Origin of the sequence: Arthrobacter mangrovi (genome assembly GCF_026011795.1) — a bacterium.
Classification (GTDB): domain Bacteria; phylum Actinomycetota; class Actinomycetes; order Actinomycetales; family Micrococcaceae; genus Crystallibacter; species Crystallibacter mangrovi.
This window is the reverse complement of record NZ_BRVS01000006.1, coordinates 56,641-114,311: the sequence shown is the minus strand read 5'-3', so window position 1 is coordinate 114,311 and position 57,671 is coordinate 56,641. Positions and strand designations below refer to the sequence as shown.

The 57,671-nt window shown below is 69.0% G+C and carries 48 protein-coding genes (2 of these 48 only partly in view); 26 read left to right on the top strand and 22 right to left on the bottom strand.

The features are described from left to right. The 7 genes from AHIS1636_RS08480 to AHIS1636_RS08450 form a co-directional block, all read left to right on the top strand. Window positions 1-53: the final stretch of a 2-hydroxy-3-oxopropionate reductase gene (locus tag AHIS1636_RS08480; RefSeq protein WP_264795393.1), read on the top strand. The gene continues 823 nt to the left of window position 1, outside the view; the window shows 53 of its 876 coding nt (coding positions 824-876); the start codon falls outside the window, past its left edge; the stop codon is at window positions 51-53. A gap of 81 nt (window positions 54-134) precedes the next feature. Then, window positions 135-1,265: an L-glyceraldehyde 3-phosphate reductase gene (gene mgrA, locus AHIS1636_RS08475; RefSeq protein ID WP_264795392.1), complete on the top strand. Its 1,131-nt coding sequence runs from the start codon at window positions 135-137 to the stop codon at window positions 1,263-1,265. A gap of 71 nt (window positions 1,266-1,336) precedes the next feature. Then, on the top strand, window positions 1,337-2,137 hold the full coding sequence (locus AHIS1636_RS08470; RefSeq protein ID WP_264795391.1) for an SDR family NAD(P)-dependent oxidoreductase: 801 nt from the start codon (window positions 1,337-1,339) through the stop codon (window positions 2,135-2,137). Window positions 2,138-2,554: 417 nt separating this feature from the next. Then, window positions 2,555-3,400 (top strand): catechol 1,2-dioxygenase, encoded by an 846-nt coding sequence (catA, locus tag AHIS1636_RS08465; protein WP_264795390.1) that lies wholly within the window; start codon window positions 2,555-2,557, stop codon window positions 3,398-3,400. Window positions 3,401-3,414: 14 nt separating this feature from the next. Continuing rightward, window positions 3,415-4,008, top strand: coding sequence for a flavin reductase family protein (locus AHIS1636_RS08460; protein WP_264795389.1), 594 nt, complete (start codon window positions 3,415-3,417; stop codon window positions 4,006-4,008). Beyond that, window positions 4,005-5,588 (top strand): 4-hydroxyphenylacetate 3-hydroxylase family protein, encoded by a 1,584-nt coding sequence (locus AHIS1636_RS08455; protein ID WP_264795388.1) that lies wholly within the window; start codon window positions 4,005-4,007, stop codon window positions 5,586-5,588. The genes AHIS1636_RS08460 and AHIS1636_RS08455 overlap by 4 nt, the downstream gene beginning before the upstream one ends. 29 nt (window positions 5,589-5,617) lie before the next feature. Next, on the top strand, window positions 5,618-6,277 hold the full coding sequence (locus AHIS1636_RS08450) for a dihydrofolate reductase family protein (protein WP_264795387.1): 660 nt from the start codon (window positions 5,618-5,620) through the stop codon (window positions 6,275-6,277). A gap of 47 nt (window positions 6,278-6,324) precedes the next feature. Here the strand turns inward: AHIS1636_RS08450 and AHIS1636_RS08445 are convergent, their stop codons facing one another. The 4 genes from AHIS1636_RS08445 to uriH form a co-directional block, all read right to left on the bottom strand. Then, a complete protein-coding gene (locus tag AHIS1636_RS08445; RefSeq protein WP_264795386.1) occupies window positions 6,325-7,242 on the bottom strand; it encodes a ketopantoate reductase family protein in 918 nt (305 codons plus the stop codon). Window positions 7,243-7,323: 81 nt separating this feature from the next. Next, the gene (locus AHIS1636_RS08440) at window positions 7,324-8,274 is read right to left on the bottom strand and encodes a ribokinase (protein WP_264795385.1); all 951 of its coding nucleotides are present in this window, start codon (window positions 8,272-8,274) and stop codon (window positions 7,324-7,326) included. Continuing rightward, the gene (gene uriT, locus AHIS1636_RS08435) at window positions 8,271-9,731 is read right to left on the bottom strand and encodes a uridine transporter UriT (protein ID WP_264795384.1); all 1,461 of its coding nucleotides are present in this window, start codon (window positions 9,729-9,731) and stop codon (window positions 8,271-8,273) included. Before uriT ends, AHIS1636_RS08440 begins: the two co-directional genes overlap by 4 nt. Continuing rightward, entirely contained in the window at window positions 9,728-10,807 is a 1,080-nt protein-coding gene (gene uriH / locus AHIS1636_RS08430) for a uridine-preferring nucleoside hydrolase UriH (protein WP_264795383.1), read from the bottom strand. Before uriH ends, uriT begins: the two co-directional genes overlap by 4 nt. A 208-nt stretch (window positions 10,808-11,015) precedes the next feature. Between uriH and AHIS1636_RS08425 the strand changes: the two genes are divergently transcribed. Further along, window positions 11,016-12,002, top strand: coding sequence for a LacI family DNA-binding transcriptional regulator (locus AHIS1636_RS08425; RefSeq protein ID WP_264795397.1), 987 nt, complete (start codon window positions 11,016-11,018; stop codon window positions 12,000-12,002). Here the strand turns inward: AHIS1636_RS08425 and fdhF are convergent. The 3 genes from fdhF to AHIS1636_RS08410 are packed head-to-tail and all read right to left on the bottom strand — an operon-like array spanning window position 11,965 to window position 17,082. Beyond that, window positions 11,965-14,691: a formate dehydrogenase subunit alpha gene (gene fdhF, locus AHIS1636_RS08420; protein WP_264795382.1), complete on the bottom strand. Its 2,727-nt coding sequence runs from the start codon at window positions 14,689-14,691 to the stop codon at window positions 11,965-11,967. The genes AHIS1636_RS08425 and fdhF overlap by 38 nt on opposite strands. Then, window positions 14,691-16,412: an NAD(P)H-dependent oxidoreductase subunit E gene (locus AHIS1636_RS08415; RefSeq protein ID WP_264795381.1), complete on the bottom strand. Its 1,722-nt coding sequence runs from the start codon at window positions 16,410-16,412 to the stop codon at window positions 14,691-14,693. The genes fdhF and AHIS1636_RS08415 overlap by 1 nt, the downstream gene beginning before the upstream one ends. Window positions 16,413-16,440: 28 nt before the next feature. Then, the gene (locus AHIS1636_RS08410) at window positions 16,441-17,082 is read right to left on the bottom strand and encodes an NADPH-dependent F420 reductase (RefSeq protein ID WP_264795380.1); all 642 of its coding nucleotides are present in this window, start codon (window positions 17,080-17,082) and stop codon (window positions 16,441-16,443) included. Window positions 17,083-17,275: 193 nt separating this feature from the next. On the opposite strand from AHIS1636_RS08410, the gene AHIS1636_RS08405 reads away from it, so the two are divergent. Both AHIS1636_RS08405 and AHIS1636_RS08400 read left to right on the top strand, forming a co-directional pair. Next, complete coding sequence (locus AHIS1636_RS08405) at window positions 17,276-17,677, top strand: DUF7793 family protein (RefSeq protein ID WP_264795379.1); 402 nt, start codon at window positions 17,276-17,278, stop codon at window positions 17,675-17,677. 171 nt (window positions 17,678-17,848) lie between these two features. Continuing rightward, complete coding sequence (locus AHIS1636_RS08400; protein WP_264795378.1) at window positions 17,849-18,073, top strand: hypothetical protein; 225 nt, start codon at window positions 17,849-17,851, stop codon at window positions 18,071-18,073. Window positions 18,074-18,179: 106 nt separating this feature from the next. Here the strand turns inward: AHIS1636_RS08400 and AHIS1636_RS08395 are convergent, their stop codons facing one another. The 6 genes from AHIS1636_RS08395 to AHIS1636_RS08370 form a co-directional block, all read right to left on the bottom strand. Continuing rightward, window positions 18,180-18,998: a CPBP family intramembrane glutamic endopeptidase gene (locus tag AHIS1636_RS08395; protein ID WP_264795377.1), complete on the bottom strand. Its 819-nt coding sequence runs from the start codon at window positions 18,996-18,998 to the stop codon at window positions 18,180-18,182. Window positions 18,999-19,074: 76 nt separating this feature from the next. After that, window positions 19,075-20,274 (bottom strand): cytochrome P450, encoded by a 1,200-nt coding sequence (locus AHIS1636_RS08390; RefSeq protein ID WP_264795376.1) that lies wholly within the window; start codon window positions 20,272-20,274, stop codon window positions 19,075-19,077. Between the two features lie 46 nt (window positions 20,275-20,320). After that, entirely contained in the window at window positions 20,321-21,286 is a 966-nt protein-coding gene (locus tag AHIS1636_RS08385) for a PDR/VanB family oxidoreductase (protein ID WP_264795375.1), read from the bottom strand. Window positions 21,287-21,336: 50 nt separating this feature from the next. Then, window positions 21,337-22,701, bottom strand: a complete 1,365-nt coding sequence (locus AHIS1636_RS08380; protein ID WP_264795374.1) for an MFS transporter — start codon at window positions 22,699-22,701, stop codon at window positions 21,337-21,339. A 122-nt stretch (window positions 22,702-22,823) separates the two neighbouring features. Then, on the bottom strand, window positions 22,824-23,654 hold the full coding sequence (locus tag AHIS1636_RS08375) for an IclR family transcriptional regulator (protein ID WP_264795373.1): 831 nt from the start codon (window positions 23,652-23,654) through the stop codon (window positions 22,824-22,826). Window positions 23,655-23,779: 125 nt separating this feature from the next. Further along, the gene (locus AHIS1636_RS08370) at window positions 23,780-24,580 is read right to left on the bottom strand and encodes an SDR family oxidoreductase (RefSeq protein ID WP_264795372.1); all 801 of its coding nucleotides are present in this window, start codon (window positions 24,578-24,580) and stop codon (window positions 23,780-23,782) included. Window positions 24,581-24,739: 159 nt separating this feature from the next. On the opposite strand from AHIS1636_RS08370, the gene AHIS1636_RS08365 reads away from it, so the two are divergent. From AHIS1636_RS08365 to AHIS1636_RS08330, 8 genes are all read left to right on the top strand, one after another. Then, entirely contained in the window at window positions 24,740-26,119 is a 1,380-nt protein-coding gene (locus tag AHIS1636_RS08365; RefSeq protein WP_264795371.1) for an aldehyde dehydrogenase family protein, read from the top strand. A gap of 25 nt (window positions 26,120-26,144) precedes the next feature. Beyond that, window positions 26,145-27,071 carry an MBL fold metallo-hydrolase gene (locus AHIS1636_RS08360; RefSeq protein ID WP_264795370.1) on the top strand — a complete coding sequence of 309 codons (927 nt, stop codon included), beginning with the start codon at window positions 26,145-26,147 and terminating at the stop codon, window positions 27,069-27,071. Window positions 27,072-27,105: 34 nt separating this feature from the next. Beyond that, entirely contained in the window at window positions 27,106-28,359 is a 1,254-nt protein-coding gene (locus AHIS1636_RS08355) for an MFS transporter (protein WP_264795369.1), read from the top strand. A 126-nt stretch (window positions 28,360-28,485) separates the two neighbouring features. Continuing rightward, window positions 28,486-29,907 carry an MFS transporter gene (locus AHIS1636_RS08350; protein ID WP_264795367.1) on the top strand — a complete coding sequence of 474 codons (1,422 nt, stop codon included), beginning with the start codon at window positions 28,486-28,488 and terminating at the stop codon, window positions 29,905-29,907. A gap of 217 nt (window positions 29,908-30,124) precedes the next feature. Beyond that, a complete protein-coding gene (locus AHIS1636_RS08345) occupies window positions 30,125-30,709 on the top strand; it encodes a TetR/AcrR family transcriptional regulator (protein WP_264795366.1) in 585 nt (194 codons plus the stop codon). A 440-nt stretch (window positions 30,710-31,149) separates the two neighbouring features. Continuing rightward, window positions 31,150-33,351 (top strand): choline BCCT transporter BetT, encoded by a 2,202-nt coding sequence (gene betT / locus AHIS1636_RS08340; RefSeq protein WP_264795365.1) that lies wholly within the window; start codon window positions 31,150-31,152, stop codon window positions 33,349-33,351. Next, complete coding sequence (locus AHIS1636_RS08335; protein WP_264795364.1) at window positions 33,348-34,844, top strand: aldehyde dehydrogenase family protein; 1,497 nt, start codon at window positions 33,348-33,350, stop codon at window positions 34,842-34,844. The genes betT and AHIS1636_RS08335 overlap by 4 nt, the downstream gene beginning before the upstream one ends. Continuing rightward, window positions 34,845-36,485: a GMC family oxidoreductase gene (locus tag AHIS1636_RS08330; protein ID WP_264795363.1), complete on the top strand. Its 1,641-nt coding sequence runs from the start codon at window positions 34,845-34,847 to the stop codon at window positions 36,483-36,485. A gap of 149 nt (window positions 36,486-36,634) precedes the next feature. Here the strand turns inward: AHIS1636_RS08330 and AHIS1636_RS08325 are convergent, their stop codons facing one another. The 3 genes from AHIS1636_RS08325 to AHIS1636_RS08315 form a co-directional block, all read right to left on the bottom strand. Further along, the gene (locus tag AHIS1636_RS08325; protein WP_264795362.1) at window positions 36,635-37,834 is read right to left on the bottom strand and encodes a M20 family metallopeptidase; all 1,200 of its coding nucleotides are present in this window, start codon (window positions 37,832-37,834) and stop codon (window positions 36,635-36,637) included. Between the two features lie 37 nt (window positions 37,835-37,871). Beyond that, entirely contained in the window at window positions 37,872-38,972 is a 1,101-nt protein-coding gene (locus AHIS1636_RS08320; RefSeq protein ID WP_264795361.1) for an alanine racemase, read from the bottom strand. A 78-nt stretch (window positions 38,973-39,050) separates the two neighbouring features. Further along, window positions 39,051-40,484 carry an amidase gene (locus AHIS1636_RS08315; protein WP_264795360.1) on the bottom strand — a complete coding sequence of 478 codons (1,434 nt, stop codon included), beginning with the start codon at window positions 40,482-40,484 and terminating at the stop codon, window positions 39,051-39,053. A gap of 262 nt (window positions 40,485-40,746) precedes the next feature. Between AHIS1636_RS08315 and AHIS1636_RS08310 the strand changes: the two genes are divergently transcribed. After that, entirely contained in the window at window positions 40,747-42,321 is a 1,575-nt protein-coding gene (locus tag AHIS1636_RS08310; protein WP_264795359.1) for an AbgT family transporter, read from the top strand. Window positions 42,322-42,409: 88 nt separating this feature from the next. Here AHIS1636_RS08310 and AHIS1636_RS08305 read toward each other — a convergent pair whose 3' ends face one another. Further along, window positions 42,410-43,399 (bottom strand): Lrp/AsnC family transcriptional regulator, encoded by a 990-nt coding sequence (locus AHIS1636_RS08305; RefSeq protein ID WP_264795358.1) that lies wholly within the window; start codon window positions 43,397-43,399, stop codon window positions 42,410-42,412. Between the two features lie 129 nt (window positions 43,400-43,528). On the opposite strand from AHIS1636_RS08305, the gene AHIS1636_RS08300 reads away from it, so the two are divergent. From AHIS1636_RS08300 to AHIS1636_RS08290, 3 genes are all read left to right on the top strand, one after another. Continuing rightward, the gene (locus AHIS1636_RS08300) at window positions 43,529-44,551 is read left to right on the top strand and encodes a 1-aminocyclopropane-1-carboxylate deaminase (protein WP_264795357.1); all 1,023 of its coding nucleotides are present in this window, start codon (window positions 43,529-43,531) and stop codon (window positions 44,549-44,551) included. A gap of 89 nt (window positions 44,552-44,640) precedes the next feature. Then, window positions 44,641-47,019, top strand: a complete 2,379-nt coding sequence (locus AHIS1636_RS08295) for a thiamine pyrophosphate-binding protein (RefSeq protein ID WP_264795356.1) — start codon at window positions 44,641-44,643, stop codon at window positions 47,017-47,019. A 40-nt stretch (window positions 47,020-47,059) separates the two neighbouring features. After that, the gene (locus tag AHIS1636_RS08290) at window positions 47,060-47,968 is read left to right on the top strand and encodes a dihydrodipicolinate synthase family protein (protein ID WP_264795355.1); all 909 of its coding nucleotides are present in this window, start codon (window positions 47,060-47,062) and stop codon (window positions 47,966-47,968) included. Here the strand turns inward: AHIS1636_RS08290 and AHIS1636_RS08285 are convergent. Further along, complete coding sequence (locus AHIS1636_RS08285; RefSeq protein ID WP_264795354.1) at window positions 47,965-49,257, bottom strand: GAF domain-containing sensor histidine kinase; 1,293 nt, start codon at window positions 49,255-49,257, stop codon at window positions 47,965-47,967. The two genes, AHIS1636_RS08290 and AHIS1636_RS08285, sit on opposite strands and share 4 nt — an antisense overlap. 393 nt (window positions 49,258-49,650) lie before the next feature. Between AHIS1636_RS08285 and AHIS1636_RS08280 the strand changes: the two genes are divergently transcribed. Next, window positions 49,651-49,974, top strand: coding sequence for a hypothetical protein (locus AHIS1636_RS08280; protein WP_264795353.1), 324 nt, complete (start codon window positions 49,651-49,653; stop codon window positions 49,972-49,974). Here the strand turns inward: AHIS1636_RS08280 and AHIS1636_RS08275 are convergent. From AHIS1636_RS08275 to AHIS1636_RS08265, 3 genes are all read right to left on the bottom strand, one after another. Beyond that, window positions 49,961-50,545 (bottom strand): GNAT family N-acetyltransferase, encoded by a 585-nt coding sequence (locus tag AHIS1636_RS08275; protein WP_264795352.1) that lies wholly within the window; start codon window positions 50,543-50,545, stop codon window positions 49,961-49,963. The two genes, AHIS1636_RS08280 and AHIS1636_RS08275, sit on opposite strands and share 14 nt — an antisense overlap. 141 nt (window positions 50,546-50,686) lie before the next feature. After that, window positions 50,687-51,445 carry an SDR family NAD(P)-dependent oxidoreductase gene (locus AHIS1636_RS08270; protein WP_264795351.1) on the bottom strand — a complete coding sequence of 253 codons (759 nt, stop codon included), beginning with the start codon at window positions 51,443-51,445 and terminating at the stop codon, window positions 50,687-50,689. 185 nt (window positions 51,446-51,630) lie between these two features. Beyond that, window positions 51,631-52,215 (bottom strand): hypothetical protein, encoded by a 585-nt coding sequence (locus AHIS1636_RS08265; RefSeq protein ID WP_264795350.1) that lies wholly within the window; start codon window positions 52,213-52,215, stop codon window positions 51,631-51,633. A 227-nt stretch (window positions 52,216-52,442) separates the two neighbouring features. Between AHIS1636_RS08265 and AHIS1636_RS08260 the strand changes: the two genes are divergently transcribed. Then, the gene (locus AHIS1636_RS08260) at window positions 52,443-55,085 is read left to right on the top strand and encodes a non-ribosomal peptide synthetase (protein ID WP_264795349.1); all 2,643 of its coding nucleotides are present in this window, start codon (window positions 52,443-52,445) and stop codon (window positions 55,083-55,085) included. A gap of 58 nt (window positions 55,086-55,143) precedes the next feature. Here AHIS1636_RS08260 and AHIS1636_RS08255 read toward each other — a convergent pair whose 3' ends face one another. Further along, window positions 55,144-55,461, bottom strand: a complete 318-nt coding sequence (locus AHIS1636_RS08255; RefSeq protein WP_264795348.1) for a DUF6457 domain-containing protein — start codon at window positions 55,459-55,461, stop codon at window positions 55,144-55,146. Window positions 55,462-55,787: 326 nt separating this feature from the next. Here AHIS1636_RS08255 and AHIS1636_RS08250 point away from each other — a divergent pair, with 326 nt between their 5' ends. Further along, on the top strand, window positions 55,788-56,417 hold the full coding sequence (locus AHIS1636_RS08250; RefSeq protein ID WP_264795347.1) for an MBL fold metallo-hydrolase: 630 nt from the start codon (window positions 55,788-55,790) through the stop codon (window positions 56,415-56,417). Between the two features lie 77 nt (window positions 56,418-56,494). Next, window positions 56,495-57,671, top strand: partial view of an FdhF/YdeP family oxidoreductase gene (locus AHIS1636_RS08245; protein WP_264795346.1) — the 5' portion only. Its footprint extends 1,145 nt past the window's final position; 1,177 of the gene's 2,322 nt are visible here — the first part of the coding sequence; its start codon is at window positions 56,495-56,497; its stop codon lies off the right edge, out of view.

Here is a 57,671-nt window from a genome sequence, read left to right as displayed (position 1 = left end):
GGCTGGACAACACGGCGCTGCTGAAGCTGGTCGAGGAGCTCTCCGGCCGGTAGAGCGATCTCAGGGATCGGCCGGCTATCCGGCGGGCTTTCAGGATGCTGTTCCGGCCGCGCCCGCAGGGCCCTAGGATTTTCATGAAGCAGCCCGGTCGCGCCTTCCCGCGCGCCGCCTTCCCACGCCAACAGGAGGTCGCCTTGTCCCCGCAGAACGAAGTCCGTTTCAGCCCCGTACCCGAAACGCACCGTCCGTACGTCGCCGCCGCCGACCGCTACGAGCACTTCGGCTACCGCCGGGTCGGCAACAGCGGCCTCCTGTTGCCGCCCATCAGCCTCGGCCTGTGGTGGAATTTCGGTGACAACCGCACCTTCGACTCGCAGCGCGAAATCCTCCGCCACGCCTTCGACAACGGCATCACGCACTTCGACCTGGCCAACAACTACGGCCCGCCCTACGGCTCCGCCGAGGAGAACTTCGGCCGGATGCTCCGCAAGGACTTCAAGCCGTACCGCAACGAGCTCGTCATCTCCTCCAAGGCGGGCTGGGACATGTGGCCCGGTCCCCACGGCCAGCTCGGCTCCCGCAAGTACATCCTCGCCTCGGCCGACGAGTCGCTGGAGCGGATGGGCCTGGACTACGTCGACATCTTCTACTCCCACCGCGCCGACGCCGACACCCCGCTCGAAGAGACCATCGGCGCCCTCGACTCCCTGGTCCGCCAGGGCAGGGCCCTGTACGTGGGCATCTCCTCGTACTCGGCCGAGCGCACCGCAGCGGCCGCGGACATCGCGCGCAGCCTCGGCACTCCCCTGCTGATCCACCAGCCGGCCTACTCGCTCTTCAACCGCTGGGTCGAAAACGGACTGCTGGAAACGCTCGAGCAGTACGGCATGGGCTCCATCGCGTTCACCCCGCTCGCCCAGGGGCTGCTGACCGGCAAGTACATCGGCGACGCCGGCGCCGAGCCCAGCGGCGGGCGCGGCTCGCTCCAGGGCCACATCACCGAAGAGAACATCGCCAAGGCCCGCGCCCTGAATGAGATCGCCGGCGAACGCGGCCAGACCCTCGCCCAGTTCGCCATCGCCTGGCTGCTCCGCGACGGCGGCGCCACCTCCGTCCTGCTCGGTGCCTCCTCCACTGCCCAGCTGGACGAGAACCTCGGCGCCCTCGCCAACACCTCATTCTCGGATGACGAGCTGCGCCGCATCGACGACATCACCGCCGGCGGCACCAATGTGGACATCTGGGAGGTCTCCGCCTCCATCTAGCGGAGAAAAAGTACGACGGCGGGGACGCGCCTTGATCGCGGCGCATCCCCGCCCTGCATTACAGTCGGGCCATGGCTAACGAGCATCATCGTCCTGCAGGTAACAGCCGCGCCGCAGCCGGAACGGCGCTGATCACCGGCGCCACCGCGGGCCTCGGCGCCGAGTTCGCGCGGCAACTGGCCGAACGGGGCCTCGCCCTGGTCCTGGTCGCCCGGGATGCCGAACGCCTCGCCGCGGCGGCCGCCTCGCTGCAGCAACGCTACGGGGTGCCGGTTGAGACCATCGCCGCCGACCTGGTCACGGATGAGGGGATCGACCGCGTCGCCGTCCGCCTGGCTGCCACGGAGCGGCCCGTGACCGTGCTGGTCAACAACGCGGGTTATGGACTGCTCGGGAACTTCGCCGACAACGAACTGGAGGACGAGCTCAAGCACCTGCGCATCCATACGGAGGCCCCGCTCCGGCTATGCCACGCCGCCCTGCGGTCCATGGCTGCCACGGGCGGCGGGCGCATCATCAACGTGGCATCGATGGCCGCCTACACTCCCCGCGGCACCTACTCAGCGGCAAAGGCGCTCATGGTGAACTTCAGCCGGTGGGCCAACGTCTTCTACCGGGACCGCGGAATCTCCGTTACCGCCCTCTGCCCCGGCTACGTCCACACCGAGTTCCACGACCGGATGCGGCTGGACAAGAAGACCATTCCGGCCTTCGCCTGGCTGAACGCGGACCAGGTTGTCCGCGAAGCGCTGCGGGACACGGAGGCCGGGAAGTCGGTATCCATCCCCTCGCGGAAGTACAAGGCTGCCGCCGTCGTCGCCCGCGCCCTGCCAGACAGGCTCCTGGAGCGCATCGCCCGCCGCCGCGACTGACCTGCTTAAAAGAGTTGGCACCGGCCGGTCTCGGAGGTTGGGGGAACTCCTGACCTTGGCCGGTGCCGCTCACTCGCACCTTTGAGGTACTGACTAACGTAGTGGTCCCGGCTGTGCACAGGCAGAACGAAAGCTGGCAATTCCCTGAGTGTCCGATACTCCGCTGCAAGCCCGCCGATTGAATCGCAGTCCTGCCGCCCCGCACGCCGGCAGCGGCACAAACCCGCGGAAGGCTTCCTTGACAGTACGTGATCCGCGTCACAGACTGCACTAGGAAGGGCTTTCCCACGGGCACGGCGGACCGGCTGGACTGCAATCGTCACGGCCTCCGCCGGGCAACCCATCAAGAGCACGGCGTTCAGCATCACCGCAGGATTTACACGATGGTCAGCGCTTGGATTTGGAGAGGTGAAGGAAATGACTCAGGAAACCGAAGCAACCGCAGCGGCCTCGGGCCAACGGGCAACCGAGCGGTTCCGGGAGCAAAAGGCATCCGCCGCCGGGACGGACAAGGAGCGCGTGAACCGGCTAGCCTCCCGCGTCGTCAAGGCCATCAATGACACCGTGCTCGAGGAGAAGGTCACCTACGACGAATACAACGCCTTCAAGGCGTGGCTGATCAAGGTCGGCGAGGACGGCGAATGGCCGCTCTTCCTGGATGTCTGGGTCGAGCACTCGGTAGAGCAGGTCGCCAACGAGGACCGGCACGGGTCCAAGGGCACCATCGAGGGTCCGTACTACGTCCCCGACGCCCCGGAACAGCAGAGCCCGGCTACGCTGCCGATGCGCGAGGACGAGCCGGGGACACCGCTGCTGTTCCAGGGCCGCGTCACGAACCTTGAAGACCAGCCGCTGGCCGGAGCGAAGGTCGAGATCTGGCACGCGGACGACCTTGGGTTCTACTCCCAGTACGCGCCCGGCCTGCCTGAATGGAACCTGCGCGGGACCGTGATCGCCGACGCGGACGGGAACTTCGCCATCAACACCATCCAGCCGGCGCCGTACCAGATTCCCACGGATGGTGCATGCGGCCAACTGATTGCCGCCGCCGGCTGGCATGCCTGGCGCCCGGCCCACCTGCACCTGAAGGTCTCCGCGCCGGGACACCAACTGATCACCACGCAGCTGTACTTCCAAGGCGACCCGCACGTCGGAGACGACATCGCATCCGCCGTGAAGCCGGAGCTCATCCTGGACCCTGCACCGCGCGCGGACGGCAACGGCCGGGAAGTCACCTACGACTTCGTCCTCGACCCGGAGTAAAGGTCCGGCCGGCCGTGAACGACCGGGCCTCCATCGACCCGCGGGAACTGCGGGACACCTTCGGGCGGTTCGCCACCGGTGTCACCGTGGTGACCTGCCGTGCCAAGGACGGAACCCCGCACGGGGCCACCGTAAACGCATTCACTGCAGTCTCGCTGGATCCGCCGCTGGCGCAGGTCACGCTGACCCGCAGTTCCCGGGCGGCCCAGTACCTGGAGGACGCCCCGTTCACGATCAATATCCTCGCCCAGGATCAGCTTGACGCGGCCTGGCACTTCGCCGGCAAACCGCTTCCCCGGCCGCCCGAGTGGCGGCTCGACGGCGACGTTCCCGTACTCATCGGGAACGCGGCGACCCTTGAGTGCATGCCGTGGAGGATTTACGACGGCGGCGACCACGTCATCGTCGTCGGACAGGTCCGCAAGCTGGAGGTCACCGAGCGGGAGCCGCTGCTCTTCTTCGGCGGCACGTTCCGCGAGATCGGTCCGTTGTCCGGGCCCAGCCCATGGCACCACTCGGGCGACTCGTTGGAGACCGGCTGGTTCTCCGGCGCCGATGCCTTCAAACCACTCACGTCTGCACGACCTCTGAAAGGACCCGACCGATGACTGAGACCGCCGACAAGAAGCCGGACATCAGCGCACGTACAACGCCGGCGGACAGTTCCAGACCCATGACCGGCGACGAATACATCAACTCGCTCAAAGACGACCGGGAAGTCTGGATCTACGGCGAACGGGTCAAGGACGTCACCACGCACCCGGCATTCCGCAACTCGATCCGCATGGTCGCGCGGCTCTACGACGGCTTCCACAATCCGGAGACCGCGGACAAGCTGTTGGCCCCGACCGATACCGGATCCGGCGGCATGACCCACCCGTTCTTCAAGGCGGCCCGCAGCCCGGAGGACCTCAGGCAGGACCGGGTCGCCATCGAGACCTGGGCCCGCATGACCTACGGCTGGCTCGGCCGCTCCCCCGACTACAAGGCAGCCTTCCTGGGAACCTTGGGCGGGATGCCGGACTTCTATGATCCGTACCAGGAGAACGCCCTGCGCTGGTACAAGGAGTCGCAGGAGAAGGTCCTGTACTGGAACCACGCGATCATCAACCCGCCGGTCGACCGCAACCTTCCGCCGGACCAGGTGGGCGATGTGTTCATGAAGGTCGAGAAGGAAACCGATTCCGGCGTCATCGTCTCGGGCGCCAAGGTGGTGGCCACCGGCTCGGCCATCACCAACTACAACTTCATCGCCCACTACGGACTGCCGATCAAGAAGAAGGAATTCGCGCTGATCTGCACCGTGCCCATGGATGCGCCCGGCGTAAAACTGATTTCCCGCGCGTCGTACTCCCACCAGGCCGCGGTGATGGGCACGCCCTTCGACTACCCGCTCTCCTCCCGCCTCGACGAGAACGACTCGGTGTTCGTGTTCGACAAGGTCCTCATCCCGTGGGAGAACATCTTCTGCTACGGCGACATCGACAAAATCAACAACTTCTTCCCTCAGACCGGCTTCCTCAACCGCTTCACCTACCAGGGCGTCATACGCCTCGCCGTGAAGCTGGACTTCATCGCCGGCCTGCTGCTGAAGGCGCTGGAGATCGCCGGAACGCAGGACTTCCGCGGCGTCCAATCCCGGGCCGGCGAGGTCATCGGCTGGCGCAACATGTTCTATGCCCTGGCCGACGCCATGGCGGCCAATCCGGATGAGGGCCCCAACGGCACGATCCTGCCGAAGCTTGACTACGGGCTGACCTACCGGATGTTCATGGCCGTTGGCTATCCACGCATCAAGGAGATCATCGAACAGGATGTCTCCTCGGGACTGATCTACCTGAACTCCTCGGCGCTGGACTTCAAGACGGCGGAGATCCGGCCCTATCTGGACAAGTACGTGCGCGGTTCCGGCGGCATCCAGGCCGTGGACCGGGTCAAGCTCATGAAGCTGCTCTGGGACGCCATCGGCACCGAATTCGGCGGCCGGCACGAACTGTACGAGCGCAACTACTCCGGCAACCACGAGAACGTCAAGGCCGAGATCCTCTTCGCCGCCCAGGCCGAGGGCATCACGGACATGATGACCGGCTTCGCCGAGCAGTGCATGAGCGAGTACGACCTCGACGGCTGGACCGTACCGGACCTGGTCAATAACGACGACGTCAGCGTCTTCCTCAACCGCAAATAGACCCTCGCCCGAGCACTTCAGGAGATGACATGTCGCTAGTCCGCGTGCACAACTTCTCGATCTCCCTCGACGGCTTCGGCACCGGTGAGGGCCAGCAGCTCGACGCCCCGTTCGGTCACGCCGGCTCGCGGTTGATGGAGTGGGCCTTCGAAACGCGAACCTTCCGCGAGATGGGAATCCACGGGACGTCGGCGGGGTCCCTCGGCGTCGACGAGGCGTTCGCCAGCCAGTGGGGGCATGGCGTTGGCGTGGAGATCATGGGGCGCAACAAGTTCGGCCCGCAGCGCGGCCCCTGGGAGGACGAGGAATGGAAGGGCTGGTGGGGAGATAACCCCGTCTTCCATACGCCCGTCGTCGTGCTGACCCACCATCCGCGGCCGGTACTCGAGATGGAAGGCGGGACAACCTTCCATTTTGTCGACGCCGACCCTGTCTCCGCGCTAGAGCAGGCCCGCGCCCTGGCCGGCGGCGGCGACGTCCGGATCGGCGGCGGCGTCAGTACGGTCCGGCAGTTCCTCGAGGCGGACCTGATCGACCACATGCACTTCGTCCTCGTGCCGATCGTCCTGGGCCGGGGCGAACGGCTCTGGGATGGGCTGGAAGGACTCGAAGAGCGCTTCGAGATCGAAGCAACCCCGTCTCCGCAGGGAGTGCTCCATCTGGTCTTCACTCGCCGCGCGGACTTGTAGGCAGCCGCGGCAGGCGGGACTTGCGCTCCGCCTGGAGGCGACCGTTGCTAGCCGCGGGTCCGGCGGCCGTGGACCCGGAGCTGGAGCAGGGCCAGCCGTGTCAGCGGAACGTTGACGCCCAGCGCGTCGGCCCGGGCCACCAGCTGCCCCAGGATGTGTTCACCCTCGTGCGGCAGGCCGGCGGTGACATCCCGATACAGCGAGGAGGTGAAGGACGAGCCCGGTTCGGTCAGCATCCGCACGCTCAGCCCGTGCTCCCGCTCGGGGACGGGGTGGCCTGCCGCGGCCGCCACGGCCTCGGCCTCGGCGATCGCGGCCAGGACGAAGCCCTCGCCGCCGTCGCTCGCCACAATGTCGCCGACGGGACCGCGCATGAGGCACGTGGTGGTCCCTGCAGCGGCAATGAAGACCCACTTGTGCCACATCGCCGCCATGATGTCGTCGGCCAGGGTGAGCTTGTAGCCCGGGACGTCCAGCTCGCGGAACAGCTCCTCGACTCGTGCCGTGCGCTCCCCCGACTGTTCGCCGATCGACATGGTGGCCAGCGGATTCATCTGCCGGATGCTGCCGTCTTCGGCCACGGTGGCGACGACCTTCACCAGCCCGCCGAGCACGCGGTCCTTGCCGTAGCGGGCGGTCAGGACGTCGAGGTGCGACATGCCGTTCAGGAACGGCAGGATCATGGTGTCCGGCCCGACGGCGGGGGCCAGCTGCTCCGCGACGGTCTCGAGGGCGCCGGCCTTGACCGCGACGATCACCAGGTCGAACGGGGCATCCAGCTTCTCCGCAGTGACCGTCCTGACCGGGATGGTCTGTTCACCCTCCGGCCCGATCAGCCTCAGCCCGCCGCTCAGTTCGGCGGCGCGCCTTGGCCGGACCAGGAAGGTCACGTCCCGGCCGGCCTGCACCAGCCTGCTGCCGAAATAGCCGCCGGTGGCTCCCGCGCCCGCAACCAGTATTTTCATTTACCCACCCGCCATATGCTTTCGGTCTCTGATTCCTGCAGACCACCCAAGCACTAGCCGGCGGCTCCCGGCAACAGGTGGTCAGGCGAGCCGCGCCTGCACGTCCACGAGGCTCGGGTAGGCGGCCTGGGTTCCCTTCCTGGTGGTGGCCAGCGCGGCGGCGACGGAGGCGAAGGCGGCGGCTTCGGCGAGGGCCTCCCCCGCGGCGAGGCGGGCGGCGAGGGCTCCCGTAAAAGCATCGCCGGCTCCGGTGGTGTCGACGGCGTCGACCTTGGTGGGGGCGATCCGCGTTACCCGGCGGCCGTCCTCGGCCAGCGAGTCCAGTACTACCGAGCCGTGGGCGCCGAGCGTGACGACGGCCCGGTCCAGCCGGTGCTCGGCGAACTTCAGCCGCACGGTTTCCCACTCGCCGGCCTCAGCCTCGGGCCCCGGGATGTCCGCTCCGCCCAGGAACTGCGAGGCTTCGTGGGCGTTGACCAGCAGCACGTCGGCTGCCTCGGCAAGGCCCTCCGGCACCGGGGCGAAAGGCGAGAGATTGAGCAGGACGGTGGCGCCGGCGTCGTTCCCCGCCCGGGCCGCTGCCTCCACGCTCTCCAGCGCAATCTCCAGGCAGAGGCAGACCGCCGCGGCGCCGTCGAACACGTCCTTGGCCGCCGCGATGTCCGCGGGGACCACGGTGCCGTTGGCGCCGGCGGAGATGACGATGCTGTTCTCGCCGTGCGCGTCCACAGTCACGACGGCGACGCCGGTCTCCACGTTATCGGCGCGCCGCACTCGGGAGACGTCCACGCCGGCCGCGGCCGCGGAGGCCAGCAGCATGTCGCCGTTGCTGTCCCGGCCGACGGCGCCGATGAGGCTGACGTCGCCGCCCAGCCGGCCGGCGGCCACGGCCTGGTTGGCGCTCTTGCCGCCGGGATTCACGATGAAGCCCTCGCCCTGCAGCGTTTCGCCGGGGTTGGGCAGGCGCTCGGTGTAGATCGTCAGGTCCGCGTTCAGGGAACCGACGACGACGATGCGGCCTTGCGCGCTCATCGTGCCGCTCCGGCGTCGATGGGCTTGGAGCCCTCTTCCTGCACCTCGGCCTCGACGGGCTTGGGGATCAGCAGCGAGGCGGCGAACGCGGCGGCGGTAATGACCAGGCCGACGATCACGACGGTGAAGTAGGAACCGCGGTCGCCGAGGGCGGAGGTTCCCACCAGGACGGCCGGCAGCACCAGGAAGCTCAGTCCGGCGCCGAGGTTGAAGGCGCCGGCGTTCATGCCCGGCAGGAAGCCGGGGTTGCCCGGGGGCGAGAGCACCACGCCGAGGCCGTTGAGCATGATGTTCGCGGTGCCGGCGTACATGATGCCGAGCAGCGCGGTGCCGGCCACCATCAGCGGCAGGCTGTCCAGGCCGAAGAGCACGATGATGCCGAGCGCAACGAGGCTTCCGACCATGCCGATGCGCAGCACGGTGGTGTAGCCGAACACGGGCGCGAGCCGGCCGCTGATCGGGCCGAAGATCCAGCCCAGCAGCGCGTACGGGGTCAGGATGAGCAGCGCCATCTCGGTGGGGCCGACGCCGAAGCCGGGCTCGGCGGCCTGCACGTAGGCCGGGACGATGCCGTTAATGACGGCGAAGATGCCGGTCATCGTCAGCACGGTGGTGAGCAGCGGGGCCCAGGTGGCGCGCTGGCGCAGGTGGACGATCTCGACCATCGGCTGCTTGGTGCGCTTCTCGGTGGCCCAGAACGCGGCGAAGGCTGCGGCGGAGACTGCGAGCAGCACCACGGCCAGGACAAGCGTGCCAGCGTCGAACGCGCCGACAAGCTTGGCGGCCTCGTTCAGCGCGGTGAGGGCGGTGCCGACGGCGACGACGATGAAGAACACGCCGACCCAGTCCATCGTCGTGCCGGCCTGGGGCTTGCTCTCGCGGGTCAGGCGGGCGACGAGGAGCGCGGCGATCACGCCGAGGACGGCCATGAACCAGAAGATGCTGCGGAAGCCGTGGTGCTCGGCCAGGTAGCCGCCGAGGAAGGAGTCGACGCCGGCCACGCCGCCGTTGACGGCAAGGATGACGCCCATCATGGTGCCGTAGGACTTGGGGTTGGGAACGGCGGTGCGCAGCATGATCAGGCACAGCGGCACGGTGGGCCCGCTGACGCCCTGGATGATGCGGCCGACGAAGAGCCAGGTGATGTCCGGGGCCAGCGCTGCGATCACCGAGCCGGCGGCGGTCAGCAGCATCATTCCGACCAGGATCCGCTTCCGCCCGACCACGTCGCTGAGCCGGGGCAGGAAGAGGGAGAACAGCGCGGCGGTAGTGAAGAACCAGGTCTGCGACAGGCCGATCGAGGCCTGGTCGGTCTGCAGTTCCTCGCCCATCGTGACCAGCGCCGGGCTGAGCATGGAGGCGTTGAGCTGGAAGGCCACGCAGGCTGTCAGCAGCGCGACCATCAGCGCGGTGGTGCCGCCGCGCGCGGTCTTGGTGTCGGCCAGGACCGTGCTCATGACGCCACCGCCTCGGGGGTCAGGGTTGCCGCGGAGGAGGACGCCGCCGTCGTACGTCCGGGCATGCCTGGCGTGCGCGCCGAAGGCAGCGTGGCAACGGATGCTCCGGGAGCGACCTCGCCGATGCGCACCAGCGCGTCGGTGACCAGGTTCCAGAACTTCTCCCGGTCCAGTTCCACCGCCACGGACGTGTGGCAATCCGCCGGAGCCGGGGCGCGGAAGTCGGCCACCGTCATGCCCAGGGTGTGCATGCCCTGCAGCTCGATGTTGACCGGGACGCGCCGGGTGGTCATCACGGTCGGGTCGATCACGTAGGCCACGGCGCACGGGTCGTGGACCGGCGGGTAGTCGAATCCCTGCGCGTCCTTGTAGGTCTGCGCGAAGAAGTCCATCAGCTCGCGGACGAAGCGGGCCGGGCCGGTGCCCACCGACTCGATCTGCGCGACGACGTCCGGGGTGGCGAGCGCCTGGTGCGTGAGGTCGAGCCCCACCATGACCACCGGCCACTTCTCATTGAAGACGATGTGGGCGGCCTCGGGATCGATGATGATGTTGAATTCGGCCACGGCGCTCCAGTTACCCACGTGGTAGCCGCCGCCCATCAGGACCACTTCCTTGACCCGCTCGACGATGCGCGGCTCCTTGCGGGCGGCCATCGCGATGTTGGTCAGGCCGCCGGTCGGGACCAGGGTCACGGTGCCGGGCTCGTGGGCCATGACCGTGTCGATGATGAGGTCGACGGCGTGGCGCGGGTCCAGCTCGATCGCGGACTCCGGCTGGGCGGGGCCGTCCATGCCGGACTCGCCGTGGATGTCCGGGGCCGTCTCGATGGTCCGCACGAGCGGGCGGTCGCAGCCCGCGGCGAAGGGGACGCCGGTCATGCCGGCGATGGTCCCGACCGCCAGCGCATTTTTGGTGACCTTCTCCAGCGTCTGGTTGCCGACGACGGTGGTCACGGCGAGCAGTTCGATGTTCGGGTTGCCGTGGGCCAGCAGCAGGGCGACGGCGTCATCGTGCCCCGGGTCGCAGTCGAGGATGATTTTTCGGGGTTCGGGGCTGACGGATGTGGCGTCCATATATTTTCTCCACGTCATCGGGGCGCGCCGCGAAGGGCACTTCAATCAGAGGAAGTGTGGCATCTGCTACCCTTCTACGTCAAACGCTTGACGAAGTCCAGGGCAAGCGGTTGATCTTCCCCTCTACCCGAACGTGCCTACGATGGAGCCTATGGAAACCGTGCCCCGACCCCAGCAGCATCGGCCCGGGAAGCGCGTGACCGCGGCGATGGTTGCCGCCCGGGCCGGCGTCTCCACCGCCACGGTTTCCCTGGTCGCCAACGGCAAAACGAGCGGCCGGGTTTCGGAGGGCAACGTCGCCAGGGTCCGGCAGGCGATCGCCGAACTCGGCTACGTGGTGGACAGCGTCGGCAGCTCGCTGGCCCGCGGCGTCAGCTCCATCGTGGTCCTGGTCGCCCCGGACATCTCCAACCCGTTCTTCGCCAAGGTCATCGCCGGCGTCCGCGAGTCCCTTGGCTCCGATTTCCAGCTGCTGCTCTCCGTCACGGAGGCCGGCGAATTCCCCCGCGCGGACGACATCCGCCGGATCCTCGCGCTTCGCCCCGCCGGCCTGCTGGTGGACGCCCCCGACGCGGAATTCATCGAAGACCTCTCCAGCACCGGCCCGCTGGTGCTGTTGGATGCCCCCGGACTGGAGGACTACGCCCCGTCCGTCAACCTCGACGTCGCCCATGGCGCGCGTGAGCTCGCCGCGCATCTGGCCGGCAGCGGACACCGCCGGGTCGCCTACATGGACAGCGTCACCGGGACGGCAACCTTCGAACTGCGCCGCGAGGCATTCCTCGAGGAGGCCGCTGCCCGCGGCATGGCGGTCGAGCAGTCCGACCTGACCACCACCATCGACGTCGGAGCGGCGGCCGAAGCGTTCGCCGCCGCCTGGCCGCGCTGGCAGCGGGCGGGGGTGACTGCCGTCGTCTGCGCCACGGACACCCACGCCTACGGCGTGCTGCAGGAAGCCCGCGTGGCCGGCCTCCGGGTCCCTGAGGAACTTGCTGTCGCCGGCTTCGACGACCTGCCCTACTCCGCCACCAGCAGTCCGGGCCTAACCAGCGTCCACCTCCCGGCCGAGCCGCTGGGCGCCAAGGCCGGCGAACAGCTCCGCGCCCTGATTGAAGGCCGCGAGCTCGAGCAGCCCCAGCTCACGCTGGAAAGCTCCCTCATCGTCCGCGGCTCCACGAATCGCGCCGCCGTATAGCCAATGACGCCGTTCCCCATCCCGCGGGGGCGGGCCGGATACGGACGGCAGTCAGTTTGTACTCGGGGCAGCCCGTGGCCTCGTCCACGACGGCGGAGGTCAGGTTGTTGACCCCTGCACCCGGGAAGTGGAACCCGGCAAACAGCTGCCCCGGTTCGACGTCGTCGGTGATCCGGGCCGGCAGCACCGCCCGGCCGTGCCGGCTGGTGAGCTGCACGGGGTCCCCGTTGCGGAGGCCGAAGGAGGCCGCGTCGGCGGCGTCGATGTCCAGGGTTTCCTGCGGGAGCAGCGCCAGGTTGCCCGTGCGGCGGGTCATGCTGCCGGTGTTGTAGTGCTCGCCACGGCGGCCGGTGATCAGCAGGAAGGGGAAGTCGCCGTCGGTCTCCTCCCCCGGCGGAAGGTAGGGCCGGACGGCCAGGTGCGCCAGGCCGTCGGGGGTGGCGAACCGTTCCCGGTAAAGCCGCGGCGTGCCCGGTGACTCCGCCGAGGTACAGGGCCAGTGCAGGGCCCCGGCCTGGTCCAGGCGCTGGTGCGAGATCCCGGCGAACAGCGGGGCCAGTTCCGCGCACTCCGCCAGGGCCGCCTCCGGCGTGGGGCAGCCGAGGTCGGCGCCCATGGCCGCGGCGACGGCGTGCAGCACCTCGAAGTCGGTGCGCACCCCGGCCGGCGGCCGGACTGCAGGCCGCACCCGCTGGAAGCGCCGGTCGAAGTTGACGAACGTCCCGTCCTTCTCCAGCCAGGCCGCGACCGGGAAGACCACGTCGGCCATCCGCGCCGTGGCGGACAGGAAGAGATCGTTGCAGATGACCAGCGGGCACGCCTCGAGCGCAGCCTCCACCGAGGAGCTGTCCGCACCGGTGGCGAGCACGTCCTCCCCGATGGCCCACAGCGCCTTCAGCGTGCCGCTGCGGGCGGCGTCGAACATCTGCGGGATCCGCAGGCCCGGGCGCGGGGAGATCCCGGTCCCCCAGGCCTCGGAGAACCGGGCGCGGGCGCCGTCGTCGAGCACCTTCTGGTAGCCGGGCAGCGCATCAGGCATGGCGCCCATGTCGCAGGCACCCTGCACGTTGTTCTGCCCGCGCAGCGGATTGATGCCGCCGCCGCTGCCCGGCCCTACGGCGCCGCCGAGCAGGGCCAGGTTGGCGAGCGCGCGGACGCCGTCGGTGCCGTGCCGGTGCTCGGTGACGCCGAGCCCGTAGAAGATCATCGGCGCCCGGGAGTTCCCGTACAGCCGCGCGGCGCTTTCCAGGTCCCGGGCCGGCACGCCGGTGATGGCGCTGGCGCGCTCCGGCGGATAGTCCCGCAGCAGCTCCTGCAGGTCATCGAAGCCGGTGGTATGGGTCTCCAGGAATCCGGTGTCCGCCAGCCCGTCCCGGACCAGCACATGGGCCAGGCCGTGGAACAGCGCCACGTTGGTCCCCGGCCGCGGCCGCAGGTGGACGTCCGCGTGCCGGGCCAGGAGCGTCCGGCGGGGATCGACGACGACCAGCCGGGCGCCGTCCACCACCCGCTGGAACAGTCGCGAACCCACGACCGGATGGGCGTGCGTGGGGTTGGCGCCGACCAGCAGGACGGTGTCGCACCGGTCCAGGTCGTCGAACGGGTTGGTGCCGCCGCCCAGCCCGAAGGTGGCCGCGAGCCCCGCGGCCGACGGCGCGTGGCAGACGCGGGCGCAGTTGTCCACGTTGTTGGTGCCCATCACGGCCCGCGCGAACTTCTGGGCCAGGTAGTTCTCCTCATTGGTCGCGCGGGCCGAGGAGATCAGCGCGAAGGAGTCCGGCTCCGTGCCGCGGTGCTCCGCCAGCCGGCCGGCCACAAAACCGATGGTCTCCTCCCAGCTGGCCGGCTCCAGGCTCCCGCCGCGGCGGACCAAGGGAGCGGTGAGCCGTTCCGGGGAGGTTACGAAACCATGGGAGAAGCGCCCCTTGACGCAGGCGTGCCCCCGGTTCACTCCGCCGTCGTCCACGGGACGGACCGTGGCGATGCCGTTGTCCCGGGCCGCGACCTCAAGGCTGCAGCCGACGCCGCAGAACCCGCAGGTGGTCAGCGTCCGGCGCTCGATCGGGCGCGGGTCCAGCAGCCCCGGCTCGGAGAGGGCGCCGGTGGGGCAGGTGTCCACGCAGGCACCGCAGGAGACGCAGTCGGACGCGGCCCATTCGCCGCCGGTGCCGGGAGCGACGACGGCGTCCGCACCGCGGCCGGCCAGGGTCAGCGCAAAGGTGCCCTGCAGTTCCGCGCAGACCCGCACGCAGCGTCCGCAGGCGATGCACAGGTCCCGGTCGAGTTTGACGTACGGGTGCGAGCGGTCGGTGCCGCGCGACGGCCACGGAAGCGGCACGGCGGAAGCGCGCACGCCGGCGGCCCGGCATTCCCGGACCAGCTCGCTGCGGTCGGCCGGCACCTCCAGCGCCCACGGCGGCAGCCCCTCCACGATGATCTGCAGCGCGTCCTTCCGGGCCGCACCGGCAGCATCAACCGAAACCGCCAGGCCTTCCTCGGCCGGAGTGCTGCATGCCGCCACCAGCCCCCGGTCGGGAACCGAGACCAGGCAGGTCCGGCACGAGGCGGCCGGGGTGAGCCGGTCATCGTTGCACAGCGCCGGCAGGGTCCGGCCGGCGGCGCGAACCGCCGCCAGCAGCATGGCACCGGCCGGGACTTCGACACGCTGCCCGTCCACAGTCAGGTGCATCAGGACCACCCCGTCAAGCCGTACACGCGGGCCAGGCTGCGCACGGCGGCCGGCACGCGGCGCCCGAAGGCGCACAGGCTGGCCTCGGCCATCGTGTCCAGCACCAGGCGCCGCCGCTCCACGGGTCCGGACAGAGCCGGACCGGCGGGCCCGCCGGGCCCATCGGCCGCCGAGGCGAGCATCCGGCCCAGCCTCGTTCCCACCCGGCACGGCGAGCATTGGCCGCAGCTTTCCGCCTCCGCGAAGGCCCAGAGGTTTCCGAGCACCTGCTCGCCGGTCAGGCGCTGGTCGAAGGCCACCATCCCGGCGTGGCCGAGGGCGGCGCCGTGGTCGGCGAGCGCGGCTTCGCTCAGCGGCAGGTCGAGCTCGTCCGGGCCGAGGAAGCCGCCCAGCGGACCGCCCACCTGGAGCGCGCGCAGCGTTGCTCCGTCCCGCAGGCCGCCGCCGAACTCCTCGACGATCCGGCGGATCGGCAGGCCGGGTTCCACCTCATAGGCACCGGGCCGGGTGAATCTCTCGGAGAGGCACACGACGACGGTGCCTGCCTCCGCGCGTGCGCCCAGCTCCGCGTAGGCATCCCCGCCGTGCTGCAGGATCCAGGGCACCGCGGCGAGGGTCTCCACATTGTTGACCACGGTGGGGCGGCCGAAAAGGCCGTGCTCGGCGGGATAGGGCGGACGCGGACGGACCACGCCGCGCAGGCCCTCGAGCCCGTTCAGCAGGGCCGTCTCTTCTCCTGAAACGTAGGAGCCGGCTCCTTCGGCAACGCGGATCCCCAGGTCGATGCCGCTGCCGTGCACGTCGGTGCCGAGGTGGCCGGCCGCTTCGGCCTCGGCCACCGCCCGCCGGACCTCGGCGGCGGCCTGCGGGTATTCGGACCGGACGAACACGATCCCCTCGGTGGCACCCACAGCGAAGCAGGCGATGGCCAGGCCTTCGAGCAGCCGGTGCGGGTCCCGCTCCATCAGCAGCCGGTCCACATAGGAGCCCGGATCCCCTTCGTCCCCATTGGCCACCACGACCCGCGGCGCGGGACAGGCCAATGCCGCCTGCCACTTTCGAACGGTGCTGAATCCCGCGCCGCCGCGCCCCCGGAGCCGGGAGGCCCCGATTTCGGCCAGCACATCGCGCGAAGTTCCCGATGCTGCGATCCGCGGCCAGGTTTGCCACGGCTGCTCGCCGCCGACGATGCCGGCCGTCACCACCGGGACGCGGCTGCGGCAGTGGACCTCGGCCGCGGGGTTCCGCCGCGGCGCCCTGCCCAGCAGCTGGTCCGCCAGGTCGCCTCCCGCGCAGGGCCGGTCGCCGTCGAGCGCGGCCGGACCGCCGTAGCAGTACCCTAGGCAACGTACCTCCTGGACCGATGCGCCGCCGTCGTTCTCCGCAGCGCTATGCGGCACCGCTCCGAGCGCCGCCGATACCTCCGCCAGGTGGCGGCCGGCACTCGCCGCGAAGCAGGCGGCCGCCCCGCACACCCGGACGTGCCGCGTGCCGTGCGGCGCGGCGAAGTCCGCAAAGAACGACGACGGTCCCTCCACAGCTGCGGCTGGCAGTCCCAGCGCGGAGGCCACGGCGGCGGGAGCGGCGTCCGTGCCGCGCAGCGTCTGCGGCACGGACTCGATCGGCCGCCCGAACCGCCTCGCGTAGCGGGAAAAGGGATCCCCGGCGGCGCGGCCCGGCGGGTCGTCCTCCGCGCTCACGTCGCGCCCCTCCGCTGTCACGGCCACCCTCCCGTCGGGCCAGAACCTGCTACGGCAGGATCTTCAGCGCCGTGTCCCAGTTGAAGTGGACATGCTCCGGATTGACCTGCAGGCCGGACACCAGGAGCATGATTGCCTCCAGCTCGCGCGCCCTGCGCAGCGGACCAACGTCGATCGGCCGCATGCCGCCCGCGGCCACCAGCGCGCTGATCTCCTCCTTGGCGCCCTCGGAGTCCCCGGCGATCAGCACGTCCAGCGGCTGCCCCGCGACAATGCCGGTCTCCAGCGTCCGGGCGAAGGTGGTGTTGAACGCCTTGACCACCTCGGACCGGCCGCCCAGCAGTTCCGCGACCTCCTCCGCCGCCGACTTTCCCGGCGCCGTGGTGAGCCTGTCCATGGTCGTGTAGTCCAGGGGGTTGCTGATATCGACGACGATCTTGCCGTCCATGGCGTCCGCATATTCGAGGATGACCGGCTTGGCCTGCCCGTGCGGCACGGCCAGCACCACGATCCTGGCCTCCAGCGGATTGCCGGCGTAGGCTCCGCTGGCTCCGGGGCCGAGGGACTCCACCAGGTCCCGCAGCTGCGTTCCGTTCCGGCCCAGGATCCGGACGGTGTTATTGCCCTTGAGCATCCGGATCGCGATACCCCGGGCCATGTGCCCGCTGCCGATGATGTCGATCACGGCCATCGTCAGAACCCTTCCGGCGGTCCAAATCGGCTGCCCTGAGCGGCAGCACGCAAGCATGCTATTACCGCCGGCCCGACACGGGTAGGGCACATCGGCCGGGTAAACGTGCCGCCGGACCGGCGCCGCCTCTGCCGCTGGCGCCCGGCGCGGGTTTATCGTTGCTTCCAAGCGTCCCGATCCCCAGGAGAGAGCCATGGAACCCCTCACCGTCGAAGGCGGCAAAGCCACCCTTGAACTCCGGGCCGACGGCATCCTCAACCTTAAGTGGGTCGCCGGCGTCCGGATCGAAGCCGACGACGCCCACGCAGCCATGCGCGCGGTCAACGAACTCTGCGGCGACAGCGAGCATCCCATGCTCGTTGACATGGCTACCACGGAGTCCGTCACCCGCGGAGGCCGCGCCGTCTTTTCCATCCCCTGCGCCGCCAACCGCATCGCGCTCCTCGGTAAATCGGCCGTCGACCGCGTGATCGCCAACTTCTTCCTCGGCGTCCACAACCCGCCCTGCCCCACCCGCTTCTTCACCTCCCGCCCGGAGGCCCTGAAGTGGCTGATGCAGGAGCTGAACGCGGTTCCGGACCAGGTAGCGGAGTGAACAGGCCGCGGGGCGCCGGGCTTTGGCGCTGACCTGCGCATTAACCACGGGACTTGTCGATGCGCAAGGGTACAAGGTAATTTGTCTGGAGTTTGCGCCCAAACGGTTGCCGCCTCCCGGCGGCAGCTGGGCGTCAAGCGCTTCCATCGCAGCCGAACAAAGTTGACCAAGATGAGCACCACCACCCTGGCCAAGAGAAACATCACCGCCTCCACCGTCGAGCAGGCCCACAGCGAGCTCAACGCCGTCGTGGAAGAGTTCCAGCGAGAGGCCGCCCTCCTCGGCCGCAGCGGCGTCCTCGTCACCAAGACCGGCCCCGGCCGGTTCACCGTCGAACTCAGCGACGACGTCCCCTACGGCTTCACCCACGAAACGGTCGCCCTCACCGCCGCCTGACCACCAGCGGCCGCGCAATACGCGCACTGACGACGGCGCCGCAGCGTCAGGATTCGAAGCCCGCCCCGCGCGGTCCTCGGTCACGCGGCCAGTCCGTCGCGGGCCCTTAGTAGAGGAAGACCGGGAGCCAGTCCCGGTTGTGCGCGTGCACCAGCGCGAGGAACAGCACGAAGTCGAAGATCAGGTGCACCGTGACCACGTAGGTCAGCGACTTCGTCAGCTTGAAGGTGTAGCCCTGCAGCAGCGCGAACGGAAACGTCAGCAGCGGGCCCCATGCCTGGTAGCCGATCTCCCACAGGAACGATGAGAAAACCACGGCCTGCAGGAGATTGGCCAGCCAGTACGGAAAGTGGTGCCGCAGCAACGCGAACGTGGTGCAGATGAAGAACAGTTCGTCCCAGATGCCTACGGAGTTCACGCCGAGGAAGAGCCGCCAGAAGATCGCGGGATCGGACGCATCCGGCCAGTTCAGGTAGACCCCCGTGCTGATCAGGTACACCGGCAGGATGAAATAGCCGAGCGCCACCACGCCAACCAGGTACAGCTTCGCGGCCGTCGGCCACTTGCGGCCGGTTCGGACCGGAAACCTGATGATCCTCTCGCGGTAGACGAACCGCGAGACCAGCCACGGCACCAGCACCGCCAGGGCAAGTGCGCCGCCCATCAGGGTCATGTGCCCGATGCTGAGGTCCGCGTTCAGCGGCACCAGGCTGATGATCACCATTCCCGCCGCGACCAGCGCCAGATGCCGCATGAATTCCCGGTCGACGAGTGCCGCCGCGACCAGGCTTGCCGCCAGCAGGCCGTAGCCGGCCGGGTCATTCCCGAATCCGAACAGCAGCACGCCGGAGGCCGACAGCAGCACCGCCGGCACCAGCTTCCAGCTCAGCGCGGTCCGCGGCGCTTCCGTCGAAATCGAGGTCACACCACCAGCATGCCAGCCCGGCGCCGCTGCGGACCTCTACATCGGTGCGGAGCCTGCATCACGGCGTCGCTATGCGCTACGCAGGAGTGATGCGTACAGGCAGGGACTCGAAGCCGCGCAGCACGTTGTGCAGGATCGGCACGGGTGCGCCGTCGGGCTCGATGGCTGCCACGCGCTGCAGCAGTTCCTGAAGGACGATCTCCATCTCCAGGCGGGCGATGGGCTGCCCGACGCACTGATGCAGCCCCATGCCGAACGCCACGTGACCGGAGGCGCTGCGGTCCAGGTCAAAGTCGTCGGCGTTGTCACCCCACTTGCGCGGGTCGCGGTTGGCTGCGCCGACAAAGACCAGGACCTTGGCACCGGCGGGCAGATGGACTCCGCCGAGCACCGTGTCAACCGCTACGGTGCGGTGGAACTTCTGGAAGGGCGATTCGAGACGCAGTGCCTCGTCCACCGCGAACTTGGCCAGCTTCGGGTTCTCGCGCAGCCGGGCCCAGGCCTCGGGGTAGCGGGCCAGCACGGAGAGTGTGTTGCCGATGCCGAAGATGGTGGTGTCCACACCCGCGGAGAGAAGGGCGCGCACCAGCAGAGTGGCCTGCTGTTCCGTGATCAGCCCGTCCGCGACGCGGTCCCAGATCCTCGCGCCGAAGCCGGTGTCGTTGAGGTTCTCCCGTTCGCAGTTCCGCATGACGGCGGCCGCGTGCTCATCGCCGTGCGCAAAGGCCTGCTTGAAGATGTAGTTCTCGGGGCCGAAGGCATTGAAGACCATGTTGCCGTACGGGAGCAGGTGCTCGCGGCCTTCGTCAGGAATGCCGACGGCGTCGGGAAAAACGCGCAGCGGGTACTTTTCCGCAAGGTCCGTGATGGCGTCGAACCGGTCGCGCTGCGCCAGCTGCTCCGTCAGCTCGATGGCCGGCGGGGTGAAGGGTTCGCGAAGGGCGCGGACGGTTCCCGGGTTGATCACCCCGGTCAGCGCGCGCCGCATGACGGTATGGATGGGCGGATCGGACTCCAGGATGCTCGGCGGGCGCCAGCCGGAGTCCTGGCGGATGTCGCGGGGTCCCAGTCCGCCGGAGGAGATGTAGGTTTCGAAATCGGTAAGGACTTCATAAACCTCTTCGTACCCGGCGACGGCGTAGCTTCCCGTGGCCTCGAGGTAGGAAACCGCTCCCGCGTCGCGGAGTTTCGCGAGGAACGGATACGGATCGAGGAGGTTGGCGGTTTCGAACGGGTCGTCGCCCAGAACGTTGGCTTCGTGCGTGGTGGCGGTCATTGGGGATGCTCCTGGTTGCGTAGGCGTTGTCGAGGGGGCGCGGCGGCTAAAGGTCGAGGACCAGCCGCGGGCAGCCGGCGGCGGCGCGCGAGACGCAGACGAGCATGACTTCGCCGGCCTCCTTGTCTTCCTCGGTCAGCACCGCGTCGCGGTGCTCCGGCTCGCCCGAGATGATCTGGGTTTCGCAGGTTCCGCATAGCCCGCCCCGGCAGGAGGAGAGCACGCGGACGCCGACCTCTTCGACGGCTTCAAGGATGGTCTTGTCGTTCGGCACGGTGACCGTGGTTCCGGTGCGCGCGAGTTCCACCTCGAACGGCTCGTTGGCGGCGCCGGCTCCCAGGCTGGAGGCGACGAAGCGTTCCGTGTGCAGGGCACCGGGCGGCCAGCCCATGCAGCGTTCCTCGATGGCTCCGAGCATCCCGCCGGGACCGCAGGCGTAGACCAGCATGTGGGCCCGAGGCATGCCGAGGATCCCGTCCAGGTCCAGGCGGCCGACCTCGTCCTCGGCAACGATGCGGACCCGGTCCGCGCCGTAGCGGTCCTCCAGCTGCTGCGCGAAGGCCATGGTCTTCCGGCTGCGGCCGCCGTAGATCAGAGTCCACTCCCTGCCGGCGCGGTCGGCGGCTTCCATCATCGGCATGAGCGGGGTGATTCCGATGCCGCCCGCGATGAAGAGGTAGCGCCGGGAGTCGCGAAGCGGGAAATTGTTGCGCGGTTCGGAGATGGTCAGCCGCGTGCCGGCCAGCAGGGCGTGGACGGCTTTCGAACCGCCGCGGGAGTCCGGGACGTGCAGCACGCCGATCCGCAGGTGGTCCAGCTCCTCCGGGGAGGAACACAGCGAGTACTGGCGGACCAGGCCATCGCCCACGTGGACGTCGATGTGGGCTCCGGGCTGCCATGGCTGGAACGGCTGGCCGTCCGTGCGGCGCAGGACCAGGGAGACTACTTGGTCCGCCACGATCTCAACCGTGTCGACGACGGCCTCGATAGTTGCTCCTGCAGATGCAGTCATGGGGTTCTCGCTTCCTTGTATTGCTTTGCCTGCCCGGCCGGGGCAGGAGTCTAGAGGTCCAGGCCCAGGCGCTTGCGGTCGCGCTGCTGGTTGATGAAGAGTACGGAGAGGATGCCGATGCCCAGCATCATGGCGCCCGTGAGGAGGAACGCGTTCTCGTAGCCGGCGGCGGCGCTGGAGGCCGATCCGACCAGCATCCCGACGATGGCCGGGGCCAGGAGTCCGCCGCTGCTCAGGACGGCGTTGCTGTACTGCAGCATGGCGCCGCGCTGGCCGATGGTGGTGGTCTCGGCGACGACCAGGTACGTCAGGGCGAAGGTGGCCGGTGCCGTGCCGAAGCCGAACATGAAGCACACGATGGCCAGGACCGGCTGCGCGGCCATGGTGCCGGCGAGCACCATGGCCCCGGAAAACAGGGCCGCGGACCCCAGCACGACACCGCGCGAGTAGCGGGACGGCATGCCGCGGCGGGCCAGCCGCTCCGTCAACCAGCTCAGCCCCACGGTCGCGGCGGCACCCCAGATGGCCGGCAGCGCGATCAGGGATCCGGCTTGTTGGGTGCCCAGGCCCATGACGTTCTCGAAGTAGGCCGGCAGCCAGGTCATGGCGACGGTGAAGGTCCAGTAGCCGAGGAAGGCCGCAAGGACCGAGAGCACCCAGCTGGGCGTGGCGATCGAACGCCAGTAGGAGACCCTGTGGTCGGCCGCGGACAGCGCGTGCTCCTCGGCGGGCGCCGGTGTGGTCCCCTCGATCCGGTGTTCCTCGCGGATGGAGGTGTAGGGACCCTCCTTGCCGACGAAGAACCAGACGGCTGCCCAGGCCACGCCGATCAGCGCGAGGAAGATGAAGGTGGCCTTCCAGCCGAACTCCGCGGTGATCCAGGCGAGCACCGGAGCGAAGACCACAATGCCCAAGGTCACGCCCGAGGAGGCCACCGCGGCGGGCGTGGCGCCCTTGGCGCTGGGGAACCACTTGTACACGGCGTGCATGGTGATCGGCGCCAGCGGCCCTTCGCCCGCGCCCAGCAGGACCCGGCTGAACCACAGTGCCGGCAGGGTCGCGAAGACGAAGATGGGCACCTGGGCGATCGACCACACAAGGCAGAGGGCCAGCAGGATCCACTTGGAGCTGACCCGGTTGGCAATGGGCGCAGCCGCCAACTGGGCGACGCCGAAGAGGATGAAGACGGCGCTGCCCAGCAGTCCGAAGGTCCCGGGGCTGATGCCCAGGTCCCGCATCAGGGGAACCGCGACGATGCCCAGGATCGCCTTGTCCGCCCAGCTGATCATCATCAGGACCAGCAGGAACCCGGTGATGGTCCAGCCGCGGCGGGAACGGCGCCGGGCGTCCCAGAGCGCCGGATCGGCAGGATCAGCCGCCGTCTCCCTTGCCTGCTGGGGTGCGTGAATCGCCATGGAAATCCTGTCTGCCGTGACGGTCGTCTACCGGGGTTGTGACGTGAAATACGCCTATTCGATGGTAGGTGGCCCACAACACAGATGCAGAGCCGGTTTCCATCCAATGGAAAGGATCCGGTCTATTGCGGCCACTGCTCGGTTCCGAGCCGCCGGGCGATGCCCCGGGCGGCGATCTTGAGCACCGGCACCACGGCGCCAAGCGACGCCGGCCGGCTCTTCGTCACGACGCCGAGGGCGGCAGCCACCTGGTTGTTCGGCAGGAATACCGGCACGGCCAGCCCATAGTTGTCCGGCCCCGCCTCTTCGTCCGTGGTGGCGTAGCCGTTGGCCCGGACCCGCTCGATTTCGGCGGCCAGAACCCGTGCGTTGGTGATGGTCCGCGGCGTCAGCGGCTCCAGCTTTCCGACGGCGGAAGCCAGCAGTTCCTCGGGGCCGTAGGCGAGCATGATCTTGCCGGCCGCGCTGGCGTGCAGTGGAAGCCGCGCTCCCACCCGGCGGAAGGGCGCCCCGGCTCCTGTCCCGGACATCCGCTCGACGAGCAGGACCTCCTGCCCGTCCAGGATGAACAGGTTCACCACGTTCTGGGTCACGAAGAGGACATCCTGCATGAAGGGAGCGGCCACTTCGGCGATGTTTTGCCGGGCGGGCGCCAACAGGCCCAGCCGCCAGATCCGCTGGCCCACGCGGTACTCGCCGCGGCGCTTTTCCAGGCCGCCCCAGGCAACAAGTTCCCCTGCCAGCCGGTGCGCCGTAGCCACCGGCAGGCCGGCCCGGCGGGCCATCGCGCTAAGGGTCTGGACGGAGTGCTGGGAATCGAAGGTGCCGAGCAGCGCCAGCGCACGGGACGTCACACTGCCGGCGGACGGGGAGGCGCCCTCGTCATTCCGTTCCGGCGCCGGGGTTTCGGACCGCGGGCGCGCGCCACGTCCACGCGGGGCAGCATTGGCCATCGCAGCATTCCTCCCAACCGGGGCCGGGGACGGGCCCCTCGCCGTCCCAAGCCATTTTAAGGCCCGATGCCGGAACCACCCCGCGCGGCAGGTGCGGTCCCGGCGTCGTACCGGCGAAAAGAACCTCAGACGGCCTGCGCGGCGAAAACCGATCCGCGGTAGGCCGCCAAGCCCCCGTCCACCCGGATGTCCGACCCGTTGACCCAGGCGGACTCGGGGCGCAGCAAGAAGTCGATGACGAGGGCGATGTCGTCGGGCTCGCCGAAGCGGCCCACCAAGGCGCCGGCGCCCTCGACCTTGTCGCGGCCGTGGTCCTGCTTGAAGTCCTCGAGGATCGGCGTGGCCACCGGGCCGGGGCTGACGCTGTTCACGCGGATGTGCCGCTGGAGGAGCTCGGCGGCCAGGTGTTCGGTGAGGAACCGGACGCACTGCTTCGAGAAGAGGTAGGACTCGCCGGTGATTTCCCCGTCGGCAGCGACCGAGTCGAGCGCCGCTTCCTGGTCCTCGGCCAGCGCGAACTGCGCGCAGCGGTCCTTCACCGTGCGCCACTGCACGCCCACGTTGGAGGCAAGGTTGACCACGGCAGCACCCTCGCCCATGAGGGGGGCCAAGGCGCGGACCAGTCCTCGGACGCCGAAGACGTTGACGGAAAGCACCGTCCGCCAAGGAGCCGTACCGGGGACGCCGGCGATGTTGGCCAGGCCCGCGATGCCCTGGGGGGCCGCCTCGGCTACGGCCGCGGCCACGGCGTCGATGCCGGCCTGGGTGGAGAGGTCCGCCTGGACGAAGGTGCCGCTGAAGGACGCCGAAGGATTCCGGTCGACGCCGATCAGGGGGACGCCGCGCTCCGCCAGGACCTGCGCCGTGCGGGCCCCGATCCCGGAGGAGACACCGGTCAGGACGATGGGCAGCTGGTTTTCGGACATGGCGCTCCTTGGTGGTACGTGACGGGCTTCACTCCATGGTGGCAAGTGTGAAGCGGTACGGGCGGGTGCCTTTCCATTGGACGGAAAGGCATCGTGGGGATTGTGATGCGGACCATGACACTTAAACGAAGCCCCCACTCGGCCCGAAAGGACGAAGCCATGACGGCAAGCCACTACGATGTACTGGATCCGGCGACCCTTGAACTCGTGGGCCAGGCTCCCGAGCAGACCGGACAGGACGTCGAGCACGCCGTTGCCGCCGCCCGCGCTGCCGCACCCGGCTGGAGTGCCGACCGCGAGGCCCGCCGCAGTGCGCTTCGGGCCGGCGCCGCCTTGATCCGCCGCGACCTGGACCGTTTGTCCACGCTGCTCTCGCGGGAACAGGGCAAGCCCAAGGCTGACGCCGCCGGCGAGTTTACCGTGGCCGCCGGTCTCTTCGAATACTACGCCGACCTGGCATGGGACGAGGTGGAGCCGCTGCCGCCGCGCGCCGACCGGACCTTGGAGGTGCAGTACCGCCCCGTGGGCACGGTGGGCACCATCACTCCCTGGAACTTCCCCATCTCGCTGCTGAGCGTGAAGCTGGCCCCGGCCCTGGTCGCCGGATGTACCGTGGTCGCGAAGCCTTCGCCGTCGACGCCGCTGTCTACTATCGCGCTGGTCGACCTGCTCAACGAGGTGCTGCCGGCCGGGGTGCTGCAGGTCCGCACCAGTTCCCGCCGCACGGTCAATGTAGCGCTGAGCACCTCCCCCGGCATTCGCAAGATCTCCTTCACGGGGTCCACCGACGTGGGCATCTCGATCGCACAGCAGGCCGCACCGACAGTCAAGCGGGTCACCATGGAGCTGGGCGGGAACGATCCGGCCATCGTGCTCGATGACGCCGACATCGAAACCACCGCCCGCGGCATCGTCGGCAGCGCATTCCGCAACGCCGGCCAGGTCTGCATGGCCGTCAAGCGCGTCTACGTGCCGCGCAGCCGCAGCAAGGAACTGTCCGAGGCCGTCGCCGCCGAGGCAGCCCGCCTCGTCCTCGGCCATGGCATCGCGGAGGGCACCACCATGGGCCCTATGCACAACGAATCGCAGCTCAAACTGGTCCGCGGCCTCGTGGACTCGGCGGTTGGCGCCGGCGCGCGCGTGATCACCGGCGGCAACCCTGGCTGCGACCTCCCCGGCTATTTCCTCTCCCCCACCGTGGTGGTCGACGCGGAACCGGGCATGGACCTCGTGGAGCAGGAGCAATTCGGCGCGGCGCTGCCCATCGTCGCCTATGACGACCTGGACGCGACGATTGCCCGGCTCAACGGCGGCGAGTTCGGGCTCGGTGCCTCCGTCTGGAGCCCCGACCATGTACGCGCGCACGGCGTCGCATCACGCATTGAGGCCGGCACGGTCTGGATCAACCAGCACACCCTGGTGGAGCCGGATGCCCCGTTCGGCGGCTGGAAGTCTTCCGGCCTCGGCCGCGAGCGGGGGCGCTGGGGACTTGAGGAATACCTGGAAACCCGCGTCATCAACGCCCGCCCCCACGCCTGACCCGCACTCTTTCGAAGGACTTATCTTGAGCGTCGAACTGATCACCCTCGGCACGGCCGCCGGACCGGCCATCCGCGGACCGGAAAACGGAATCTCCAGCGCCCTTGTCGTTGGCGATGCCTTCTACATGGTGGACTTCGGAATGGGCTGTTCCCGGGCGGCCCATGAGGCCGGGCTTCGGGGCAAAGACTTCACGGCCGGGTTCGTCACCCACCTGCACTCGGACCATGTTGTGGAGCTGCCCGGCTTCCTGCTGTGGAACTGGGGCGCGCCCGTCGACGGTTTCACCGCACCGGTATCGATCCTGGGCCCGGGGAAGGATGCCACCCGCCCGGACGGCGCCGCCCTCTCCGGCACCAGCGATCTGGTCTCGCACGTCCTCCAGGCCTTCTCCTATGACATCGACATCCGGGTCCACGACGAGGCCCGCCCGGATCCCGCGGCCCTGCTGCGGACCGTGGATCTGGATACGCCGGCCGAGGGATCCCCCGCCGCCGCGCTCCCCTTCGACGTGTACGAAGACGACAGGGTGAAGGTCACGGGCATCCTCGTGGAGCATCCGCCGGTCCGCCCGGCGCTGGCCTTCCGCTTCGATACCGACGCCGGGTCGGTGGTCTTCTCCGGTGACACCGCCGAATGCGACGCCCTCGCGGTCCTCGCCGCCGGGGCGGACGTCCTGGTCCACGAAGCCGTCAACCTGGACTTCTATGCCGGCAAGGGCTTCGCCCCGGAATTCCTGAACCACCAGCGGATCTCGCACACTCCGCCCGAAGGTGCCGGGCGCGTGGCGGCCGCCGCCGGAGTCGGACGCCTGGTGCTTTCGCACCTGGCCGGCCGGGCCGAGCCGGAGTGGTGGCGCACCCGAGCGGCCTCCACCTTCGACGGCCCCGTCGACGTTGCCGTGAGCGGCCGACGCTTCGGCATCGGCAGCCCCGTCCTGAGCCTCGCGTAGGAGTACCGCGCCCGCTCCTCGCGTAAGGACCGCTTTGCCGCCGCCGCCCGCCACCGCCTCCGCCTCTGCCTCTGCCTCTGCCGGGCAAATAACGACGACGGACGCCGCCTGGCTCGCCGTGCTCGCGTCCGGCATCGCCGCGGCCATGCACATCTGGAAGCTTCCCGCCGCCTTGGCCGGAATCCAGGCCGACCTTGGTACCACGCTCGTCCAGGCCGGCCTGCTGCTGGGCATCATCCAGGTCGCGAGCATGGTGGGCGGACTGGCCACGGCAGTAGGCGGCGAGATGCTGGGACTCCGGCGGCTGCTTCTGTCCGGCCTGGTCCTGCTGAGCGCCGCCTCGGCGTTGGGCGCGGCTGCCACGGACACCTACCTGCTCATGGCGGCGCGCACCCTCGAAGGCGTTGGCTTCCTGCTCGCCGTCGTCGTTGCTCCTGCCCTGATCCGCAGGCTGGCGCCGCCTCGCCGGCTGAACCTGGCGCTGGCCAGCTGGGCGACCTTCCACGGTATGGCCACCCTCGTGGGACTCTCCGCCGGCGCACTGTTCCTGCTGGCGGGCGATTGGCGCCAGTGGTGGCTGGTGATGGCCGCGGTCACCCTGCTCCCGGTGCCCCTCCTGCTGCGCCAGGTACCGAAAGATCCGCCGCCGGCCGATGCCGGGCTGCGCGCTGCCCTCCGGCGGGTGTACCGCACCGTCACCACCGGAAGGCCCTGGCTCACCGGCATTGTCTTCGCCTGCTACACCGCCCAGTGGATGGCTGTCATCGGCTTCCTGCCCGCTATTTACCGGTCGGCCGGGCTCGCGGGCCCGTGGCCGGGCCTGTTGAGCGCTTTCGTGGGAGGCGTGAATGCCATCGGCGCAGTTAGTGCGGGCCCCCTCCTGCAACGCGGGCTGTCGGAGCGGTGCATTGCCTCCTGGGCTTTCCTCGCCATTTCGGCGGCCTCCCTGGCCACCTTCGCGATCGAGTGGGAAGGGCAGGACAACGGCCTCGTCATCCAAATCGTCCTCATCGCCACCTTCTCGGCGATCGGTGGCCTCATTCCCGCCGCCCTGACCCGCTACTCCGTTCGCATCGCGCCTCGTGACGGGTCCGACACCGCCGTCCTCGGGCTGACCCAGCAGATCTTCAACGTTGGCAACTTCCTCGGCCCGATGCTCCTCGCCCTACTCGCCACCCAGGCCGGTGGCTGGCACACCGCCTGGTGGTTTACGTGCGGACTGAGCCTGTTGGGGATGCTTCTCCTGGCATTCCTCGGGCAGAGGCGCCGCTGGAGCCGGCCATCCTAGAGTGCCGGGAAAAAGCCTTTCCATCTAACGGAAAGCGGGAATGTTAGGCCCATCACACCTTCATAGAGTCGGGGAAACGCCGTTGCAACAGGCAAAGGCATCCTCTCCTTCAACGATTGGCTTACCGTGTCAGCACCCACTCTTCCTGATGTCGCCGCAGGCCCGGCGAGTGCCCGCGACCCCCGCCATTGGTCAGCCGCCAAGCGCAATCGCTACGGCTGGTTCATCACTGTCAGCCTGCTTTTCCTGATGATGCTCAGCTGGGCGGACAAGGCGGTCCTCGGCATCGCCGCCGTTCCCTTGATGAAGGATCTCGGCATCACTCCGGAACAATTCGGCCTGGTCGGCAGCGCCATGTTCCTGACCTTCGGCATTGCGCAGCTCGTCGCCGCGCCGATTGCCAACAAGGTCTCCAGCAAATGGATTCTGCTGGTCCTGTGCCTCCTCTGGTCCATCGCCCAGGCCCCGATCCTCCTGTTCGCTTCTTTGCCCGCCCTCTGGGCCAGCCGCCTGCTGCTCGGTGCCGGCGAAGGCCCGCTCGCTCCGGTCCTGATGCACGGCATCTACAAGTGGTTCCCCGAGAAGAAGGGTGCCACCCCGGCAGCCCTGGCTTCCTCGGGTGTCACCCTTGGCATCGTTGCCTTCGCCCCGGTCCTGGCCTGGGTCATCGGGCAGTTCGGCTGGCAGACGGCCTTCGGGCTGCTGGCGGTCGTCGGCCTCATCTGGTCCGTTTTCTGGGTCATTACCGGAAAGGAAGGCCCCTACACCAGCCGCCAGGCCGAGCAGGAAATCGACGGCGTCCCGGCTGACGAGAAGCCGGTCCTGCTGGAAAACAAGGTCCGCTACTGGCGCACCATCCTCTCCCCCAGCTGGATCTTCGCCGTACTCGCCTCATTCTTCGGCTACTGGACCTTCACCCTGGCCATGTCCTGGGGTCCGGCCTACTTCCAGAACGTCCTCGGCTTCACCGGCCAGCAGTCGGGAACCATGATCGCCCTGCCCGCGGCGTGGGGTGCCATCGCTACGGTCGGGCTCAGCGCCCTGACCCAGCAACTCCACATCAAGGGCGTCCCGACCCGAAAGGCCCGCGGCTGGGTGCTCGGCATCTCGGCAACGGTCGCCGGCGCCTGCCTGGTCGGCGCGACGCTCGCCGCCTCTCCGGTCCTGTCCATTGCCCTCATGGTCGTCGGCTTCGGCACCGCCCCTGCCTTGTTCGCCATCACCTACCTCGTCGTCGCAGAGCTGACCACTATCGCCCAGCGCGGCGCCAACCTGTCGATCGCCAACGCGGTCCTCACCAGTGGCGGCGTGTTCGCGCCGGCCGTATCCGGCTTCCTCATCGGCGGCGCGACGGCGCCCGCTGACGGCTACAGGGCCGCTTTTGCCCTCGCCGGCGGCCTCATGTTCACCTTCGGCATCCTCGCGCTGCTGTTCGTCAACCAGCAGCGCGACCGCCGGCGGCTCGGCCTGGATGCCGCCCAAGCTCCAGCTCCGATGGCCCAAGCCGTCCAGGCCCAGCTCCTGGACGAAGCGAAGGTCGCTCCTTAGGCAAGGGGCCGCATTTCGAACAGGAACGGCGTGGCGGACGATCTGTCCGCCACGCCGTCGCGGCAGTGGCCCAATGTTCCGGTTAGTGCATGGGGGTTCCGGTTAGTACACGGGCTTTGACGCTGCGCCTGCACAAGTACCAGCGCCGGCAGGGCCAACGAGGGGGCTGGAAGCCGGTGATTCACTCCCCCGGCAGGTTTCGCAATAGTCTGGCCAGATGAAGACAGGCACCGCGAAGTCCGGCGACAGGGCAGACAGGCAGACGCGGATTCTCGACGCGGCCATGGACCTGCTGTCCCGCCATGGGATCTCGGGCGTCAACATGCGCGCCGTGGCCCGCGAGGCCGGCGTCGCGCTGGGGCTTGTGAACTACTACTACGAGGACAAGGCGAGCCTGATCCGGGCAGCACTCAAGCGCGTCGACGAGCACGACGTCGCGCTGGTCGCGCCCGACCCTGCGTCTCCGCCGCAGGAGCGGCTCATCAAGGCCCTTCGGGACGTTGCCGACCCGGCGTTGCTGACTAGGCCATACCTGTCCCTGCGCCTCCACCTTTGGGCCCTCGCCAAGGCCAATGAGGACTTTGCGGCGATCAACGACGCCGCGTTCGAACGGTATGTCGCCGGGCTCGCCGCCCTGATCGGCGATGCCAGACCCGAGCTGTCCGCCGAAGAATGCAGGAAGCGGGCCGACGACATCGTGGTCGTGCAGAACGGGGTATGGCTGACGGCCCTGCTCGGCATGGACAGGGCCGCCACCGAGCGGAGCATTAGCCGCACGGAAGAGATCGCGTTCGCCTCGTAGCGCTTTGCCGGGCGCGCCATTCGGGCCTTCCCGGCGGGGCGGCAGTGCCCGCACAGACCTTCGGTTTCACGTCATTCAGCAGCTCCTCCATGGGCACAGATCGGCTTAATTTATCTTGAACAACTGTTCAATTCTAGTCTTGAACACTTGTTCAATCTCAACTAGCCTGCTCTGCATGGCCTATTCGCGGCAGGCAACGCAACACTGATGCCTCCCGCCACCCCTGACCCGGACGGAGGATCCTACTTTCACGGGACGCTCCCCTACGAGCGGCACTTCCCCATCAAGCGAGTGATGTTTACCACCTTTTAGATGTGCTATGCGCGCGCCGGCGTCCCGGTTTCCACCGTTGCCAGCGTCGGGATTTGGCCCCGATGAGCCTGTGGAAATCAGCGAGACCGCGACCAGCACCAGCTATCGATGCGAGGTACGAGACCGATATGAGCACTCCGCCCGAGACCGTCGAGCCCCGGCTCGACGAAGCAAAAAGCCAGCTTCCTGCGCCCGGCACCGCCCCGGCTCTGCCCGGGCCCGAGCCCGACCCCGAACCTCGGACGCGGGTCAACAAGACCGTCTTCATCGGCTCGGCAGCCGGCGTCCTCGGCATCGCACTCTGGGCCATCCTGGACCGCGAGTCCGCGGACGCCGTGATCGGCTCCGCGGTGACCTGGGTGGGCGAGACGTTCGGCTGGTGGTACTCGCTGATCGTCGTCGCCGTCCTGGCCTTCGTCGTCTTCGTGGCGCTGAGCAGGGTGGGCAGGACCCGCCTCGGCCCGGACCATTCCCGGCCGACCTTCAACATGTTCACCTGGACGGCGATGCTCTTCGCCGCCGGCATCGGCATCGACCTGATGTTTTTCTCGGTGGCGGAGCCGGTGACGCAGTACCTGGCTCCGCCGACGGGCGAGGGCTCCTCGGTCGAAGCCGCCCGGCAGGCCATGGTCTGGACCCTGTTCCACTACGGCATCCTCGGCTGGGGCCTCTACGCCCTGATGGGGCTGGCCCTGGGCTACTTCGCTTTCCGGCACAACCTGCCGCTGAGCATCCGCTCCGCCCTGTACCCGATCCTGGGCAAGCGCATCCACGGCCCGCTGGGACACGCCGTCGACATCGCGGCCCTGCTCGGCACGATCTTCGGCATCGCGACCAGCCTGGGCATCGGCGTGGCGCAGCTCAACTACGGCCTGAGCTTCCAGTTCGGCATCCCGGAGAACACGTTCGTCCAGATCGTCCTGATCGCCGTCGCCGTGGTGATGGCGACCGTCTCGGTGCTCACCGGCGTCGAAAAAGGCATCCGCCGGCTGTCCGAACTCAACATCATCCTGGCGATCGCGCTGATGGTCTTCGTTCTGGTCACCGGGTCCACGCGCTTCCTCTTCGACGGCATCGTGAACAACATCGGCGACACCCTGTCCCGCTTCCCGTCGATGGCCCTCGACACCTTCGCCTACGACCGGCCGGACGAGTGGCTCAACGGCTGGACGCTGTTCTTCTGGGCCTGGTGGATCGCCTGGGCTCCGTTCGTGGGGCTGTTCCTGGCGCGTATCTCGCGCGGCCGCACCCTGCGCGAGTTCGTGTTCGGCGTGCTGGTAGTGCCGTTCGCGTTCATCCTGCTGTGGATCTCGATCTTCGGCAACAGCGCCCTCGAGGTGGTCATGGGCGGCAACACCGAATTCGGCGAAATGGCGATGAGCCACCCGGAGCGCGCGTTCTACGGACTCCTCGAGCAGTACCCCATGGCCCCGCTGAGCGCAGCCATCGCCACCTTCACCGGGCTGCTGTTCTACGTCACCAGCGCCGATTCGGGCGCGCTCGTCATGAGCAACTTCAGCTCCCACCTGAAGGACGCGGACTCGGACGGCCCCAAGTGGCTGCGCGTCTTCTGGTCCGTCGCCACCGGCCTGCTGACCCTGGGCATGCTGCTGGTCGGCGGGGTGCCCACGCTGCAGAGCGCCACCGTGATCATGGGGCTTCCCTTCTCCGTGGTGCTGGTCTTCATCATGCTGGGCCTCTACAAGGCGCTGCGGCTGGAGACCGCGCTGGCCGACAGCTACCAGGCGGGCCTGCACTCGGTCCTGAACTCGCGCACCAACACGGCCGGCAGTCCCCGCCGCGGCTGGCGCCACCGGCTCGCGCGGGCGATGGACTTCCCGGGCCAGCCGCAGGCCCAGCGCTTCGTCCGCGGGACGGCGGTCCCGGCGCTGGACGAGGTGCGCGCCGATCTCTGCGCCCGCGGCCTGAAGGCCACATTGGAGACGAGCACGGTCGAGGCCTTCGGGATCGACACTGCCGACCTCTGCGTGGAGCTCGACGGCGAGCGCACCTTCAAGTACCAGATCTTCCCGGTCCAACGGGCCGTCCCGTCGCACGCACGGTCCACCGCGGCCTGCGAGAAGTACTACCGCATCGAGGTGTTCTCGCTCGAGGGCAGCCATGGCTACAACCTCATGGGCTACAGCAAGGACGAGGTCATCGCCGACGTGCTGGACCACTACGAGGTGCACCTGGAGTTCCTGCACCAGCACCGCGACACGCTGCCCTACAGCACCGTCGCCGAGAACGTCCCGCCCAAGGCGGACTGGGAAACCGACTACAAGACGGTCGACGAACCCGTCGACGCACCAGCAAAGGAGACACCTTGACCGCTACCGCCTCCACCCTGTTCATCAACGGCGCCTGGCAGCCGGCCGCCTCAGGCGCGGTGCGCGAGATCCGGAACCCGGCCGACGGCGAACTCGTCGCCACGGTGTCCGAGGCCGGCCGCGAGGACGCCGAGCGCGCCATCGCTGCGGCCCGCGCCGCCTTCGACTCCGGTGTCTGGGCCTCCGTTCCGGCACCCGAGCGCGGCGCCTTCCTGCTCAAGGTCGCCGCGGAACTGCGCGAGCGCCGGGAGAAGTTCGCCCGCGCCGAGTCCCTGGACACCGGCAAGCGGATCATCGAAAGCCGCATCGACATGGACGACATCGCGGCCTGCTTCGAATACTTCGGCAGGATCGCCGGACAGGACGCTGGCCGCGTGGTCGATGCCGGGGACCCCGCCGTCGTCAGCAGGATCGTGTACGAGCCGGTGGGCGTCTGCGGCATGATCACGCCGTGGAACTACCCGCTGCTGCAGGCGGCGTGGAAGATCGCGCCCGCGCTGGCGGCCGGCTGCACCTTCGTGCTCAAGCCCTCCGAGCTCACCCCGTCCACCTCGGTCCTGGCCATGCAGCTGCTGCAGGACCTGGGCCTGCCGGACGGCGTCGCCAACCTGGTGACCGGACCCGGCGCGGAGGCGGGCGCACCGCTCTCGGAACACCCCGACGTCGACCTCGTCTCCTTTACCGGCGGCCTGGAGACCGGCAAGCGCATCGCCGCGGCCGCGGCCGGCACCGTGAAGAAGGTGGCGCTGGAGCTCGGCGGCAAGAACCCCAACGTGGTGTTCGCCGACGCGGACTTCGACGCCGCCGTCGACAATGCCCTGAACGGCGCGTTCGTGCACTCCGGGCAGGTCTGCTCTGCCGGCGCTCGGCTGGTGGTCGAGGAATCGATCGCCGGACGCTTCGTCGACGAGCTGGTCCGCCGGGCGCAGGAGATCCGCCTCGGCGGCCCGTTCGACGAGGCCGCCGAGACCGGGCCGCTGATTTCGGCCGCGCACCGCGACAAGGTCCACGCCTACGTCCAGCGCGGAGTGCAGGAGGGCGCGCGGCTGCGCTGCGGCGGCGCGGCGCCCGAAGGGGACAAGTACGACGGCGGTTTCTACTACCAGCCGACCGTCCTGGACCGCGTCCAGAGGGGAATGTCCGTCGTCGTGGACGAGGCCTTCGGCCCGGTGGTCACGGTGGAGACCTTCCGCACCGAGGACGAGGCCGTCGCGACCGCCAACGACACCATCTACGGGCTGGCCGGCGCGGTCTGGACCCAGGACGCCGGCAAGGCGCAGCGCGTGGCCGGGCGGCTGCGGCACGGCACCGTCTGGATCAACGACTTCCATCCCTACCTTCCGCAGGCCGAGTGGGGCGGCTTCGGCCAGTCCGGCGTCGGCCGCGAACTCGGCCCGACCGGCCTGGCCGAATACCAGGAGGCCAAGCACATCTACCAGAACACCAACCCGCAGGTGACCGGCTGGTTCGCTGACCACGGCAAGGAGAACTAGATGCACATCGACAACATTGAGAACCTGACCGAGCGCGAGTTCGACTACATCGTCGTCGGCGGCGGGTCCGCCGGCGCCGCCGTCGCCGCCCGGCTGAGCGAGGATCCCGCCGTGACCGTGGCGCTGGTGGAGGCCGGCCCGGACGACCGCAGCATCCCCGAGGTGCTGCAGCTGGACCGCTGGATGGAGCTGCTGGAATCGGGCTACGACTGGGACTACCCGATCGAGCCGCAGGAGAACGGCAACTCCTTCATGCGCCACGCCCGTGCCAAGGTCATGGGCGGCTGCTCCAGCCACAACTCCTGCATCGCTTTCTGGGCCCCGCGTGAGGACCTGGACGAGTGGGAGGCCAAGTACGGCGCCACCGGCTGGAACGCCGAGGCGGCCTGGCCGCTGTACAAGCGGCTGGAAACCAACGAGGACGCGGGCCCGGACGCGCCGCACCACGGAGACTCCGGCCCCGTGCACCTGATGAACGTGCCCCCGAAGGATCCGACCGGCGTCGCGCTCCTGGACGCCTGCGAGCAGGCCGGCATCCCGCGCGCGAAGTTCAACACCGGCACCACCGTGGTCAACGGCGCCAACTTCTTCCAGATCAACCGGCGCGCGGACGGCACCCGCTCCTCCAGCTCGGTCTCCTACATCCACCCGATCGTCGAGCGGGAGAACTTCACCCTGCTCACCGGCCTGCGCGCCCGCCAGCTGGTGTTCGACGCGGACAGGCGCTGCACCGGCGTCGACATCGTGGACTCCGCCTTCGGCCGCACCCACCGGCTGACGGCGCGCAATGAAGTCGTGCTCTCCACCGGCGCGATCGATACGCCGAAGCTGCTGATGCTCTCCGGCATCGGCCCCGCCGCGCACCTCGCCGAGCACGGCATCGAGGTCCTGGTCGACTCCCCCGGCGTCGGCGAGCACCTGCAGGACCACCCGGAAGGCGTGGTGCAGTTCGAGGCCAGGCAGTCAATGGTCGCCGAGTCCACGCAGTGGTGGGAGATCGGCATCTTCACCCCCACCGAGGACGGCCTGGACCGCCCCGACCTGATGATGCACTACGGTTCCGTGCCGTTCGACATGAACACCCTGCGGCATGGCTACCCCACCACGGAGAACGGCTTCAGCCTCACCCCGAACGTCACGCACGCCCGCTCCCGCGGCACCGTCCGGCTGCGCAGCCGCGACTTCCGCGACAAGCCCATGGTCGATCCGCGCTACTTCACCGACCCTGAGGGCCACGACATGCGCGTCATGGTCGCCGGCATCCGCAAGGCCCGCGAAATCGCCGCCCAGCCCGCCATGGCGGAATGGACCGGCCGCGAGCTCTCCCCCGGCGTCGAGGCGCAGACCGACGAGGAGCTGCAGGACTACATCCGCAAGACGCACAACACCGTCTACCACCCCGTCGGCACCGTGCGCATGGGCGCGGTCGAGGACGAAATGTCCCCGCTCGATCCCGAGCTGCGGGTCAAGGGCGTCTCCGGCCTGCGCGTCGCCGACGCCTCGGTCATGCCCGAGCACGTGACCGTCAACCCCAACATCACCGTCATGATGATCGGCGAGCGCTGCGCGGACCTCATCCGCTCCGCCCGCGCCGGCGAAACAACGACGGCGGACGCCGAGCTGAGCGCGGCCCTCGCCTAAGCGGGAACGGCCAGCCAAGGGGCCTGCCTGGACCACCAGGCGGGCCCCGCGCGTCGGGTCAACCGCGAGGTCGCTACGAACGCCGGCGGCGGAAGCACTTACGCTTCCGCCGCCGGCGTTTTACATCGGGCTTGCAGTGGTCTGGTCGGCTAGGCCGAAGGCGTTCCGGAGGCCTGTTGGACCGCGACGGACAGTCCGCCGGCCAGCCGCTGCAGCGTGCCGGCGGTGATGGCAGTGTAGGCCGGGATCTCGTCGGGGTAGATGTACTCGTTCCGGGCATGGGCGCCGTTGCCCACCGCGCCTAGGCCGCACAGGACCGGGACGCCGAGGGCGGAGACGAAGTTGGCGTCGCTGCCGCCGCCCACCGAGGCGGTTTCCAGCTGCCGGCCCTGCTCCAGGGCCGCGCTGCGGACAACCTCGAGGAGCCCGGCGCTGGCTTCCGTCAGCGTCATGGGCGGCCGGTTCCAGTAGTGGTCGATCTTGACCGAAACCCGCGGATCGCTGAGCCGGATGGCGTCGAATTCCCGGTCCACGCGCTGCATTTCCTCATCGGACTCGATCCGGATGTCGATCTCGGCGACGGCCAGGCCGGCCGAGACGTTGGTTCCGGAGCCTCCCCTGACCAGGCCGACGTTGATCGAGGTGCCCCGGGACAGATCCTGGATGCGCGTGGCCGCCGTGATGAACTCGGCCAGCGCGTGGATGGCGCTGGCACCCGCGGTCGGATTCAGCCCCGCGTGGGCCTCCACCCCGGTGACGGTGGCCGTGAAGATCCCGATACCCTTTCGGCCCGTCTTGACCGCGCCGTCCTGCGTGGGCTCGAGGACCAGCACCGCGTCCGCCTCGGCAGCGGCGGCTTCGATGAAGGGGCGGGAGGCCCTCGATCCGGGCTCCTCGTCGCCGTTGAAGAGATAGGTGACGGTCGGGTGTTCGAGGCCCTGCTCGCGCAGGAGCTTCAGGGCCCAGATGCCCTGCACCAGGCCGGTTTTCATGTCGAAGATGCCCGGCCCGCTGACCGTTTCGCGGCCGCCGGCGTCGGTCCGGCGGGTGACCGGCCAGCCGGCGAGGGTGCCGGTGGGCCAGACGGTGTCGTAGTGCCCGATGATCAGGACGTGACCCGGACCCGTGCCGCGGTAAGTCATGCGCAGCACGCTGCCGAAGTCGCCGCCGTCGTCCGTTACCTCTCCCTCGGGTTCGCCGAGGTGGCCTACGACCAGCGCGCGAAGCTGCGCCAGTCCCAGCTCCAGCGCGGCGAGGTCGGCGCTGTAGGTCTCGGTTTCGACCAGGCCGATGATGTCGTCCAGCATGGATTCGCGGCTGCGCTGCGCCACTTCGAGCAGGGATGGCACGGTGGGTCTCCTTGTTGTTAGGCAGCGGCTGCGCGGCCTAGTTGTTCTTTCCCCGGGCAGCGACGTCCCAGCGGTCGACGACTTTGCCTTCGCTGACAACGGCGAGGGAGTCGACGAGGTTGACTGCCACGCAGACGTGGTTGGGAATCACCCGCAGCCTGGTTCCCAGGGCCGGAAGCTCGCTGTCATCGGGCCAGACCACGGTGGCGTGGTGTTCGGACAGCGCCGTGATGCGGGCTTCCGGATGATCTATCAGCCTCCCGAAGCCGGTGGCCCAGGCCGGCCGGTCGCCGCCGATGATCTTGCTGCCCGCGTCGAGGACCACCCTGCGGGGTGTGGCGCCATCTCCCTCATGCCGGCTGACCACTGTGGCCGCGATGGTCAGGGCGATATCCCCCAAGGCGCAGCGCTCCAATTCGAACTGCTGGGCGTCGCCGAAGACATACACGCCCGGGCGCATTTCCGTGGCCGCGGTGGCTCCGGTCAGCGCGGCGGTCGGGGTCGAACCGCCGCTTGCCCGGCTGACCTCGAAGCCCGCTTCCGCCAGCAGTTTGGCCGCTTCGCGGAGGGCGCGTTCCTCCTGCTCGGCCGCCTCGACGGGCATGCCGGGCGCATAGCCGTGGCCGGGGAACGTGAAGACGCCCGTGACGCGAAGCCCGGCGGCCGCCGCGGCCCGGGCGATTTCCACGGCCCGGCCGGGGCCGACGCCGCTGCGGTGGTGGCCGCTGTCGATCTCCACCAGGACCTCGATCCCGCCCGCGGCGCTGCCAAGGTGTCTTGCCATGTTTTCGGCCGCTTCGACCGAGTCGGTTCCGACCGCGATGCGGGCCCGGGTGCTGAGCCCGGCGAGGCGCTCCGCCTGCCGCGCGCCGAGCCAGAGCGGGTAGGCGATGAAGATGTCATCGACCCCGCGCTCGACGAAGACTTCGGCCTCGCCGATGGTGGCGACGGTCAGCCCCACCGCCCCTGCGGCCAGCTGCAGGGCCGCGATTTCCGGGATCTTGTGGGTCTTCGCATGCGGCCGCAGTTGAAGCCCCTTCGCGCGGGCCGTCTCCGCCATCCGTGCGATGTTCCGCTCAAGCACGTCCCTGTCGATCACGATTTCCGGCGTTTGGATCTCGTCTGGAATTGCGTGCATCAATGACCTTCCTCCGGGCAGTCCGTGTAACCCAGAATGACAGCTCCGCCCCGTTTCCGCTGGTTCGGGGGCGGCGACTTACTTCGTGGACGCGACCGGCACTTCCAACCGCGGTTTCCGCCGGTGGAAGCCCGTGGCGTCCTCGAAAGCGTGGGCGACGCGCAGCAGCAACTGGTCGGCCTGGTCCGCGGTGATGATCTGGAGTCCCACCGGCAGGCCGGACGGGGTGAAGCCTCCCGGGACGGACAGGGTCGGCAGGCCGGTCGCGGAGATGAGGCAGGCCGCGCGCATCCAGTCCAGGTAGGTGTCCATCGGAATCCCCTCGATGCTGGCCGGGTACTCCAGCTCGGCATCGAAGGGCAGGACCTGGACTGCCGGTGCCAGCAGGACGTCGTAGCGCGAGAAATAGTCCCGCACGGCCGCCGCCAGCCTTGCGCGCGCGGAGTTGGCATCGATGAAGTCCCGGGCGGTCAGAGCCAGCCCCTTGTCGACGTTCCACTGCACTGCGTTCTTCATCTGGTGCCTGTGGTCCGCCATAAGGTGACCGTAGCTGGTCGCGAAGTCGAAGGCTCGGGTGGTTTGGAAGACCTCGTCCGCGTCGGAGAGATCCGGGCAGGCGGCCTCCACGCGCGCTCCAAGCTCCTCGAAAATGCCGAGGCCCGGGGCCAGCACCTCGAGCACTTCGCGCTCCACCGGGACGCCGAGGCCGAAGTCGGCGGTCCAGCCGATCCGCAGCCCGTCCAGCCTGCCGGGTGCCTCCGACTCGTAGGAGCCGTCAAGGGGTACCGAAGAGGGGCTGGCTCCGTCCGGACCGGCCAGGACGCGCATCAGGTAGCGGACGTCTTCGACATCATGGGCCAGCACGCCCTGGCGCGAGATCCAGGCCCACGGATTCTTGGCCGGCAGCATCGGAATGCGCCCGAGGGACGGCCGGTAGCCGACGAGGTTGCAGAAGGATCCGGGTGTCCGCAGCGAGCCGCCCATGTCCGACCCGTCGCCGGCGGCCTGAATGCCGGCGGCGATGGCCGCCGCGGCTCCGCCGCTGCTGCCGCCGGCGCTGCGCGTCGGGTCGTAGGGGTTGGTGGTGGTGCCAAAGAGCGGATTGAAGGTGTGCGAACCGGCCGCGAACTCCGGGACGTTGGACTTGCCGGTGGTGTTGACTCCCGCATCCTTGAGCCGCCGGATGATCAGGCTGTCCTCCTGGGGGACGTTGTCCGCCATGATCGGCGAACCGAGCGTGGTCCTAAGCCCCTTGGTCAGGTGGTTGTCCTTGTGCGTCATCGGCACCCCATGCAGCGGGCCCGCTTCCGCTCCGGAAGCCAAGGCCTCGTCCGCTTCCTCGGCCCGCCGCCAGGCCGCCTCCGCATCCATCGTCACGATCGCGTTGATGACCGGGTTGACTTCCTCGATCCGTGCCAGGTGGGACTCGAGGGCCTCGCGTGCCGAAATGTCCCGCCGGCGGATCCCGCCCGCCAGCTCGCGTAGGGACAAAGCCTGAATATCGCTGTTCATGGATCTCCTCGTTCAGGTCCGAACGTGCTGGGACCGGCGCCGTTGCAGCGCCCTGTCCCCAGCTTGCCCTGCGGCGGAGAACCGGAACTAGGGCAACGCGCTGATTGAGCATTTCGGCCCGTTTCGTGGCCGATTGGCGCAATCCGGACGAAAAGCCGTAACAGGCAATGCGCCGGAAACATGGACCGGCTTAAGTAGGAACAACACCACGCGAATGTGCCGTAGGTCACTTACCGTCGAAGACCATGCCGAAGGAGCGCCCATGTCCAGTCGCCTTCACGATCCGTCAGCCTCAGCGACTGCCAGCGTTGATGAGCTGCCCAGGGGGCTAAGGCCCTTCTTCAAAGTGCTGTCCGGGATCGAGTTTGTGGGCAACAAGCTCCCCCATCCGTTCCTGCTCTTCTGGATCCTGGCCGCGGTACTGGCGGTCGTGAGCGCCGTGCTTGCAGCGGCAGGGACGAGCGTCGTGCTCCCCGATTCGGGCGAGACGGCAGCGGTGAAGAGCCTGCTGAGCGGCGAGGGCGTCGCAATGATCTTCGGCACCGCCCTCGAGAACTTCGCCGGCTTCGCGCCCTTGCCGATCATCGTCACGATCATCCTCGGGGTCGCCGTGGCGGAGCAGTCGGGCCTGCTCAAGTCCCTGCTGCGCGTCACGGTGGTGCGCCTTCCCGCCAAGTGGGTCACCTTCGCCGTGGCATTCGCGGGCATGATGTCCCACGTCATGTTCGACGCGGCCTTCGTTGTGGTCCTGCCGCTGGCCGCCATGGCTTTCAAGGCCGCCGGCAGGAGCCCCGTGCTGGGCATCATGGTGGCCTTCATATCGATCTCCGGCGGCTACAACGCATCGCCCCTCATCACGCCCAGCGACGCGATCATCTCGTCGCTGACCACCTCGGCCGCCCAGATTGTCGATCCCGGCTACACCGTGACGCCGGTGGCCAACTACTTCTTCAGCCTCGCTTCCTCCGTCGTGCTGTCCGTCTTCATCACCCTGGTCGTCGAACTGGTGATGAAGAAGCGGGCCAACCTGGAACCGGACGCGGGCACCGACCAGGACGATTCCGATCTGGCCCTGGCCCTGGCACCCGAGGAAAGGCGGGGCCTGCGCCGCGCCGGCATCGCCCTGGCCGTCTTCGCCGCCGCCGTGGTGGCCGCCCTCCTGCCGGCCGACTCCCCGCTGCGCGGCGAGGACGGCGACCTGATCCGCTCCGTGGTGCTGCAGAACATCGCCTTCTTCATCGCACTGGCGTTCGTCCTGACCGGCTGGGTTTACGGCCGCGCCACCGGCAGCCTGCGCCGGGCCGCGGACATCCCGCATGCCATGGCCGCCGGCCTGAAGACCTTGACGCCGATCCTCGTCCTGTTCTTCGCCATCTCCCAGTTCCTGGCGTACTTCAAGTGGACCGGCATCGGCAGCGTCATCGCCGTCAATGGTGCGCACCTGCTGCAGACAGGCGGCATCCACCCCCTGGTGGTGTTCGGGCTAATGCTGATCCTGATCTCGCTCATGAACATCCTCGTCACGAGCGGATCGGCCATGTGGTCGCTGCTGGCCCCGATCCTCGTGCCGATGCTGATGTACGTGGGAATCAACCCCGAAACCACCCAGGCCGTCTACCGGATCGCCGACTCCTGCACCAACGCCGTCACCCCGATGTCTGCGTACTTCGTCGTGGCGCTCGGCTTCATCCAGGGCTACCGCAAGGACGCCGGCATCGGCACGCTGGCCTCCTTCACCATTCCGCTGGCCTTCGGCATGCTCCTGGTGTGGGCGGCCCTGTTCAGCGTCTGGTACTTCCTGGGCCTGCCCCTGGGCCCGGGGGTTCCCATCCGCTAGCACCCGACGCATCCAGGCACCGGGCTGGCTTCCCGGGCGGAGCATCCTCAGGGACGCTCCGCCCGGGAAACTACTTAATGGAAGCTGCTTAATAGAGGTAGGAGGCCGAGGCCATGGCACCCAGGCGGCTGCCGCTGCGTTTGGTGGCCTTCAGGATGGGCGTCACCGAAACCGAATCGGCCAATGCCGACCACTCCGACCGGGTGACCATCTGGTGCAGGGCCAGGCGGTCCGTGCAGGCCAGGTTGACGAGCACGCTGTTCGTGCCGCCCAGGGCCGCCGCGTAGCGGACCTCGGAATGCTTGAGCAATGCCTCGACCAGGTCATCGTGCCGGGCGGGCGCGACCTCGACCCAGGCCATGGCCTCGGCCCTGAAACCCAGCAGGGAGGGCTCCACCACCACGCGCAGCCGCGACTGGTGGTTGGCCTCGAGGCTCTCCAGGTGGCGGCGGACCGTATTCTCGGAGATCCCCACCATCCGCCCGATTTCCGACGTCGGGGTGCGCGCGTCGTTAGCCAGGATGCGAAGGATCGCCCGGTGCACGTCGGGAATCTCCGAGCCACCGCTCCCGTCAGGCTGGTACACGTCCTGGCGGGAACGGGCCAGGGCACCGAGCTGCGCCGGCGTGAGGATGCCGGGCCGCCACTCCCGCACCGATCGGTAGAGCCGCGTAATAGGGTCGATGCGCAGTTCCCGGATCCCTGCCACACTCGGCAGGTCGTCGAGCACCAGGTCGGCGAGGTGCGCGTCGTCCACCTGCAGCTCGGCGACGCAGTCTTCCTCGCCGGAGGTGGCGTACACGAACACGGTGTCGTCCCGCCGGGCCAGGCCCGCGGCCACCGAACGCGTCATGCCGACCAGGCAGCGGGCGCGCAGGATCGCGACTCCGGAAGCCCCGATGACGCCGACCACCCGCACGTCGCCGGATTCCAGCAGTTCCCTGCCGCGCCGCGTCACCGTCCGCTCAGGCTCGCCCAGCACCGTGGCGATCCGAGACCAGGATGCCCGGGGGTATGCCTGGAGGGCCGCCGTGATGCGGCGGCTCAAGAGGTCGAATTCCTCATCGTCGTGGCTCACTGGCACACCTCCATACGCGGTCCCGAACGTCGAAAAGTCTACGCGGAAGTGCTTGACAGGCCACTTCCGCGATGTGCAATATATTGCATACCAGCATCCCCAGCCGCAGTTCCATAGACAGGATCTCCCATGGCCATCACAGATTTCGAGCGTTACCCGCTGACCTTCGGGCCCAGCCCGATCCATCACATGCCGCGGCTGACGCAGCATCTGGGCGGGGCCCAGGTCTGGGCGAAGCGCGAGGACGTCAACTCCGGCCTGGCGTTCGGCGGCAACAAGACCCGCAAGCTCGAATACATCGTGCCGGACATCCTCGCCGAGGGCGCCGACACCATCGTGTCGATCGGCGGCTTCCAGTCGAACCACACCCGCCAGGTCGCCGCCGCCGCCGCCAAGCTGGGCCTGAAGGCCCGCCTGGTGCAGGAAAGCTGGGTGGACTGGCCGGACCCGCTGAACGACCGCGTCGGCAACATCCTGCTCTCCCGCCTGATGGGCGCCGACGTCCGCCTGGACGCCGCCGGGTTCGACATCGGCATCCGCGACTCCTGGAAGGACGCCCTCGCCGAGGTCGAGGCCGCCGGCGGCAAGCCCTACCCCATCCCCGCCGGCGCCTCCGAGCACAAGTTCGGCGGACTCGGCTTCGCCAACTGGGCCTACGAGGTCCGCCAGCAGGAGGAGGAGCTCGGGGTCTTCTTCGACACCATCGTGGTCTGCACCGTCACCGGTTCCACCCACGCCGGCATGATCGCCGGATTCGCCGCGCTCGAGGACGAGGGCGGCCGGCCCCGCCGCGTCATCGGCATCGACGCCTCCGCCACGCTGGCCAAGACCCACGACCAGGTCGGCCGGATCGCGCGGGACACCGCCAAGCTGATCGGCCTCGAGCGCGATCTGCGCGAGGACGAGATCACCGTCCTCGAAGGCTGGGCCGGCGACCTCTACGGCATCCCCGTCGACTCCACCCTGGAAGCCATGCGTCTGGGCGCCTCGCTGGAAGCGATGATCACCGACCCGGTCTACGAGGGCAAGTCCCTGGCCGGCCTGATCGACCTGGTCAGCAGCAAGGAGATCCCGGCCGACAGCAACGTCCTCTACGCCCACCTCGGCGGCCAGCCGGCCCTCAACGCCTACAGCGGCCTGTTCCGCTCCTAGGCCATAACGACGGCGGGGCGCGCCTGCCGCGCATTTCCCGCCCGGGTGCGCACCGCCGTCGTACTCCTGAGACTTGAAAGGACAGCACCATGACAGAAACGGCCGTGTCCGCGGACGCCGGAGATTCACCCTCGGTCAATGGGCGCCCGCTCTCGGCCGCCGCCAGCCTGGACGACGACGTCCTCGACTCGATCGCGCAGCGGGTCCTCTGGCTGTCCACGGCGATGATCGACGCCGCCAACCGGGGACGGCCCAACGCCTCCGGCGTGAAGGCCGGCGGGCACCAGGCCTCCAGCGCCTCGATGGCCGGAATCATGACCTCGCTCTGGTTCTCGGAGCTGACCAGGGAAGACCGCGTCTCGGTCAAACCGCACGCGTCACCGGTGCTGCACTCCATCAACTACCTGCTGGGCGAGCTGGACGAGTCCTACATGTCCCGGCTGCGCGAGAAGGGCGGGCTGCAGAGCTATCCCAGCCGGACCAAGGATCCGGACACCGTCGACTTCTCCACCGGCAGCGTCGGCATCGGCGCCACCGCCCCCGCCTGGGCCGCGCTCTCCCACCGCTACCTGCGCGACCAGTTCCCCGACATCCCCAAGGGCGGGCGGTTCATCAGCCTGCTGGGCGACGCGGAGCTGGACGAGGGCGCCGTCTGGGAAGCCGTCACGGACCCGGCCGTGCGCCAGCTCGGCGAACTCCTCTGGATCGTCGACCTGAACCGGCAGTCCCTGGACCGGATCATCCCCGACGTCCAGATCCAGCGGCTGCAGGGCATGTTCGCCGCCGCGGACTGGCAGGTACTCACGTGCAAGTGGGGCCGCCGGATTGAGCAGCTGTTCGCCGCGCGCGGCGGAGAAGAACTGCGGCGCCGGCTCGAGGACATGCCGAACGAGGAATACCAGCGGCTGCTGCGCAGCCACCCGGACCAGCTGCATGCGCGCCTGCTCGGCGCGAGCCCCGATCCCCGGCTGGCCGGGCTTCTCGACGGCGTGCCTCCGCTCGACCTGGCCGCCGCCATCCGCGACCTGGGCGGCCACGACATCGGGCTGCTGCTGGACACCTACAAGCAGGTGGATTCCAGCCGGCCCACCGTCATCTTCGCCTACACGGTCAAGGGCCGCGGCCTGGCGACCGAGGGGCACCCCAACAACCACGCCGCGCAGCTGACCGAAGCCCAGATCCGCGAGCTCGCCCAGCTCTCCGGCATGGAGCTGGAGCACCCGTGGCAGCGCTTCGAAGCGGGCAGCGAGGAGGCCGAGGCGTGCCGGAACGCGGCCGCACGGCTGAAGCGCCCCGACGTCGTCGACCGGCCCGCGCCGCAGCTGCCGGCGGAACTCCCCTGGTCCTACAAGGCGACGGGATCGACCCAGGCCGCGCTCGGCCGGTTCCTCTCCGACCTGCTGCGCGGTGCACCCGAGGCCGCCTCCCGGGTGGTCACGCTCAGCCCGGACGTCGCGTCCTCGACCAACCTCGGCGGGTGGATCAACAAGACCGGCGTGTGGGCCGTCGGCGAGCGCCGCGACTGGTTCGCCGACGACGTCGAGCGCCTGCTGAAGTGGACCGAAGGCGCCCAGGGCCAGCACATCGAGCTCGGCATCGCCGAGGTCAACCTCGTCTGCCTGGCCGGCGAACTCGGGTCCACCTGGAGCCGGTGGGGCCAGCCGCTGATCCCGATCGCGACCCTCTACGACCCGTTCGTCAACCGCGCCCTGGAGCCTTGGTCCTACGGGATCTACGCCGGCGGCCAGTCCATCCTGGTCGGTACGCCCTCCGGCGTCACCCTCGCCCCCGAAGGCGGCGCCCACCAGTCCATCAACACGCCCTCCATCGGTCTCGAGCAGCCCGGAACGGTGGCCTGGGAACCGGCCTTCGCCCAGGACCTCGAGTGGTGCATGCTCACGGCGATGAACCAGATCGGCCGCCCGGGCGGCAGCTCCGCCTATTTCCGGCTCTCCACCCGCCCCGTGGACCAGGCCCTCGCCCGGCTGCCCCAGGACCCGGCGCTTCGTGAACGCCGGCGCGAGCACGCCGTCGCCGGCGGCTACCGGATCATCCAGCACGAGCCCGGCACCGAGCAGGCCACCCTGGTGGGCGTCGGCGCGGTGATGCCGGAAGTCCTCGAGGCGGCCGCCCGGCTGGAGGCGCTCGGCGTACGGGCCGGCGTCGTCTGCCTGACCAGCCCCGACCTGGTCTTCCGCTCGCTGCAGGACCGGCACAGCACCGCCGGCAGCCGGCGCACGGCCATCGTCGACGCGCTGTTCCCGGCGGAGCAGCGGGCCCCGATCGTCACGGTCATGGACGGCCACCCGCACACGCTGGCCTTCCTCGCCGGTGTCCGCGGGGACCGCATCCGCAACCTCGGTGTCACGGAATTCGGCCAGTCCAGCAGCCTGGAGGACGCCTACAAGATCCACGGCATCGACGTCGATTCGATCGTGCGCGCGGCGGCGGACCTGACCGGACTCTGACGCCTAGGCTGGCAGGATACGACCTTGAGGAGCTGCAGCAGTGTTTACCGGCCTGAGCGCTTTCCCGCTCACCCCGCTCGCCAACGATGAGGTCGACGAGGGAGCCTTCGCCGGTTTGGTCCGGCGGCTCGCCGCGGCGAAGGTCGATTCGATCACCGCGCTGGGTTCCACCGGCTCCTACGCCTACCTGACAGGTGGGGAACGACGCCGGGTGGCGCGCCTCGCCGTCGAAAATGCCGGGGACGTGCCGGTGTTCGTCGGGATCGGGGCGCTGCGGACCTCGCAGGTCCTCGCCAACGCGGAGCAGGCGGAACAGGCCGGGGCGTCGGGGCTCCTGCTGGCCCCGATGACGTACCAGCCGCTGACCGAGGACGACGTGTTCGAGCTCTTCCGGGCGGTCACGGCGCAGTCGCCGCTGCCCGTCATCGTCTACGACAATCCGGGCACCACGCACTTCGCGTTCAGCACCGAGCTGTACGGCCGCATCGCCGAGCTGCCCGGCATTGCCTCGATTGAGATCCCCGGCGTTCCGGACGATCCCGAACAGGCGCGGGAGCGGATCCGGGACATCCGCTCGGTCATCCCCGCGCACGTGACGGTCGGCGTGTCCGGCGACGCGAAGGCCGCCGCGGGCCTGGCCGCGGGCTGCGACGCCTGGTACTCGGTCATCGGGGGCACTTTGCCCGATCCTGCGCTGCGGATTACCCGGGCTGCGCAGGAGGGGCGGATCGCCGACGCGCTGGCCGAGTCGGAAAGGCTTGCTCCGCTGTGGCGGCTGTTCACCGAGTACGGCGGGAGCCTGCGCGTCATCGCTGCCGTCGCCGAGCAGCTGGGGCTGGCGCCCAGGGCCTGCCTGCCGCTGCCCATCCTGGGATTGGGCGAGCGGCAGCGTGCCCGCGTCGCCGGCGTCCTCGACGATCTGGGCCTCGGCCGCGCGTCCGGCGGCTAAGACCGGTCCGGCCAGGCCGCGGTGATGGCGGCGCCGCCGTCGGGCGAGTCGCCGATGGTGATGCTGCCGCCGTGGGCCTCGGCCACGCGCGCGCAGATGGCCAGCCCGAGGCCGCTGCCCTGCGGCTCGCCGGCGCGGTTGAGCCGCCCCAGCGGAGCCAGCACCCGGGCCCGGTCGGCGGCGGGGATGCCGACGCCGTTGTCGTGGACGACGATCCCGCTCACCCCGGGTTCGGTGACCGGCTCGATCCGGATGCGCGGCGCCCTGTCGGCCGGGCAGTAGCGGATGGCGTTGACCAGCAGGTTCTGCGCCAGCGCCCGCAGCTGGGCTTCATCCCCGTGGACGCTGCCGCCGGAGCTGGTGATCCGCGCACCGGACTGCGCAACCAGGCCCCGGATGTCCGCGGTGACCTGGTCCATCAGAGCCTGCAGGTCCAGCTGCCGGGCCTCGAGCCGCTGGTCCGTCGTCGAATATTCCAGCAGCTCCTCCAGCGTGGCGAGCATGCGCTTTCCCGCGCTGCTGGCCTTGCGGAGATTGCCCGCGACCCGTTCGTCGGCGGTCTGGTCCTCGGCTATTTCGAGATGCCCGAGGACCGTGGTCAAGGGTGTCCGCAGATCGTGGCTGATCTCGCCGGCAAACGTCTTGAGCCGCTCATTCGACAGCGCCGCCTCGGCCAGCGCGGCATCGAGCTGCCGGCCGCGGAACTGCAGCTGGAGCACGTCCGCCACATGCTCCGCCAGGCTCTCGAGGACGGCCTGGTCCTTCGGCTCCAAGGCGGCGGGATCAGTGGAGAATACGCACAGCGACCCGAGGGCCACCTCCGCGACCAGCGGCACCGAAACGTAGAAGCGCACGTCGCCCAGGATTCCCGTGACGAACGGGTTGTCGCGGAACCGGGCGTCCGCCGACGCATCCGGAACCACCGTCGTCGTACCCGAACGAAAGACCTGGGCGCACATCGAGTCCTCGCGCGAGCAGATCCCCGGCTCCAGCCCGTGGGCGGCGATCTGGTGCTGCTCGTCGGCGGTGATCACGTTCACCACCGCGAACGGTGCATCGCAGACGGTTGCCGCCGTCCGCGCGAGCCGGTTGAGCTGGTCCACCGGAACCACGCGTGCCCCCACCGGTTCCCCCGCACTGCGGGCCCTGCCCGTCCAGCCGGCGGGCAGCCCGTACGCCGCCATCCACGGCAGCCGCTCCTGCTCAAACCGGTCCGTCTCCGCCAAACCGGCATCCCGCAGGACACCGCCCGCGCGGACCATGCTCGATACATCCGAACCGGACGACATCGCCCCCACCCTCTCCAGCGCCAGGTACACGAACCCGGCACGAAGTTCCCCCGGGATGGCTCGGCGCGGCTCCCTGCGCTCGATCGGGCTGCGCTTTGCACGGCAGTCTGCTAAATCGTCTCATCGCTGCCGTTGAACCGAGCCTACCCGAGCACGGCCACGCATTTGAAGACCCGCTTCCCCGCGCTTCAGGACGTTCCGCCCCGACGGCGGAAACGTGCTTCAAACCCGGACGCAACTTCGCGTACGTCGAAAATATGTTCTACCCTTGAGGCGTAGATGGGCGCCTAGGACGGCGGCCGATGATGACCCGCGGTCCGGTGCCGTGGCCGCTACGATGCGGCGGACCGGCTCATGCGGAAGACAGCTTTGGCGAGAGGATCGTGAAGAGCAGTGGCGGCGATACTGGAGCAGGCGCAGCAGCGGACGCAGGGAGAACCGGTGGAGGTCCGCTTCACCCCGCGGGGCAGGCCGCTGGCGGTCAGGTGGCGCGGACGGTTGTGGCCCGTCGTCGCGGAGCCGGTCCATGAGGTTGGGCAGCCGGACGGAACAGGTTCGATGGACGACGCGGACGTCGTCGTTGATACCCCCGCCGTGAAAGCCGAATGCTGGCGGCTGCAGGTGCAGGCGAGTTCGGCCTCTCCCCTGCACACCCTTGAGGTCCGGAGGCAGCCGGGCCGGAACGAGTGGCTCCTCCGCGACGTCAGCGGCGAATAGACCTGAGGTCACGCCGCATCAATACGCGCGGGAAGCCGTTCAGGATGGAGTCGGTGTCGGCCGCCTTCGTGAAGCCTGCCCGCTCGAAAAGCGCGCGGGTGCCGACATAGGCCATGGTGAGGTCGACTTTCTGCCCCTGGTTGTCCACCGGGTAGCCCTCGATTCCCGGGGCTCCGTTGGCGCGGGCGAAGTCGACGGCCCCGGCCAGCAGATGGTGCGAGATGCCCTTACCGCGGTGCCCCGGCTTCACCCTGATGCACCACACCGACCACACATCGGCGTCGTCCACGTGCGGGATCTTCCGGTTGCGCGCGAAACTCGTGCCTGCGCGCGGATGGACCGCGGCCCAGCCCACCACCTCGTCGCCGTCGTACGCCAGCACGCCCGGCGGCGGATCCTCCCCGCACAGCTCCTGCACCCGCTTGCCGCGGTCCTGTCCCAGCAGCGTCCGGTTCTCCTTCGACGGCACCCTGTAGCTCAGGCACCAGCACACGTTCGCATCCGCACGCTTCGGCCCCAGGACCTGCTTCACGTCATCGAACACGGTTGCTGCGCGCACCTCGATAGGCATGCCTCCACCTTGGCACCAGCACCGCACCCGGGCAACGCCTGGGCCGGCCGGAGACGGCGAAGGGCAGGGGCTTCGCCAAGCGAAGCCGCTGCCCTTCCCTTTTCCGGGAACCTTGCGGTCACCGCCGGTGGCGGGCTGCCGCTACACCGCCGTGTAGCCGCCGTCGACCAGGTAGTAGCCGCCCGTCATGAACGAGGCGTCGTCCGAGAGCAGGAAGCTGACCAGATGGGCGACTTCCTCGGCCGTGCCGAGGCGTCCGAGTGCGTGCTTGCCCTCGAGCGCCTTGCGGATGTCTTCGCTCAGGCTATTCACCACGAGCGGCGTGTTGATGTAGCCGGGGCCGACGGAGTTGATGCGCAGGCCCTCGGGCCCGTACTCGGCGGCCGCGTTCTTGGTCAGGCCGACGACGCCGTGCTTCGCCGCGGTGTAGGCGCCGTTGCCTAGGGCGGCGACGGAGCCGTGGATGGAGGCCATGTTCACGATGGCCGAGTTCTTGCCGCCGGCCTTGAGCATCTCCGGGATCTGGTAGCGCATGCCGTAGAGCACGCCGTTGAGGTTGATGTCGATGACCTTGTCCCAGTCCGCCAGGTCAACCTCGCCCGCCGGCGCGTTCTTGCCGCCGATGCCGGCGTTGTTGACCGCGTAGTGCAGGGCACCGTAAGTATCGACGGCGTGCCGTACCGCCTTCTCGGAATCCTCCTTGCGCGCGGTGTCCTGCTGCACCGCCGAGGCCGTGCCCCCGCCGTCGGCAATCTCCTTGGCCACCCGCTCTGCCGCTTCCAGGTTGATGTCGGTGACCACGACGCTGGCGCCCTTGGCCGCGAGCTCCTTGCTGATCGCCTCGCCGATGCCGGAACCGCCGCCGGTCACCAAGGCAACCTTGCCGTCGAACTGTGCCATGTAGATCAGTCCTTTCTGCCGCAGGCCGCAGGGAATCCGCGGCCACCCAAGCCGAGTCAACCAGAAGCCGCCCCCGCCCGGCAGCGGCGCCGTGGAATCAACGGGAAATTTCCCAGGGGAACGACGCCGGGAGTGCGGCGGGGCGCTTCGGCCCGCCGCTACTGGTGGTCCCGCGCGGCTTGGGGTCAGCGGTTGAACTTGACCAGCCGTATGTCCCCGAGCTCGATCTGCACCCGGCCGAGCTTGTTCTGTGCCCAGACGGGGCAGTTCCAGGTGTAGATGGGGTCCGTCAGCTCCTGCCCGTCCAGCAGCGTCACCAGTCCATCCGCGCTCGCGCTGTCCATGTAGATCGCGTCGAACCGGATGGAGCGCACGTTTTCCAGGCTGATCTGCTGGCCGTTCTCGAACTGAAGACTGCCGGTCGTACACGCGAGAGCCACCGTGGAGGCTTTGACCGTTGTGCTCGTCCCGTCCCGCCGCACCAGGTCGGCATCGGCCCGGTCCCATGGTACGGGGCTCGTCCCGGCCTGCTCCGGTACCGGCTTCGCATCTTCGGGCCGGTTTTCCCCTTCGGAGTCGGCCGCTCCAGCCGGGCCCTGGGTCGCGCTGAGCTGCTGGCCGTCGTTTCCCCAGTCGATCACGCCGCTCTGGACCAGAATGCCCAGGATCCCGCCGAGGGCGGTAATCAGCGCTGCTACGGCAGTAATCAGGCCCGGCGCCGTGTGCCAGAAGCCCTTGTCCCCTTGCTCCCCCTTCGCCGTCTCGTCCATGGCGAATCACTCCCTATCAGGTAGTGGCATCCCCATATTCCCACTCGCGGGTGGCGGCGACCAGAGGGCAAACGCCTTCCCGGAGTCCGCACTTCGGCCTCGCAATTTTGGCCGCAGATGACCCGGCGGAACCGTGGAGATGCGGATGAAACGGTTCGTCCCGCCGTCGTACGCAACAGACCTTAACGTACGCAGTAAGGTTAGCCTTTGCTCCTTATGCTTCACCGGTGACTATTGAGCTCGACCTAGCCCGCGTCCGTTTCGCCGCCGATCTGGCCCGCTACGGCGACCGGCCCGGAGTCCTCACGAGGGACGGGGCGCTGACCTACCGCGAACTGGCGGACCGAGTCGACGAGGTTGCGGGCCGGCTGGGCCCGGTGCGGCGGCTGGCCGTGCTGGCGGCGGCGAACGACGTCGATTCCCTCATCGCGTACCTGGCGGCACTGTCCGCAGGACATCCGCTGATCCTCGTGCCGGCGGACAAGCCCGCGGCACTCGAATCGGTCCTCGCGGCGTACGATCCGGACGTCGTCCTGCGCTCCGGCGACGGCGCACCGGTGCTCCAGGAGCGCCGGACCGGCACGCGGCACGAGCTGCATCCGGAGCTGGCCCTCCTGCTGAGCACGTCCGGCTCCACCGGCTCGCCCAAGCTGGTGCGGCTCTCGCAGGAGAACCTGCAGTCCAACGCGGAGTCGATCGCCGGCTACCTGGACATCCGGCCCGAGGACCGCGCCGCCACCACGCTGCCGATGTCCTACTGCTACGGCCTCTCGGTGATCAACAGCCACCTGTTGCGCGGTGCCGGCCTGGTCCTCACCGGCCTGTCCGTAGTGGACCCGTGCTTCTGGGAACTGTTCCGGAAACACCGTGCGACGACGTTCGCCGGGGTTCCGTACACGTTCGAGCTGCTGGAGCGGGTTGGGTTCGCGGACATGGACCTGCCCGGCCTGCGGTACGTCACGCAAGCCGGCGGTCGACTGGATCCGGACACGGTGCGCCGCTACCGGGAACTCGGCGAGCGCCGCGGGTGGGACCTGTTCGTGATGTACGGGCAGACCGAGGCCACCGCGCGGATGGCGTACCTGCCGCCGCGGCTGGCCGCCGACAATCCGGGGACGATCGGGGTTCCCGTTTCGGGCGGCGCGTTCCGGATCGAGCCGGTGCCCGGGCTGCCGGACGGCGAGTTGGTCTACTCCGGGCCGAACGTCATGCTGGGCTACGCCGAGCGGCCGGAGGACCTGGCCTTGGGACGCATGGTCGGCGAGCTCCGCACCGGCGATCTGGCGCGGCTGCGGCCCTCGGGAGTGTACGAGGTGGTGGGGCGGCTCAGCCGGTTCGTGAAGATCGCGGGGCTGCGCATCGACCTGGGGCAGGTGGAGAAGGTCCTGGCCGAGCTCGGCGCCACGGCCGCTGCCGCCGGATCGGACCGGAGCCTGGTGGTCGCGGTCGAGGGCGGACATGACCCGGGCATCCTCGGCAAGGTACTGGCTCAACGGCTAGGGCTGCCGCGCGCCGCGGTGGAGGTTTACGCCGTCGCCAGCGTCCCCCGGCTTGCCAACGGCAAAGTGGACTACCCGGCGGTGCTGGCGCTGGCCGCCCCGGTGCCGGAGGTTTCGGAACCGGAGCGACATGCGGCGGGACCCCCGGAGGACGTGCGGGCCATCTTCGCCGAGGCGCTGGACTGCAACGAAGTGCGGGACGGGGACACATTCGTCTCGCTCGGCGGGGACTCGCTGTCCTATGTCGCCGCGTCGGTCCGGTTGGAGCGGGCGCTCGGGCACCTGCCCGCGGACTGGCACGTCACGCCGGTCGGCGAACTGGCTCCGAAGGACCCCCCTGCCGCACGGGGCCGGCAGCGGTCCGGGCGCGCGGCATCAGCGCGCTCCGGCCGCCGGCGCGTGTTCGTGCGGCTGGAGACCGGCATCGTTCTGCGGGCGCTCGGCATTGTCGCGATCATCGGCACCCACGCGCAGCTCTTCCACTGGCCGGGCATGGCGCATGTGCTCTTCGCGGTGGCCGGGTTCAACTTCGCCCGCTTCCAGCTCGGCGGCGCCCGGACCCAGCGGCTGAAGCGCCACGGGCGCAGCGTCGGCCGGATCATCGTTCCCAGCGTCGCCTTCATCGCCGCCGCCTACCTGCTCACGGACCGGTACGGACTGGAGAACATCGTGCTGCTCAACTCGTTCATGGGTCCGGAGACGTGGTCCACGCGCTGGGACTTCTGGTTCGTCGAGATGCTGGTGTACCTGCTGGCCGCCGTGGCCGCGCTGCTCGCGATTCCCCCGGTGGCGCGGGCGGAGCGCCGCTTCCCGTTCGCCTTCCCGCTGGCCCTGACCGCGCTCGGGCTGCTGACCAGGTTCGGGATCGTGGTCCTGCCGGCACCGAACCCCGCCCCGGTGCTCTGGCTCTTCGCCCTCGGCTGGGCCGCCGCGCAGGCACGGCCGGCAGCAGCCCGCCGCGGCGGCCCGATCCCCCCGCCCGCCTTCGCCTCCCGGCTCCGTGGCCTGGCTCCCCGGCTGGCCGTCTCGGCGCTGGCCGGGCTGACCGTGCCCGGCTTCTTCGGCGAGCCCTACCGCGACTCCACCATCCTGGCCGGCGTCCTCCTGCTGGCCTGGCTGCCTGCCCTCCCCGTGCCCGCCGGCCTGCACCGGCTGTTCGGCGTGCTCGCCGCCGCGTCCCTCCACGCCTACCTCACCCACTGGCTCGTCTACCCCGGCCTCGTGCCCATCTCCCCCGCCCTGGCCGTCGCGGCCTCCCTCGCCGCCGGCGTCGCCTACTGGGCGCTTGCCACCTGCGTCATGGGCGCCGCGTCGCGCTGGCTCGCGGGGCGGCGGAGAGGACGCGGCCGCATCCGCTTCGGGAGAGTTTGACCGCGTGGCCCGGGAGATCCGGGAGCCGCTGGAGGATCTTCGCCATCGGCCTCCGCGGTCAGTCCCTTTGCCTTGGACCCGGCCCCTCGTTGCGTGCCGCCTCGCAGAGTCGAAAGGCGATGCCGGCCGCCTCGGAAACAGCTCCCTCAGCCGGCGCCTTCTTACCCGTGCCTGCAGCCCCGGCGTCGAAGCCGGCCGCGTATCCCACCAGGAATGTGGTGACCGGGGCGGTCGCGTGAATCACTGACTCGGCCGACTTTCTCGCCAGCTCCAGGAGCAATTCCACGTCCACATCCAGGTCCCGGATCTGCAGTTCCCGAGTCAGCCGCCGGCTCCATTCGGCCAGGATCCGCTGCTCGTCATTGTCGACGGCCATGGCTGTCCTCCTCGCTGGGTCAGTGGTCCGGTGGATCGTTGCTGACGACCTTACATTTCCCCACTTCGGAAGTCAGCGACTCCGGAGGAGCGAATTGATTGACATCGGCAGTGGCGTAGGCCACGCTGTTTCAGATGGCGATGCACGTTGCACATTACGCTGCAGCCAACCCGCCAGACGGCAGTAGCGGTCCGAAGCTGCACGCTGCCGCAAGATCCTCATTTTCAGGAAGGACTGCCAGCCATGGTTCACGAAGTCAGGGCGGTCAATGCCCGGCAAAATAACGCCGCAATCGGCGACATCCTGCGTTCGGCAGGAGCCGCCGCATGAGCGTTCGCATCGAGAACCTCGTCACCTCCGGCACCTTCTCCCTCGACGGCGGGACCTGGGACGTTGACAACAACGTCTGGATCATCGGCGACGACTCCGAAGCCATCGTGATCGACCCCGCACACAACCCGGCCGCCGTCGCCGAAGCAGTGGGAGACCGCACCGTGAAGGCCATCCTGCTCACGCACGGCCACGACGACCACATCCGCGCCGCCGGCGAAACCCGCCGACTCCTCGGCGCCGAGGTCTACCTCCACGACGGCGACCGCATGCTCTGGGACGCCGTCTACCCCGACTCCGCCCCGGACCACGCCATCAACGACGGCGACAGCTTCGACATCGCCGGAACCACCCTGACCGCCCTGCACACCCCCGGCCACTCCCCCGGCTCCGTGTGCTTCCACCTGCCGTCCGAGGCCGTCCTGTTCAGCGGCGACACCCTCTTCAACGGCGGCCCCGGCGCCACCGGCCGCAGCTACTCCAGCTTCGAGACCATCATCGACTCGATCAAGAGCCGCCTGCTCACCCTGCCCGCCGAAACCACCGTCAACACCGGCCACGGCGACGCCACCAGCATTGGCGCCGAAGCACCACACCTCGACGAATGGATCGCCCGCGGCCACTAGACCGGAGGGCAGGCACAGGACTGCCCTCCGGCGGTGGGGGCAGCATTCGACAACAATTGCAGGGCAAGCAGGAGATCATGATCAATCCCATCAAGCGCAGCGCTCCCGTCCAGGACATCGACGAGAACGAACTCGTTGTCCATGAACCCAAAACGGCAGCGGCCGGGATCAAGGCTGTCACGGTATCCCTGGACCGCGGCATCTCCCAGGCCGGCATCACCCGGACCGTCCGGTCCATGCTGCGGGTCAACCAGCGGGGCGGCTTCGATTGCCCGGGCTGCGCCTGGCCGGAACCCATCTCGGGCCCGCGCAAGCCGGCCGAGTTCTGCGAAAACGGTGCAAAGGCCATCGCGGAGGAAAATACCCTCCGGACGGTGACCCCGGAGTTCTGGGCGGCGCACTCGATCGAAGAACTGGCCGGAAAGACCGAATACTGGCTGGGCAACCAGGGCCGGATCACGGAGCCGGTCGTCATCCGCGAAGGCGAGACGCACTACTCCCCGATCTCCTGGACCGACGCGTTCGACCTGATCGGCGAACACATCCGGGCCACGACGCCGGACCGCTGCGTTTTCTACACCTCCGGCCGGACGGCCAATGAAACCGCATTCATGTACCAGCTGTTCGCCCGGTCGATCGGCACCAACAACCTCCCGGACTGCTCGAACATGTGCCACGAATCCTCCGGATCGGCGCTCAACCCGACGATCGGCATCGGCAAGGGCACGGTTTCCCTGGACGACATGCACAAGGCCGAGCTGATCATGGTCGTGGGCCAGAATCCGGGCACGAACCATCCACGCATGCTGTCCGCCCTGACGGAGTGCCGGCACAACGGCGGCAAGGTTGTTGCCGTGAACCCGCTGCCCGAAGCCGGCCTGCTGAAATTCAAGGACCCGCAGAGCCCGGGCAACCTGATGCGCGGCGGCGACCAGGTCGCCGACGAGTTCCTTCAGGTCAAGGTCGGCGGCGACCTCGCCCTCTTCCAGGCGCTGGGCCACCTGCTCCTGGAAGAGGAGAAGCGGTCCCCCGGAACCGTCGTCGACCATGACTTTATCGCTGCCCGGACGGACGGGTTCCAGGAATACCGTGAAGCCCGCAGCCACCTGGACTGGTCCGAGACCGAAAGGGCCACCGGACTGTCCCGCCTGGAAATCACCAGGATCGCCGGCATGCTGGCCAGGTCGAAGGCAACCATCATCTGCTGGGCCCTGGGCGTGACCCAGCAGCCGCATTCGGTGAACACGCTGCGCG

Excerpts from the sequence above, each read along its gene's own strand:
- mgrA (WP_264795392.1), top strand. The coding sequence starts at position 135 with ATGAAGCAGCCCGGTCGCGCCTTCCCGCGCGCCGCCTTCCCACGCCAA.
- AHIS1636_RS08470 (WP_264795391.1), top strand. The coding sequence starts at position 1,337 with ATGGCTAACGAGCATCATCGTCCTGCAGGTAACAGCCGCGCCGCAGCC.
- catA (WP_264795390.1), top strand. The coding sequence starts at position 2,555 with ATGACTCAGGAAACCGAAGCAACCGCAGCGGCCTCGGGCCAACGGGCA.
- AHIS1636_RS08455 (WP_264795388.1), top strand. The coding sequence starts at position 4,005 with ATGACTGAGACCGCCGACAAGAAGCCGGACATCAGCGCACGTACAACG.
- AHIS1636_RS08450 (WP_264795387.1), top strand. The coding sequence starts at position 5,618 with ATGTCGCTAGTCCGCGTGCACAACTTCTCGATCTCCCTCGACGGCTTC.
- AHIS1636_RS08445 (WP_264795386.1), bottom strand. The coding sequence starts at position 7,242 with ATGAAAATACTGGTTGCGGGCGCGGGAGCCACCGGCGGCTATTTCGGC.
- AHIS1636_RS08440 (WP_264795385.1), bottom strand. The coding sequence starts at position 8,274 with ATGAGCGCGCAAGGCCGCATCGTCGTCGTCGGTTCCCTGAACGCGGAC.
- uriT (WP_264795384.1), bottom strand. The coding sequence starts at position 9,731 with ATGAGCACGGTCCTGGCCGACACCAAGACCGCGCGCGGCGGCACCACC.
- uriH (WP_264795383.1), bottom strand. The coding sequence starts at position 10,807 with ATGGACGCCACATCCGTCAGCCCCGAACCCCGAAAAATCATCCTCGAC.
- AHIS1636_RS08425 (WP_264795397.1), top strand. The coding sequence starts at position 11,016 with ATGGTTGCCGCCCGGGCCGGCGTCTCCACCGCCACGGTTTCCCTGGTC.
- fdhF (WP_264795382.1), bottom strand. The coding sequence starts at position 14,691 with ATGCACCTGACTGTGGACGGGCAGCGTGTCGAAGTCCCGGCCGGTGCC.
- AHIS1636_RS08410 (WP_264795380.1), bottom strand. The coding sequence starts at position 17,082 with ATGGCCGTGATCGACATCATCGGCAGCGGGCACATGGCCCGGGGTATC.
- AHIS1636_RS08405 (WP_264795379.1), top strand. The coding sequence starts at position 17,276 with ATGGAACCCCTCACCGTCGAAGGCGGCAAAGCCACCCTTGAACTCCGG.
- AHIS1636_RS08400 (WP_264795378.1), top strand. The coding sequence starts at position 17,849 with ATGAGCACCACCACCCTGGCCAAGAGAAACATCACCGCCTCCACCGTC.
- AHIS1636_RS08390 (WP_264795376.1), bottom strand. The coding sequence starts at position 20,274 with ATGACCGCCACCACGCACGAAGCCAACGTTCTGGGCGACGACCCGTTC.
- AHIS1636_RS08385 (WP_264795375.1), bottom strand. The coding sequence starts at position 21,286 with ATGACTGCATCTGCAGGAGCAACTATCGAGGCCGTCGTCGACACGGTT.
- AHIS1636_RS08380 (WP_264795374.1), bottom strand. The coding sequence starts at position 22,701 with ATGGCGATTCACGCACCCCAGCAGGCAAGGGAGACGGCGGCTGATCCT.
- AHIS1636_RS08375 (WP_264795373.1), bottom strand. The coding sequence starts at position 23,654 with ATGGCCAATGCTGCCCCGCGTGGACGTGGCGCGCGCCCGCGGTCCGAA.
- AHIS1636_RS08370 (WP_264795372.1), bottom strand. The coding sequence starts at position 24,580 with ATGTCCGAAAACCAGCTGCCCATCGTCCTGACCGGTGTCTCCTCCGGG.
- AHIS1636_RS08365 (WP_264795371.1), top strand. The coding sequence starts at position 24,740 with ATGACGGCAAGCCACTACGATGTACTGGATCCGGCGACCCTTGAACTC.
- AHIS1636_RS08345 (WP_264795366.1), top strand. The coding sequence starts at position 30,125 with ATGAAGACAGGCACCGCGAAGTCCGGCGACAGGGCAGACAGGCAGACG.
- betT (WP_264795365.1), top strand. The coding sequence starts at position 31,150 with ATGAGCACTCCGCCCGAGACCGTCGAGCCCCGGCTCGACGAAGCAAAA.
- AHIS1636_RS08330 (WP_264795363.1), top strand. The coding sequence starts at position 34,845 with ATGCACATCGACAACATTGAGAACCTGACCGAGCGCGAGTTCGACTAC.
- AHIS1636_RS08320 (WP_264795361.1), bottom strand. The coding sequence starts at position 38,972 with ATGCACGCAATTCCAGACGAGATCCAAACGCCGGAAATCGTGATCGAC.
- AHIS1636_RS08315 (WP_264795360.1), bottom strand. The coding sequence starts at position 40,484 with ATGAACAGCGATATTCAGGCTTTGTCCCTACGCGAGCTGGCGGGCGGG.
- AHIS1636_RS08310 (WP_264795359.1), top strand. The coding sequence starts at position 40,747 with ATGTCCAGTCGCCTTCACGATCCGTCAGCCTCAGCGACTGCCAGCGTT.
- AHIS1636_RS08300 (WP_264795357.1), top strand. The coding sequence starts at position 43,529 with ATGGCCATCACAGATTTCGAGCGTTACCCGCTGACCTTCGGGCCCAGC.
- AHIS1636_RS08295 (WP_264795356.1), top strand. The coding sequence starts at position 44,641 with ATGACAGAAACGGCCGTGTCCGCGGACGCCGGAGATTCACCCTCGGTC.
- AHIS1636_RS08285 (WP_264795354.1), bottom strand. The coding sequence starts at position 49,257 with ATGTCGTCCGGTTCGGATGTATCGAGCATGGTCCGCGCGGGCGGTGTC.
- AHIS1636_RS08275 (WP_264795352.1), bottom strand. The coding sequence starts at position 50,545 with ATGCCTATCGAGGTGCGCGCAGCAACCGTGTTCGATGACGTGAAGCAG.
- AHIS1636_RS08270 (WP_264795351.1), bottom strand. The coding sequence starts at position 51,445 with ATGGCACAGTTCGACGGCAAGGTTGCCTTGGTGACCGGCGGCGGTTCC.
- AHIS1636_RS08265 (WP_264795350.1), bottom strand. The coding sequence starts at position 52,215 with ATGGACGAGACGGCGAAGGGGGAGCAAGGGGACAAGGGCTTCTGGCAC.
- AHIS1636_RS08255 (WP_264795348.1), bottom strand. The coding sequence starts at position 55,461 with ATGGCCGTCGACAATGACGAGCAGCGGATCCTGGCCGAATGGAGCCGG.
- AHIS1636_RS08250 (WP_264795347.1), top strand. The coding sequence starts at position 55,788 with ATGAGCGTTCGCATCGAGAACCTCGTCACCTCCGGCACCTTCTCCCTC.